Below are 57,671 nucleotides of genomic sequence, written 5' to 3' on the forward strand. Positions count from 1 at the left end.
TTGTGTTTTACATAGATCATTTAAATAACCATGTATCAAATCCATATATTCAAACTTATGTTCTAAACGAGCTGTATTAGTTCCAGAGGGTAAATACATGCTCATGACAGAAATACCGTCAAAATCTACTCTAATATTACGACCTTCAAAATCCATAGACTGTATTCCTGTTCCAAATGCGACATGCTTAGGTTCTATTTTACTCAAAATGGCGACACCGCTGTAGCCCTTTTTTTGCGCGCTAAACCAATAATTGTACTTGTAACCAGCGTTTTCAATGGCTTCAATATCAACTTGCTCTTTCATAGCTTTGATTTCTTGAAGACAAATCACATCTGGATTTGCACTTATAAGCCAATCAATAAAGCCTTTTTTCATTGCAGCTCGAATACCGTTGACATTGTAGGAGATAATTTTCATAGTAAGATTTTAAATATTGCTACAAAAATAAAAAAGTCCTGCTTTAAAAACAGGACTTTAAGATTATTCTACAACATCTCCTTTAATATAAAACACATTAAATGGTGGGTCAGTATTGCCTTCTACAACAATTGATTTTTCAATATGACCAATTTGATTGGGCTTAAAAAGTAATTTTACAGTTGCAACTTCATTTAAATTAATGCTGTCTTTGGTGTATTCTGTAGTTGTACAACCGCAACTTGTTCCAACTTTTGAGATTTTAAATGGAATTTTCGAGATGTTTTTTATAGAAAAAGTAAAAGAAGCACTATCCTCCATACTTACTTGACCAAAATCAAATTCTTTTTCTAAAATTTCTATAGTAGCAATTTTAGGGTTCTCTAATGACTCAGATGCGTTTTTACAAGATTGAACTATTAAAATAGTTAGAAGAAAAAGAGTTTTATAGTAGTTATTCATTAATTATTTTTTTAATTATTTTAAGCATATCATTTTTCCCTTTAGATTCATAAATAAGCCTGCCATTGTATTTAATATTTTTTCTATCTATTATTAGTGCTGTAGGGAAATACATAACCTCTAATTTTTTAGCTTCTTCATACTCCATTGATAAAACAGGAAAATCAAAGTTTAGACTGTCTATAAATTTTTTTGCATTAAAGTTATTTTCTTTGTCTCTTTTCCAGGGTATATTTACTGAATAGATTTCATACTTGTTTTTATTTTCATTATAAAATTTTTGAAATTTAGGAAAGTCTTTAATACATTGTGCACAAGCTGAATTCCAGAACTCTAAAATTACTAACTTACTATTACTTGTTTCTAGTAGATTTAGGTTGTCTTCATGAAACTTTAAGTTTTGGTTTAAAGTAACATTTATAAAATTTTGTCGATATGATATTTCAGATGAATATTTCGGAAAGTAATGATATCCTAAGGCAACTAAAATTACTGAAATTAATAATTTTAATAAAACATTTTTATTTGGCAGAAAATATCCGAAAATTCCCGCCAATAATACCGATATTCCGAGAGGAAACAATTTAGGACTCCAATTAAAGATAGGAAAGATTAAATAAATTATTATTCCAGGAATTGTTATTATCAAAATTTTAAAAAGCCTGACTTTTTTAGTGTCAGACTTTTTAAAAGATAATATTGGAATTAAAAAATATATACAAAATAAAACTCCAATAAATATTTTATGCGATACCTTACTTATAAACGCTGGTAATAAAGCTAAACATATAAATATAATAATAGATAAAACAATTGTTAAAAAATATTTTTTTCTTAAAATTTTCATCCATTTAAATTACTAGCAAGTTCCATTGCAACTTTCCATCCAAAACCAACCACAACCGCTCTCGTCTTCTTCCCAATAGCCATCGCTATTAATACTTCCAGGTGTTTGACATTGTGAGCTATCACAATCAACGAGCTCTACATCAACATCTACAAGTTCGGGAATACCAGAACCAACTGTTACTTTTTTTGTACATTTAAAAGTACCACCTTCATGACATTTACATCCGCTTGCTCTTTGTTGGGCAGAATTACTAAAATCTCTTTTATTACCTGAATTAGCTAAATAACGTATTTCTTTCATCGAAAAATGGACCAATGCTCTGTTAGACCAATCTGTTATAAATATTGTTTTAAAATATTCAGAATAATCATTTTTAAGGTAAACAGTACTGTTGAAATTTGATTTCAATTCTTCTATTAGACTTATTTGTTCTTTGTTTAAGTCACTATTTGCTATGAAGTCATTAATAAAGAACATTCTAAATGTGTATTTTTCTTTATGGTTTAGTAATCTAAATGCAATACGTTGAGAATTTTCGTCTAGATTTTTTAAATTTTCAATTTTTGCCAGATCAATTCTCAATGACTCTTCTTGAGACTCAATCTCATTAACTTCACAAGATTGAAAAATAAGTGCAAATACTCCAAATAATAATAGTAGTTTTTTCATAAAATTTAAGTTTAATTGGTTATGTAAACATGAAAAAAAAAAAATGAATTGTCGAAATTAATAAGCTGTTTTTTCGTTTTTAAAGGAAATTTACGGTTTTTCCGTAATTAAGTTTAAGTATTTTCTTACTTATGAGCTTAGAATATTTTCAGTGAAATATTTTCTTATAATAAGAGTTATTTTTACACGATGAAATTTACAATCTCTTTAATTTGTTTTATGCTGTCCTTTTGTGCTTTTGCACAAGAGACAACTTCTAATTATAGGGTGAAAAAAGTAGTGGTTAGAGATTCAGTTAAAATTGATACCGTAAGTATTAACTCTAGCTGGTTTTTTCTTCGGAAAACAAACCAACAATTAATTGACACATCTTATTACAAGGTAAACTTTGCTAATTCCATATTAACCTTCAAAAAACCGGTAGAGGTAGATTCCGTCGAAATATCTTATTTACGTTATCCTGATTTTTTAACTCGAAAATATGCACAACTCGACGAAAAGATAATTGTAGAAAACACAAATAACCTTCAAAGACTCTACAAACTTAACCAATCCAATCTTCAACGAGATTACGCGCCTTTTGGCGGGTTGAGTACATCTGGAAGTATTTCAAGAGGTGTGACGCTTGGAAATAATCAAAATTCAGTTTTAAATAGTGAATTAGATTTACAGATTTCTGGAAAACTAAGTGATAAGGTGTCTCTTAGGGCCTCCATACAAGATGCTAATATACCATTGCAAGAAAGCGGCTATTCACAACGATTAGATGAGTTTGATCAGGTCTTTATAGAGCTTTTTAGTGAAGATTGGAATATAAGAGCTGGTGATATAGATTTGACCAATACCAATAGTTATTTTGCCAACTTCACCAAGCGAGTACAAGGGCTTCAGGTGAGTGCGAATTTTGGAGACGACGACTCAAAAACCAATCTTTTTGCATCTGGAGCTTTGGCGAGAGGTCAATTTACAACGAGCCAATTTACTGCGCAAGAAGGTAATCAAGGACCTTATAAATTCACAGGACCCAATAATGAGTTGTTTGTTTTAATTGTGTCTGGTAGTGAAACCGTTTATGTCAATGGTCTCCCAATTGAACGTGGTGAAAATAAAGATTATATCATAGATTATAATGCCGGAGAGATTATATTCAATTCTACTTTCTCTATGACTTCGGAAATGAGAATCACTGTAGATTATCAGTTTAGCGAACGTAATTTCTCGCGATTTACCATTTTTGGAGGAGGTGCTTATGAATCTGAAAAATTAAAACTAGGCGTTTCGGTATATTCTGAAGCAGATGCTAAAAACCAACCTTTGCAGCAAAATCTTTCTGCAGAACAAGTTGAGATACTAGCGAACGCAGGAGATGATCAATCGCTAATGATGGCACCTTCCGATGTTTCCGAAGCATTTGATGATAATCGTATTTTATATAGAAAAGAGGTCATTAATGGGATTGAACGTTTTGTATTTTCAAATAATGAAGATGACAATTTATTTAGTGTGCGTTTTACCTTAGTTGATGCTAATCTTGGAAATTATGTATTAATAAATAGTAATGCAGTTGAAAATATTTATGAATATGTTGACCCTATAAATGGTGTTTTACAGGGAAGTTATGAACCGATTGTGCGCTTAATCGCTCCAGAAAAACTACAAGTCGCAGTTGTTAACGGCAGTTATAAACCAACAGAACAGACAGACGTGTTTTTTGAACTTGCGGGTAGTAAAAATGATGTAAATCTGTTTTCTAATATCGATGATGGCAATAATAATGGTTTTGCAGCAAAGCTTCGTGTCAACCAAAATATTATTAAAACAGATAGCCTCTGGAATCTTAATGCAAATATTGATGCAGATCTTATTAACAAAGATTTTACGACTATTCAGCGTTTATATAGAGCAGAGTTTAATCGCGATTGGAATTTAGAAGATCCACTTGGTAATCAGTCTTTATTGTCTTCTGGGTTAGAACTTATACATCCAAAAAAAGGTGTAGCGTCTTATCAATTTGAACACCTTAATTATTCTGAGAATTTTAATGGGAATAGACATAACGTATTTGCTAATCTTCAACTTAATCAGTTTCATATATTTTCTAATTCTAGTTTTTTAAGTAATAAAAGCAGTGTGTCAACTTCAACGTTTGTCCGCTCATTTAATAGAGTAACTTATAATTTTAAAACCCAATGGGTTGGAACTAGAATTGCTTTAGAAGACAATGAACAACGTGATAGAGAAAGTGATATATTGACAAATTTAAGCCAGCGTTTTAACTCTTATGAAGTATTTACAGGAATTGGAGATAGCACAGGCGTCTTTGTTGAGATTGGTTATAAACATCGCGTTAATGACAGTTTACGGGGTAATGAAGTAAAACGAGTCAATACCTCTAATACGTATTATTTGAAGTCGAAAATCATCCAGAATAAGAATACCAGTTTGGGTGTTTATACCAATTTCCGAAAACTAAAAAGTGAAGATGATACCGTCGAGGATGAAAATTCGTTGAATTCTAGATTGAATTTTAATCAGAAATTATGGAATAATCTTGTGCTTTTAAATACTGTTTTTGAAACTAATTCTGGAACCTTACCACAGCAAGATTTTACCTATGTAGGTGTGGAGCCTGGTCAAGGTGCCTATACTTGGATTGATTATAATGAAAATGGAATCCAAGAACTCAATGAGTTTGAACTTGCTCAATTCGCAGATCAAGGTGCGTTTATTAGAGTGTTATTGCCTAATCAGGTTTTTGTAAGAACACATCAAAATAGATTTAGTCAAACATTGACTATTAATCCACAACAGTGGTCTGTTTCCGAAGAAAAAGGAAAGAGATTTTGGTCTCATTTTTATAATCAAACGTCTTATTTGGTAGATAGAAAAAATAGGAGAGAAGGTGAGGAGTTTGACTTAAATCCTTTCTCTACCGATGACCTAAATCAACTGGCATTAAACAATAGTATTCGTAATGTACTGTTTTTTAACAGAGGGAAACAAAAGTATACCACATCTTATACCTATTTAGCAAATACCAATAGAACGACACTCTCTATCGGGTTTCAAGAAAATAAAATAGAAAGCCATCAATTGCAGTTTAATCATAAATTTTGGTCCAACTGGCTCATTAATTTGCAATCTAGTTTTGAGAATAATGAAAGTTTGAGTGAAAACTTTGTAACTCGAAATTTTAATCTCGATGAAGTAAGGTTTCAGCCTAAACTATCTTATATATTTAATGAGAATGCACGTTTTGATGTGTTTTATCAATATACTTCAAAGGACAATACGATTGGGAGTATGGAACAATTACTTCAGAATAATTATGGGTTGTCGTTCACTTATAATAATGCGAATAAGATTGCATTGACGGGAGAGGTGAATTTCTTTAAAAACGAATTTATAGGTAATGCCAATACACCTGTTGCCTATCAAATTTTAGAAGGCTTGCAGCCAGGAAATAATTTTACATGGAGTTTATTGGCTCAGAAGAAACTAACTAAGTTTTTAGATCTGAATTTAAATTATTTTGGAAGAAAAACCGAAACCAGTAAAACCATCCACACAGGAACAGTTCAGTTAAAGGCTTATTTTTAGTCTTTAATTACTTTTTTGGTGATTTTAGTGTTGTCTTGAAAAGTGATATTTACAAAATAAACTCCAGATTCATAACTTGAAAAATCTATTGATTCATTAGTGTCTTGGGCTTTAGAACTATAGATTTCTTGAGATAGTATATTTGAAATATTGTACATCAATATATCTTTCTTACAGGTAATAAATAAAGTATTAGTGACAGGGTTAGGATACATGTTTAATTTTGAGGTGTCTAACTCACTTATAGACAATGTGCTTGAGCCTTCAACAATATTTAATGTTTGGTTAATATCAATGTTATAAAATATATCTTCAATACCACTGGGCCAATTTATTTTAAGATAATCCACAAGATTTGAAGTGTGCAGGCCAAAAATCATTGTTTGAGAGTTTTGTGACATGTAACCTTCTCCATTATGACTTTGACGATATTGAAGGATATTATTGGCAGATAACTCGATTCTTGCACCAATACCGTCTTTATTACTTTGGGTGCCTTCAAGCTTAATTTTTAACCAGCTATTGTTTTCATCATTTAAATTTTCCCATAAATCAACAGTTTGATTATTACTGTTGGTAACTATGACATCACTAAGGCCATCATTGTTAAAATCACCAATAGCATTGCAATAACTTTGATTTTCATCATTTGCAAAACCAGCATTATTTGGTATTTGAAAAGAACCATCACTTAGTCTTTCGTACATAACAGATGTATTAATGGATGGTATGTTGTAGAGTGAACTACTAGCATATAAATCTAGATCTGAGTCATTATCGGCATCAAGAAAAACCGCTCCCCAAGTAAAGCCACCATGTTCACAACCGGTGTTTACAGCTTGATCAGTGAACGTTTCATCTCCATTGTTTACTAGTAAAACAGCATTTCCTCCATTGGTTACATAGATGTCAATCCATCCATCATTATTGTAATCACCTACTGTTGTTGACATTGCATTAATGCCTAAATTTGTTCCAGAAGAAAACCCAATTTCTGTAAATGTCCCATCTCCATTATTCTTATATAACTGATTTAGATTATTACCTTTATCATTTGATGTGTAGATATCTTGCCAGCCATCATTATTAATGTCTAGAAAGACAGAGCAAAATGTTAGATGTTTATCTGAATCTATACCAGCACTATTTGAAACGTCTACAAATGTACCATCGCCATTATTTTTATAGAGAAAATTAGGAGTACTGGTTTCTGTCGTAGCGTCTTTGCTACAAAGAAACACATCCAGAAAGCCATCATTATTGTAGTCTGCCCAGGATGCACCATTAGTAAAAATATTACCTAACGGAAACCCTGTTGTCGCGGTAATATCTTGTAAATTCAAACTACCAGTATTCTCAAAAAGTCTATTTCCATTGGTGTTACTTGTAACGAATAGATCTTTGTCACCATCATTATCAAAATCCACCCAGTTTATTTGTTTGGTTTGATAATTTATACTGGTAAGATTAAGGTCAATTTCTGTAAAATCACCATTATTGTTTTTAAAAAACTTAACTGATTGTCCATCGCCTGAGGCAAAAGTTAAATCGTCCCATCCGTCATTATCAAAGTCCACAAAAGACGGTCCGCTTCCCAAATAAGGTGTTCCTACAGAGTAATTTAGGCCAGTTGTAGTGGCCGTATTTTGATACATGATTTGGCTAAATGCAAAACAATTTAGAGTACAGATTAGAAGTGCCACCATATAATGCTTGCTCATGATTTTATATTTATCCACATATTATTTAAATGAGCAAAATACTAAAATTATGTTAAATGTATAAGTAATAATTTACGAATTAACAGTACAATGAGTTTTAAATCTTTGCAGATAAATAATTGTTGCCTATTAAACAAACTTATATTAAAATGAACGCAACCTTTTTTACTATAATTGTATCTTAAAACAGGAATAGTTCTTAGTGAAACTCTGCCACTAACTTTTCATCAATTTATTTATAAATAAAATTCTTTTATTGACCGATTCCATGTTTATTTTATGTTTGGAATTTGCTCACAAAAGCACTCTATAGTTCCTCATTAGGGGATAGTGAAATTAACGTAATTATAGTTTTACTTCTAATAGATTCTATATAAATTATTGAAACCATACACATAGGAACAGTAAACCATACCCACAGGAACAGTGCTGTTAAAGGCTTAATTCTAGTAATTTAAAGTTTAAATAACACGTAAAACGTTTTTTTTTATAACTTTACCAAATGCAAAAACTGTTTGCCATAGTATTTTCTTTCTTAGTGCTTTTTCAGAGTCTCAATATGAGCTTAGAAGATGTATCTAAGATGAGCGTCTTGCTAGAGCACGCAGAATATCACCAAGACACTTATGGTGATTCGTTTTTTGAGTTTCTTGTAGAGCACTATAGTACTGTTGGAGATAATAATAATAATCATAGAGAACATGAGAATTTACCTTTTAAACATCAAACTTGTGGTCATACTAGTGTCGCATTTACTTTTGAGACGATAACATTCGACTTTACATATGATGCATTTATAGAAATTCCTTTCAATTTTTTCTATAAGGAGTCTGTCTCTTTATTTGAAAAATCTAGCGTTTTTCAACCTCCAAGAGTCGCATAATTCTTTTTTCAAGCGTTTTTTAAAATCTGCAAGGCACCTTGTCTTTTGTGGGATTATTAATTCTTATTACATCGAATTATGTTAGAATCAATTATTAAATTTAGCTTAAATAATAAGCTGATTGTTTTCGTTTTTACATCCTTTATTGTTGGCTTTGGAATTTTTTCTTTAAGTCAAATTCCAATTGGTGCAGTTCCTGATATTACCAACAATCAAGTACAAGTCATTACTACATCTCGAAATTTATCAACTCAAGATGTGGAGCAATTTATTACTTATCCTGTCGAGCTAGAAATGGCTAATTTACCAGGAGTTGAAGAAATACGATCAGTTTCAAAATTTGGTTTATCAGTAGTGACCATCGTTTTTGATGACGATTTGGGTACTTATTTACCGAGACAGCTCATTGCCGAAAAAATAAAATCAGCTTCAGAACAAATTCCAAAAGGATTTGGAATTCCAGAAATGGGACCAATCACTACTGGTTTAGGTGAAATCTATCAGTATATTCTAGATGTGAAGCCTGGTTATGAAGATGTATATACTACTACAGATTTGCGTACTATCCAAGATTGGATTGTAAAACGTCAATTGTCAGGAATTCCAGGTGTCGTTGAAGTCAATACTTGGGGGGGATTTTTAAAGCAGTATGAAGTTGCTATTGATCCATCTAAATTAGTTTCAATGAACATTTCAATATCAGAAATATATGAAGCATTAGAAAAGAATAATAGTGTTGCAGGTGGTGGCTATATAGAAAAAAATGGCAAAGCTTTTTTTATTCGTGGAGAAGGTTTGGTAAACTCTTTAGAAGATATTGAGAATATTGTTGTAAGAAATGACGGTACACCAATTTTCATTAAAGATGTGGCAATTGTTGGCTTTGGTAGTGCAACTCGTTTTGGAGCAATCACAGGAAATGGCGAAGGCGAAAAAGTCTTAGGCCAAATTATGATGCTCAAAGACGGTAATTCTAAAGAAGTAATTGGTACTGTAAAAGAGCGCGTTGCCTCCATACAAAGCACATTGCCAGAAGGTGTTTATATTAATGGGTTTTTAGAACGCAGCGAGCTTATTGGTAAAACCACATTTACCGTTGCAGAAAATTTAATTTTAGGGTCTCTCATTGTCATTTTTGTGGTTGTACTTTTACTTGGGAATTGGCGCTCTGGGTTAATCGTTGCATCTGTTATTCCGTTAAGCTTATTATTTGCTATTATTCTAATGAATATTTTTGACGTAGATGCCAATTTGATGAGTTTAGGTGCCATTGACTTTGGAATCATTATCGATGGAGCAGTTATTATTGTGGAGTTTATTGCATTTCAAATCATGTCCAAATCTTCTCAAATAGCCAAAATTAATAAACATGAAAAACAATCAGAAATTGATCAAATCACACTAAAAAGTGCTTCAAAAATGATGAATTCCGCCATTTTTGGTCAATTAATCATCTTAATAGTATTTATTCCTATTCTTTCTTTGAGCGGTATTGAAGGTAAAATGTTTAGACCTATGGCGATGACATTTAGTTTTGCGTTGATTGGAGCAATGATACTTTGTTTAACTTATGTTCCTGTAGTTTCATCTTTGTTTTTAAAACCTAGTAAAGTATCGAGTAAAAATATTTCTTTAAGATTGATGAATTTTTTAAATAAGCATTATCAACCAATTATCCATTGGTCATTAAATCATAAAAAAACGGTTGTTTTGTTTTCTGTATTATTATTAGCAATGAGTGTTGGAGTTTTTACACGAATGGGTGGTGAATTTGTTCCTACACTTGATGAAGGTGATTTCGTAATACAGCCAATTTTGAAAACGGGAACCTCTCTAGCAAAAACGGTTGATATCACAACTCATATAGAGCAAATTTTATTGGATAATTTCCCTGAAGTGGATCAGGTTGTTTCTCGAATTGGAGCAGCAGAAGTGCCTACAGATCCAATGTCTATGGAAGAAAGTGATGTTATTATTAAGCTTAAACCTAAGAAGGAATGGACCTCTGCTCACAGTAAAGACGAGTTAGCAGATAAATTTAAAGAAGCGCTGGCTGTAATTCCAGAAATGGAAGTAGAATTTACGCAACCTATAGAAATGCGTTTTAATGAATTGATTACAGGTGTTAGGGCAGATGTAGCGATTAAGATTTTTGGTGAAGATTTAACTATTTTAGCTAATAAAGCTGATGAGATCAGGGATTTGATTCAGGGAGTAGAGGGTGCCGCAGATATTTCTGTAGAAAAAGTAGAAGGCTTACCACAAATGAGTATTACATATAATCGTAGTAAAATTGCACGATATGGGATGAATATTTCTGATTTAAACCGAATAATTTCTATGGGTTTTGCAGGAGAATCTGTTGGAAGTGTTTTTGAAGGTGAAAAACGTTTTGATTTGGTAATTCGTTTACAGGAGAAAAATCGAAAAAATTTAGAAAGTCTTCAAAATTTATATGTAGATACTCCATATGGAGATAAAATACCTCTAAATGAATTGGCAGAAATTAAATACACTACGGGTCCTGCTCAAATTTCTAGAGATGATACTAAACGACGAATTGTTGTTGGAATTAATGTAAGAAATCGAGATTTGCAGTCGGTAGTTAATGATGTACAACAAATTATAGCGGATCAGCTTGAGTTGCCTGTTGGGTATTCTATTACTTACGGTGGACAATTTGAGAATTTGCAAAGTGCTAAAGACCGGTTAATGGTGGCAGTTCCTGTGGCGTTAGTTCTCATATTTATATTACTCTATTTCGCATTTGGCTCAGTAAAAGAGGCTGTGATTGTTTATACAGCTATCCCTTTTGCAGCGGTTGGAGGCGTTCTATTATTATGGATTAGGGACTTGCCCTTTAGTATATCTGCTGGAGTTGGATTTATCGCACTTTTTGGAATTGCCGTTTTAAACGGAATCGTTCTCATCGAACATTTTAAAGAGCTTAAAGCACAGGGTTTCTCAAATATTGAGGAGCGAATTAAAAAGGGAACAAGCGAACGTTTGAGGCCTGTTTTGTTAACAGCATCTGCAGCAGCTTTAGGGTTTTTGCCTATGGCGATTTCGACAAATGCAGGTGCTGAAGTACAACGGCCATTGGCAACAGTGGTTATTGGTGGTTTGATTACTGCGACACTTTTAACTTTAATTGTTTTACCCGTATTATATGCTTGGTTGGAAAAGAAAAGCACTGTGAAAATCAATAAAACAGCAATAGTGACTATCGTTTTTTTAGTAATGACCTTTGGAGCAAATGCTCAAAATAATGCGTTGACAGTTGAAGAAACCTTATCATTAGCGATTGAAAACAATGGACAACTAAAAGCAGATATATTAAAAATAGAGGAGTCAAATGCATTAATTGGAAGTGCTTTTAGTTTTGATAAAACGAGTATTTATTATCAGTATGATGAAAACAATTTGGCCATAAATAATGCACCTCTCAATGTTTTTGGAGTGTCACAGGATTTTAAATTCCCGACTGTTTATTTTGCTGAAAAGAAACGTAATCAATCAAAAGTAGATTTGCAAGAAACGAAGTATCGCTTACAATTATTGACAGTTAAAAGGGATGTCTATTCAAATTACTATCAATTGAGTTACGCAAAAAATAAAGCTTTGGCTTATCACTACTTGGATAGCTTGTATAAGGATTTTGCTAAAAAAGCAGAAAGACGTTTTAAATTAGGAGAGACCAATTATTTGGAAATGATTACTGCGCGTTCTAAACAAAAACAATTAGAATCTTTATATAAACAATCGTTACAAAATGTGAATCAATCTATAGCGCGACTTAAAAAAGTGGTTCAGGTAAACTCTATAGAAATTAAAGACGTTGAACTTCAAAAATTAGAGCTTCAAAATTTGTCATTAGAAGAACATGAAGGCTTGACCTTTTTTGATGCGTCTCTAAATTACCAGCAAGCGCAAACTAAATTGGAGAAACAGAGTTTGCTTCCAGATTTAAGTGCGGCGTATTTTCAAGGGACAAACAATAATTTAAACCAAACCGTTATTGGATATCAGTTTGGATTAAAAATTCCTTTTTTGTTTGGTGGTCAACGCTCTAAAATCAAAGCATCAAAAATCACTGAAGATATTGTCTCAGAGCAGAAAATTGACTACGAGAAACAATTAAATGCTGAATATGAATTGCTAACAGCAAAACTTAGGCAACATGAAGAAAGTATTGACTATTATGAAACACAAGGCAAAATACTTTCTGAAGAAATAATAAAAACAGCAAATCGCACATTTAAGGAAGGTGAAATTGACTTTTTCCAATACATCCAGAGTTTAGAGACTGCTAAGGAAATTCAATTAAGTTACCTAGAGCAACTCAATCAATATAATCAAACAGTAATTACTATCAACTATTTAATTTTATAATGATGAAACATACATATATCTTATTATTTACAATGGTTTTATTCGCCTGCGGAAATTTTGAAAACAAAGAAGAAGTTAGTTTAGAAACTGAAGAGCATTCAGATAAAATCACTATTACTAAAGCTCAATTTGAAGGAGAAAAAATGGCTTTTGGTAGCCTTGAAGAAGTCAATTTTTACGATATAGTAAAAGTTAATGGTGTGATTGATGTACCACCACATAATAAATCTAGCGTGACTACATTTGTGGGTGGTTATATTACCAAAACCCCTTTATTGATTGGTGATAAAGTAAAGAAAGGACAACTTTTGGTGACACTTGAGAGCACTGAGTTTGTCGAATTACAACAGCAATATTTGGAGGTTGCAGAACAAATTAATTATTTGAAATCTGAGTTTAACCGACAAAAAACATTGTTTGATGAGCGAATTACTTCAGAAAAAAACTATTTAAAAGCCGAAAGTGCTTATAAAAGCAACTTAGCACATTATAATGGATTACGTAGAAAATTACAAATGATTAATATCGATCCAAAGCATGTAGAGCAAGGTCAAATCTCTTCTACTATTAATCTTTACGCCTCAATCGAGGGTTCTGTCGCTAAGGTAAATGTGAGTAATGGTACTTTTGTGTCGTCTAGCGATGTGATTTTGGAAATTGTAGATACAGACCACATACATTTAGAATTGTCGGTGTTTGAAAAGGATATCATGAAAATTAAAAAAGATCAGGAAATTTTATTTAAAATACCTGAAGCTTCCGAAGCTATTTATGAAGCTGAAGTACATTTAGTTGGCACTACTATTGACGAGCAAACAAGGCGTGTAAAAGTACATGGGCATCTGGATAATGATGAAGAGAATTTTATTGTTGGTATGTTCGTAGAAGCCGATATTATTATTGCTAATACAAAAGGAATGAGTTTACCAATCGATGCTATTATAGAGTTTGAAGGTAATGCCTACGCTTTGGTAATGGAAGAAAATCATGGTGATGAATTTTATTTAGAAAAAATAAAATTGGATGTTGGTAAACGAACAGAAACAACTATTGAAATTTTAAATTATGACGTCTTAAAAGGTAAGCAAATCATAATTAAAGGAACAGGTATGCTGCTTAACGGCGCAAAAGCAGGGCATAGCCATTAAGCTGTGGTATGATCACAAAATAAAGAAACCCCAAATTTTAATAATTTGGAGTTTCTTTATTTTACAAAAGGTTTAATTACTTTTTATTTCATTTTCTGTAACCAATGCTTAGCATCAACCTCTTTGTGGATGACCTCTTTTAAGTCTTCAATTTTAATACGTTGTTGTTCCATGGTGTCACGATGACGAATTGTAACCATATTATCTTCTAAAGTGTCATGATCTACCGTAATACAAAATGGTGTACCGTTAGCATCTTGGCGCCTATAACGTCTTCCAACGGCATCTTTTTCGTCATAATCTACATTAAAGTCCCATTTAAGATCCTCCATTATTTGTTTAGCAATTTCTGGAAGTCCGTCTTTTTTAACCAATGGCAAAATTGCAGCTTTAATAGGTGCTAATACAGCTGGTAATTTTAAAACAGTTCTAACGCTACCGTCTTCTAAAGTTTCATCCTCAAGAGCATTTGAGAATACGGCTAAGAACATACGATCTAAACCAATAGAGGTTTCTAGAACGTAAGGAGTATAGCTTGCATTATCTTCATGATCAAAATACTGTAATTTCTTGCCTGAGAATTCTTCATGCTGTTTTAAATCGAAATCTGTACGTGAGTGAATCCCTTCTAATTCTTTAAATCCGAACGGGAATTTAAATTCTATATCTGTTGCAGCATCTGCATAATGCGCTAATTTTTCATGATCGTGAAAACGGTAATTGTCTTGATCCATTCCTAAAGATAAGTGCCATTTCATTCTGTTTTCTTTCCAGTATTTAAACCATTCTTTTTGAGTACCTGGTTTGATGAAAAATTGCATCTCCATTTGTTCAAACTCACGCATTCTAAAGATAAATTGTCTTGCAACAATTTCATTCCTAAATGCTTTACCTGTTTGAGCGATTCCGAAGGGAATCTTCATACGTCCACTTTTTTGAACATTCAAGAAGTTAACAAAAATGCCTTGGGCTGTTTCAGGACGCAAGTATAAGTCCATTGCACTTTCTGCACTAGCACCTAATTTTGTCCCAAACATTAAGTTGAATTGCTTAACATCTGTCCAATTTCTAGAACCAGTCATTGGATCTGCAATTTCTAATTCTTCAATCAATGCTTTTACATCTGCCAAATCTTCCCTCTCTAAAGATTGACCTAAGCGTTTTAATATGGCATTGATTTTTTCTTGGTAACCAACAACTCTTCCGTTAGTACTAACAAATTCTTCTTTATTGAAAGTGTCTCCAAAGCGTTTTTCTGCTTTTTTAACTTCTTTATCTATTTTGCTTTCAATCTTAGCGCAGTAATCTTCAACTAAAACATCTGCACGATATCTTTTTTTAGAATCCTTATTGTCAATTAAAGGGTCACTAAAGGCATCAACGTGCCCAGAAGCCTTCCATGTCGTGGGATGCATAAAAATCGCAGTATCAACACCTACAATATTTTCATTCATTTGTACCATGGCTTTCCACCAATAGTCACGAATGTTTTTCTTGAGTTCTACGCCATTTTGTGCATAATCATATACTGCACTTAATCCGTCGTAGATTTCACTACTTTGAAATACGTAACCATACTCCTTTGCGTGAGAGATTACCTTTTTAAATTGATCTTCGTTTGCCATATTGCAAAAATAAAAAACCGCTCCAATTAATGGTGCGGTTTTTAAGAAATTATATAAGATTATTATAAACTAATACTTAATTTAAATTTACTTGTGTACTTCCTAGTTTTCTGTCCTTGTGAAAAATAGAGATATAATAATTTCCTTTTTCTAAAGGCTTTTCATTTATATCTGCATCTACATCGATACAAACTTCAACAACATTATTATTATAATTCACAATTTCTTTGGCGCTATAGATTAATGTGGACTCACCAAAACTAATAGAACCTTTGTCTGCAACTACGTTATTTTTAGGATTTACTATCTGTATATAAAAATCTTTCGCTCCTGCTTCCGTCAATGAGTTTTCAGCAAGAATAAAACAGACTTCTATCGTTTCTACTCGTTTTGCTTTAGAACTAAATCTTTTGTTACCAAAGAATGTTTCAAACCCTTTTGCTTTGAAAGAATTAGCAGTTAATAAAGCGCCTTTCTCTAACGTTTTGTTTAAGTTTTTGTTTTCTTGAACTAGGGTTGAATTTTCAAGTTGCTGCTTTATTAACTCGCTGTTTGCGAGTAGTTTCTCTCTTTCTAAATCTTTATTTACTTCGTTTAAAGAGTCTGCAGTCTTAAATAAAGTCTTATTTTTAAGTTTGAAGTTAAATAGTTGTTGTTTAAATTTTGAAAGTATAGAGAGGTCACTACGTAATATTCTAAGAGAGTCTAACGTTAATTTAGTTGCTCGTTTAGCGTCTTCCAGTTGGGTAGATATCAAATTATTGGAAATTGAAACGTCATCATAGCTAGCTATCATTTGAGATAATTCACTTTCAACAAGTTTCTTTTCTTGTTCTAAAAATTGCTGGTGCCTTGCAATGGATTTATAACTTGTAAAACTGTAAACAGTTAAAACTGCGACCGCAATAATTAAAGAACCAATAATTAATCTGTAGTTAAGTAATTGAGGGTTAACTATCATTATTAATTTTGTTATTTAATCATGCGAAACTAAAGAATATGTTATCAAAAATTAATTTTAATCGTTGAAATGATAAAAAACTTGTTAAACTTGTTCTTTCCTGAAGTTTGTAGAGCTTGTAGCAATCATTTGTCTGATAATGAACTACAAATTTGTACGAATTGCCGACATGATTTACCATTAACAAATTTTCATAGCGATCCTGAAAATGCTGTTCATAAGATGCTCTACGGAAGAGTGAAATTAGAACAAGCCACTGCTTTACTTCATTTTTCAAAAAAAGGAATTGTACAGCAACTCATGCATAATCTGAAATATAAAGGTCACGAAGAAGTTGGACAGCTTTTAGGTGAATGGTTAGGCGATGAATTAAAGTTGCTGGATGCTTATTCTAATATTGACGTAGTTATTCCGGTCCCTTTACATAAGCATAAACTTAGGTCTAGAGGCTTTAATCAAGTTGATAAATTTGGTATTGCGATTGCTGCAGCTTTAAATGCAGATTTTAATGATTCGGTATTAATAAAAACGACTAATACTAAAACACAAGTATTCAAAGATAGGCTGAAACGAAATTCTAGTGATCACAGCAATTTCAAAATTATAAACGGAACCACTTTAGAAAATAAACATATTCTCATTGTAGACGATATTATTACAACTGGTGCTACCATAGAAGATTGTGCCAATATCTTATTAGAAATCAATGATATTAGGCTAAGTTTGGCGACCATGTCAATCACAGATTAAAATCAATTTAATTTTGTAATAGGGCATTAAAAATTTGATTAATTTTTAGCTTAGATGAAATAAAAAGTCAAGGCATAGTTTTGTGTTTTACTGAAATGCGAGAGAAAAAGAAACAAATTATATGTGATATTACATATCTAAATAGGCGTAATACACTATAAAACGACGTTAATTGTTTTGATGATAAATAGGTTTATTGTTAATTTGTTGAAATTTGAAGCACGAATGCGCAAAAACGTTTTACAAAGTGTAGTCATACTTATAATCATTTCATTAGTGATAAGTTGTGCTAATAGAGGAACACCTTCTGGAGGTCCTAAAGATGAGGAAGCGCCATTAATAATCAAATCTTCTCCAGAGAATTTGACGACTAACTTTAAAGGCAAGGAGATAAAAATTTATTTTGATGAGTACGTTAAAATCAAAGACTTACAAAAGCAGCTCATTATTTCTCCACCTATGGATCCAGGGCCAACAGTTACACCTATGGGGACTGCGAGTAAATACATTACCATAACTATTAATGATACTTTAGATGATCATACAACGTACGCGTTTAATTTTGGGCGAAGTATTGTAGATAATAATGAAGAAAACCCTTATGATTATTTCAGGTATGTATTTTCTACAGGAGATTACATCGATTCTTTATCCGTAAAAGGTCGAATTTTAGATGCAGAAAACAGATCACCAGAAACATTTGTTTCTGTGATGTTATATGAAAAAGACTCTACCTTCACAGACTCTGTTGTATATAAGAAAAAGCCAAAATACATCACCAATACACTAGATAGTCTCACAACATTTAGTATTGACAATATTAAACCAGGAACCTATAAATTAGTGGCTTTAAAAGACGATAATGGGAACTTCACATTTCAGCAAGGCAAAGATAAAATAGGATTTTATGAAGGTTTCGTTACTGTACCAACCGATGAAAATTATACCATAAAGTTATTTAAAGAAGCGGTCAATTTTGATGTTAAAAGAGCACGTCAAGTTGCTGGTCAAAAAATAGCCTTTGGGTTTGAAGGGGATTATAAAACTATGGAAATTGAGTTGCTAGGGGACAAGCCAGAAGGATTTGTCACGAGAGTGACTAAAGATCCAAGCGCAGATACTTTGTACTACTGGTATAGACCAAAACTTGAATTGGATTCCACTCAATTTATTATAAGAAATAAGACCTTTATAGATACGCTTAAACATCGATTTAGAACTATTGATAAAGACACCTTGACCATAAAAATGTTGTCTTCTGGAACATTGGGTTTTAGTGATGACCTAAAAATATCTGGTACAATTCCTTTTGTGAAATTGAATGAGAAACAGATTAAAATTTTAGATAAAGATTCTCTAGATGTGCCTTTTGAGACCACTTATGATTCCTTAGACAATGTCTATAGTTTGCAATTTGAAAAGCAAGAATCGCAAAAGTATGCGATACAAGTATTGCCAGGAGCTTTGGAGGATTTCTTCGGAAATGTGAATGATACACTTAATTATAGCGCTAGAACAAAACTCTATTCTGATTACTCTAATATAAGAGTAACATTGAGAAATACGACCTATCCAGCGATTGTTCAGTTGATGACTGAAAAAGGAGAGGTCAAGTATGAGCAGTTTGCGAAAGTGGAGCGCTTATTTGATTTTAGAAACCTATCGCCAGGAAATTATTATTTACGGGTTATTTTTGATGTTAACGGAAATCAAAAATGGGATTCAGGAAATTACCTTGAGCAATTTCAAGCCGAGCGTATTAGTTACTATCCAGAACTTATTGATGCCAGAGCAAATTGGGATCCAGTTATTGAATTTATTTTAGAGTAAATAAATCCCTATCCTTCAAAAAGCCTAACTTCTCTCTGTACTTAGAGATATGCTTTTTTTTTAGCGTTATAATTTCAGTGGCTTCTTGTTCTGTAGGAATTGTATCCATACGTTTACCCAGGACATCATAAGCTCCAGAATTCCCAGAATACTCGTGCTTATTGCCATCTAGTCCAACTCGGTTAACACCTATGCAATACGTCATATTCTCAATAGCACGCGCTTTTAGTAAGGTGTCCCAAGCTGCAATTCTAATTTTGGGCCAATTAGCAACATAAAGCAACACGTCATAATCGTTTGTATTTCTAGACCAAACAGGGAAACGTAAATCATAGCAAACCAAAGGGCAAATTTTCCAGCCTAAATAACTAACTGTTATTAGGTTGGACCCAGCTTGGTAAGCCTTATGCTCACCTGCTAAAGTAAAGGTGTGTTTCTTATCGTAATAGTCGATTTTACCACTAGGAAAAATAAATAGTAGTCTGTTATAATAATGATCATTCTCTTCAATAACGATACTTCCCGTAATTGCAGATTTTTTAAGATTCGCTAATTTTTGCATCCATGATATGGTATCTCCAGTCATGGTTTCGGCAACTGTAGTTGGATTCATTGTAAAACCGGAAGTAAACATTTCTGGCAGCACAATTAAATCAATAGATTCTAGTATCGCGCTTATCTTGTTAGTGAAGTTGATTCTATTTTGCTCTGGATTTTCCCAGACGAGATTAGATTGTATTAAGGCAACTTTTAGTTCGCTTTTCATGAATAGTTCATTTACTCAATGAAATTACAAATTTCAGGATAACTAAGCCTTGTATTATTGTAAAAAGTCTATTTCAGTTTTAGTTCTTTAAATTGAAGTAGAGTTCTATTGATGATTAAACAGTATTCTATAATTGATGCTTAGTTTTTTTTGACTTTCTGAGCGTCTTTGTGCACTTATTTTTCTGCACTATTTTTTATTAATTAAAAGATCAGATTCTTATATAGAGTTAGTTTCTTCAATGCTTAAAGCTTAGAAAAAGAGTTAAATTTTATTCAAGATTTCTGCTGCAGCTTTTAATGTGTCGTCAGTTTTTGCAAAACAAAATCGCAAGACATTATCATCGCGTTGATGATCATTAAAAACAGATAAAGGGATAGAGGCAATTCCTTCTTCAATCGTAAGACGTTTTGCGAAATCCGTATCTTTTTCCGAAGTGATTTCAGAAAAATCTAACACCTGAAAATACGTTCCTTTTGATGGTGTGAATTTAAATCTTGAATTTTTAATAAGCTTTAAAAAGGTATCTCGCTTCTTTTGATAAAATTCAGATAAATCTAGATAATGATTGGGTTGAGTTAAATAATCTGTCAATCCTTTTTGAGTGGGATGATGCACAGAAAACACATTAAATTGATGTACGTTTCTAAACGCTTCCATAAGTGCTTTTGGTGCGCAACAATACCCTACTTTCCAGCCTGTATTATGAAATGTTTTCCCAAAGGAGGCTGTGATAAAACTGCGTTCTTTTAACTGCGGAAAAAGGCAAACACTTTGATGTTGCTCGCCGTCAAATATGATATGCTCATAAACTTCATCGCTTAGTACGATGATATCGGTATGGTTTGTTAACTCTTGGAGTTTTACTAGATCTGCTTTACTCATCACAGTTCCGCTAGGATTGTGAGGTGTATTAATAATAATCATTTTGGTATTATGATGAATAGATTGCTCAACAAGTTTCCAATCAATTTTATAGTATGGGGCTTCAAGTCCTATTGCAATTGGTTTTCCTCCATTTAATTCTATAGCTGGTTGATAACAATCATAAGCAGGTTTAAAAATGATGACTTCATCACCCAACTTTATAAAAGTTGAAATGATTGTGAAAATGGCCTGCGTTGCGCCCGCTGTGACTGTTATTTCAGTTTCAGGATTGTAAGAGGTGTCGTATAGCAACTCAAATTTTTTGGCAATAGCTTGGCGCAATTCTAAATTTCCTGCCATAGGAGCATATTGATTATACCCAGAATTCATGGCTTTAGAAACCGCATCAATGAGTTTTTGATCACTTTTAAAATTTGGGAACCCTTGTGATAAGTTGAGTGCATTGTGCTTGTTGGCCAATGCGCTCATGACTGAGAAAATCGATATTTCTACGTTAGTTAGTTTTGGTTTGAAATTCATGATTGAATATACTACAACTCATTTGAAATCATTCTGAAAATCATCTAAATGTTAATTTAAAATTAAATACTACTAATGAAAGGTTATTTCGTAAAGATATCTTAAACATAAGGTAAAATGATTTGCTTTTCCAAGCATTTATTTTACAATTAAATAATTAATCAAAATTTAGTACTATGAATAAACTTTATGTTTTAGTCTTATTTGCGTTTTTATCAACTCTTTTTATGTTTTCTCAAGAAGGCAATGTGAAAGGTACTGTAATAGACAAAGATGGTCTTTATGTTCCTTATGCTGTGGTTTCAATTCCAATTTTGAAAAAAGGGACAGTATCAGATGCAGATGGAAAATTTCTATTATTAAATATTCCTATTGGCAACCAAACTTTTAAAGTAGAGTACTTAGGTTACGCAGACAAGGATTTAGAAGTAGACGTGAAGGAGAACGAAACTTTAGAAATCAAAATTATGTTGGCATCACAATCTGAGCAATTAGATGGTGTAGTTATAACAGGTTTCAATGGTGGTCAATCAAAAGCGTTAAACACTCAAAAGAACAAACAAAATATTACCAATATCGTATCTACAGATCAGATAGGTAAATTTCCTGATGCTAATATTGGGGATGCTATGAAGCGTATTCCTGGAATTACAATGCAAGTAGATCAGGGTGAGGCCCGTAATATCATTGTGAGAGGCCTTTCTCCTCAATTAAATTCGGTAACTCTAAATGGTTCTAGAATTCCTTCTGCTGAAGGTGACAACAGGAATATTCAAATGGATTTAATTCCTGCCGATATGATTCAGTCTATAGAAGTGAATAAAGCGGTAACTCCTGACATGGATGGAGATGCACTTGGAGGTTCTATAAACTTAGTAACTCGAACTGCTCCAGAGGGATTTAGGTTATCAGCAACTGTGGGTTCAGGAGTAAGTTTTATAACTGATAAGAGAATATTAAATGGTTCATTTTTACTCGGTAATAGAAGTGAAAACGGAAAGTTTGGTTGGATGGTTTCAGCATCTGTATTAGATAATGATTTTGGTTCTGACAATATTGAAGCCGAATGGTCAGACGAATTTGAATATAATACTGGAGCAGTAGACGCAGAGGGAGATGCAATTTTAGAAGACGTTGATGTTAAGGCGTTCACCAATGTCTTTGAACAACGCAGTTATATTGTGCAGCGGATAAGACGCAGTTTTTCTGCAAATTTTGATTATAATTTTAATACTAATAATTCTGTCTTTTTAAAAACGATGTATAATTGGAGAGATGACCGCGAAAATCGTTATCGATTAGAGCAAGAAATTTTAGATGGTGAGGACATTGAAATTGGAGATTTTGATATCAATAGTAATGGTATACCTATACGTTTTCCTGTTGAAATAAAAAGACAGACTAAAGGTGGTATTAATAGCGATAGGAATAAAAATACAAGATTAGAAGACCAGCGCATGCAAAATTACAGTCTTGGCGGTAACCACCTAATTAGTAATCTGAAATTGGATTGGATGGTATCTTATGCAAAAGCCTCAGAAGAACGATTGAATGAAAGATATGCTGAGTTTGAATCAGAATACATTATTAATAATCGAATTACAGATTCTGAATTTCCACTTTTTACTCCAGTTGATAATAATGAAGCTAACGAATTATCTAATTTTGAATATGGAGAAATTACAGAAGAAAATCAATATACAAAAGAAGAAGATCTTAATATGTTTTTGAACTTTCAATTACCAGCAGATTTCTTTGACAAGGGAGATGGGTTTGTGAAATTTGGTTTAAGAGGTCGCTTTAAAAATAAAGTAAGAGATAATGATTTTTTTGAATTTGATTTAGAAGATACTTTTCCAACTATGTCAGACATAACAACAAGGGATTATTCAGATACTGATTATTTAGCAGGAAGTGAGTATCAAATTGGTTCTTTTGCCAGTGAGACTTGGCTTGGTGATTTAAACCTTGTTGATGGCGAATTAGTTTTTGATGAATTTCTAAGAGCTAATTTTGATGTTGAAGAAAATGTTTTCGCAGGTTATGCGATGGCAAATCAAAAAGTATCAGATAAATTAACTGTCTTAGCAGGTTTAAGAATTGAAAACACAAATATTACAGCAAAAGGGAATCAGATTGAAGACGAAGAAGACTTAGTTGGTTCAGTAACCGAGGAAAGCTCATACACTAATCTATTACCAAGTGTACATTTAAAGTATGATTTAAACCCAAAAACAGTATTACGTTTTGCTTGGACGAATACATTAGCTCGACCAAATTATGCAGATTTAATACCATCTGTAGATGTCGTTGGAAGTGATGAAGAAATATTTTTAGGTAATCCAGAATTAGACCCCACAACTTCAATGGCATTTGATCTTATGGGTGAATATTATTTTAATAGTGTTGGTATTTTATCTGGTGGTTTATTTTATAAAGATTTAGAAGACTTTATTTATACATCTCAATTTGAGGATGACGTTACAGGATTTGATATTTTTCAACCTCAAAACGGAGATGGAGCAACTATCTTTGGTGCAGAATTTGCATTTCAGAGACGGTTAGATTTTTTGTCTGGTTTTGGCAAAAATTTAAGTATTTATTTAAATTATACTTATTTAACTTCTAATGCAGATGGTGTAGCAAATGAGGATGGTGACGAGAGAACTGATTTAGACTTGCCAGGGACATCACCAAATATGTTTAATGCGTCTTTAGCTTATAATGATAAGAAATTTAATATTCGTTTATCTGCAAACTATTCTGACGCTTATATAGATGAAATTGGTGGAAGTGCATTTGAAGACCGTTATTACGATGAGCAGTTTTTAGTAGATTTTAATGTGAGTTTTGCTGTGAGCGTTAATCTAACTGTCTATGCAGATTTGAATAATGTTACAAATCAACCATTACGCTATTATCAAGGCGTAAGAAGCAGAACAATGCAGGCAGAATATTATGGAAGACGTTTAACCTTTGGATTAAAATATGATGTATTTAAAAGAAAGTAATTTAAGTTTTTTAGGTCTATTAATAGTTGTTTGTTTTAGCTCTTGTGTAAATAATCTCCCAGAAATAAGTGCTACACTAATCTCGGAACAAACACCAAACGATACCGACGATCCTGCAATTTGGATAAATAAATCTAATAGTGAAGAAAGTCTTGTTTTTGGTACAGACAAAGACGAAATAAACGGGGGTATATATGCTTTTAATTTAGATGGTGAAATTGTAAAATCTAAATCAATAACAGGTTTAAGCTATCCGAATAATGTAGATATTGCTTACGATTTTAGACTAAATGATTCTACAAAAACAGATATTTTAATATTTACTGAGCGCGAAAAAAACCAAATACGTTTATTTTCAATCCCAGATATGAAACCTTTAGATAATGGTGGGTTTTCTGTTTTTGAAGACGAAACAGATTTTCAAAATAGAAGACCAATGGGGATTGCGCTATATTCTCAACCGATTTCTAATGAGATTTTCGCAATAGTAAGTAGGAAAATTGGACCACTCAAAAACTATTTATATCAATATCAATTGGTTTCAGATAGTTTGGGTGTAAGAACTAAGCTTGTAAGAACGTTTGGTGATTTTAGTGGTAAAAAAGAGATTGAAGCTATTGCTGTAGATAATGAATTAGGGTTTGTATATTATTCTGATGAGATGCATTGCATACGAAAATACTATGCAGATCCAAGACAAGGAGATGAAGAATTGGGTTGTTTTGGATCTGAAAACTTCAAAAGAGATATTGAAGGGATTTCCATTGCGAAATACGAAAACGATACTGGGTTTTTAATTGTTTCAGATCAGCAAGCACATAGTTTTTCCATTTTTGATCGTAAAACAAATACATTTATAAAACAAATTAATTTAGGAACTACAGAAACTGATGGATGTGAAGTGACAACCGTCCCGCTTGGAAATATATTTTCAACTGGTTTGTTTGTTTCTATGAATGATGATAAAACATTTTATTTTCATGATTTGAATTTGTTAAACCTTAAGTCAGAATAATTATTTTAAGTCGTAATCGATCGAACCCTTTCTGTTAAAGAAAGGGTTTTTTGATACTATTTGATCATATAAAAAGTTGTATAAACATGGCCAATTCAACAAACTACAAAGGCACTTCTCAATATTTACTATTTAAAATTACTTAATGATATAGTACCGCGTTGTTATGGAGCCAAATTAGGTTTTAACGGTCATGTCAATACTCCAAATGAAGGTAAAATTACTTGTGGTTATTTTGTATCCACCACCTTGACGTTGTTTGGATTTAATCTCAATCGTTATAAAATGGTGCAACAAGCAGGGCTTATTGATGCCCAATGATGACAATCTAAATGTGAACTCAAAACCTTTAGAAACTTGTCTTTTTAAGCTTTAAAACCAAAAGAGACTGGTGGTTATAGTGATGACAAGGTTATTATTGAATTGACTGAAAGGATTGCATGCTTGTTTTCTAATATTTATGTTTTTACTGAAATACAAACTGATAAGAATCTAGATAAAAATCGGATATTCAATACGTGTTTGAGTGTAACTCAAAATTAAAATGTTAGTAAGTATTTTTTTATCTTTACATCTATAGTGTCTAGTCGTAAACATAGCAATATTAAATTTGTTTGTTTTCGTGCCCTTTTCATTTATTTTTAATCGCTTGATACTAATGCATCAACTCATAAAAAGTAAATGAAAATGACATCAAAAACAATTCAAATTATAAAAATAGTCTGTTTAGAACTAGACACTAAACTCAAAAAAACATCATATGCGCTTCTTAAAAATTATTTTCTTTTTTATTGCTTTTCAATTATATGCACAACAAGGCGGTATGTGGATTCCTTCGCTTTTAGAAGGCATGAATGAAACCGAAATGCAAAGCCTTGGTAGTAAATTAACTGCTCAAGATATTTATGATGTCAATAATTCGAGTCTTAAGGATGCTATCGGACATTTTAATGGTGGTTGTACAACAGAAATTATTTCTCCAAAAGGATTAATATTAACCAATCATCATTGTGGTTTTGGTCAAATTCAGTCGCACTCCTCTTTGGAAAATGATTATCTAAAAGATGGATTTTGGGCCATGTCCTTAGAAGAAGAATTACCAAACGAAGGGTTGTATGTTGAATTTATAGTGAGTATTCACGATGTTTCAGACCAAGTTTTAGCAGGTTTAGATGATTCAATGACCGAAACCGATAAGCAATCTCAAATTTCTAAAAATGGTAACGGCGTTTTAAAGGATTGGTCAAAAGAAGCCTGGCAAGATGTGAAGTTGAAATCTTTTTATAAAGGCAATCAATATTTTCTTTTTGTGACTGAGCGTTTTGAAGATATTCGTTTAGTGGGTGCGCCTCCAACAAGTATTGGGAAGTTTGGTAGTGATACAGATAACTGGGTGTTTCCTAGACATACAGGTGATTTTTCTTTATTCAGGATTTATGCAGATGCCAATAATCGTCCAGCGAAATACAGTGAAGACAATACACCATACAAGCCAAAACACTTTCTGCCTATTTCATTAGACGGTATCGAAGAAGGTGATTTTACCCTAGTTTTTGGTTTTCCAGGCACTACAGACGAATATTTACCAGCAGTGGCTATTAAGCATATTACTACAGAATATAATCCAACTAATATCGCCATTCGTGAAGCTGCATTGAAAGTAATAGACGCAAAAATGAAGACCAGTGATGCTGTGCGTATTAAGTATTCGTCCAAACAAGCGAGAATTGCAAATGCTTGGAAGAAATGGATTGGTGAAAATTTAGGAATCAAAAAAAGTAATGCCTTAGAAAAACGTCGTGAGTTTGAAGCGACTTTTACAAAAGCACTTAAAGAAAAGGGTATGGAAGATACCTACGCAAATATTCTACCAGAATTTGATCGCTTATATAAAGATTTTTCGGCTATAAATATTAAGCGCAGAAACTTTATTGAGGTCTTTTTTATTACTAATGAGCTCATGAATATGACCGTACGAGCTTATCAAATGGAAGCTATGATAGCAGAAATAGTAAAAAAGGATGCTATGAGTGACGTCGAAAAAGCCAAAGCCATAGCTAAAACTATTGAAGCTATGAGAAATCGCTTAAAAGGCATTCATAAAAATTACGACGTGACTGTAGATCAGGGTGTTTTTGAGGCTGTTATGCCATTTTATAACAAAGATGTTGATGCTAGTATTTATAAAAAATCTGCTTTTACAAATTTGGATAATGCCTTAAAATTATTGGACGGAAAGCCAAAAGAGGTCATCAAAAAATTAAACAAAGATGCCGCATACAGCTATGCTAAACCTATGATTGAAGAGTTTTATAGTGAGATTAACTCAGAGTTTCAACAAAAAAATGAACCAATCACAGCGTTGCAAACCACTTACATGACAGCGTTGATGAAGGTGTTGCCGAAGGAGCGCTATTTTCCTGATGCTAACAGCACACTTCGTGTAACGTATGGTCAAGTTCGTGGATACTCACCAAGAGATGCGGTGTATTATAATCCTGTAAGTTATTTAGATGGTGTTATAGAAAAATATGTACCGGGCGATTATGAATTTGATGTGCCTCAAAAATTAATCGCTTTATATGAGGCTAAAGATTATGGTCAATATGCTGATGCCAACGGAAAAGTACCAGTGTGCTTTTTAGGAACAAATCATACTACTGGAGGAAACTCCGGAAGTCCTGCGATAGATGCTGAAGGCAATTTAACGGGTTTAAATTTTGATCGCGTTTGGGAAGGTACCATGAGCGACATGAATTATGATCCTGAAATTTGCAGAAATATAATGGTTGATGTCCGTTATGTACTCTTTATTGTTGATAAATATGCTGGAGCAAAACATTTGATTGAGGAGATGAAGTTGGTACATCCTAAAAGGTAGACTTTAAATATTACTACAAAAAAGTCGCTCTGAATTTGGAGAGGCATTTTTCGTAAACTAATTTACTTAGTCATAATATCTTTAATAATCTTCACATGATGATTTGTATGCATTGACAAAAATTTATAAATTCTTGGTGTATTCACATTTCCGAATAAAGGATGTTTGAAATACGCATTCTTTTCTAAAGTGGCTATGGTATCAATATTAGCCTTAGCTAACTCAACTTGAGATATTAGATCCTCTTTTGAAATAACTTCAGGTGGTCTTACGTGTTTTGGTGCTTTTGCTTTACCTCTAGGAAAAAAACCAAGTGTGAAAAATAACTTGCCCAAAAAACTAAAATTATTTTTATAGGTCTTAGGGTCTGATGATTGTAATGCTAAACTCACATTATTTACCACTTTAAGACTGTGGTCTATATGCCAAGCGATATCACTTTTAGATATTTTGGAGTTAGAAACACTGTTATTTTTTATATGCTCTTCTAAGCTTGTAAGTGCAAGATGTAGTTTTTCTAAACTCATAATTATTATTTGCGTGAAGTTAATAACTTTTTGTACTAAAAAAAGAAAACCCAAATTCTCAATTGAGAATTTGGGTTTTAAAATTTATTATTGAGATTCTTCGCTTATGCTCTGAATGATAATTAGTATCTGTAATGGTCAGCCTTATAGGGTCCTTCAACAGTTACACCAATATAATCTGCTTGGTAATCTTTAAGTTCTGTTAACTCTACACCAATTTTCTCTAAGTGTAATTTAGCTACTTTTTCATCTAAATACTTAGGCAACATGTATACTTCGTTTTTGTAATTGCCACTGTTTTTCCAGAGCTCAATTTGAGCTAAAGTTTGATTAGTGAATGAATTACTCATTACAAAACTAGGGTGACCAGTTGCGCAACCTAAGTTTACCAAACGACCTTCAGCTAAAAGGATAATATCTTTTCCGTCGATCGTGTACTTATCTACTTGAGGCTTAATTGTGTCTTTAGTATGACCGTGGTTTTTGTTTAACCAACCTACTTGAATTTCGTTATCAAAGTGACCAATGTTAGCCACGATAACTTTGTCTTTCATTGCTTCAAAATGCTCAGCACGAACGATGTCTTTATTTCCTGTCGTTGTGATAACGATATCAGAATTTCCTACAACTGTTTCTAATTTTTTAACTTCAAAACCATCCATTGCCGCTTGTAAAGCACAAATTGGGTCAATTTCAGTAACCGTTACAATACTACCAGCTCCTTTGAAAGAAGCAGCAGTACCTTTACCAACATCACCATAACCACAAACAGTAACACGTTTTCCTGCAAGCATAGTATCTGTTGCACGACGAATCGCATCTACAGCACTTTCTTTACAACCGTATTTGTTATCAAATTTTGATTTAGTTACAGAATCATTTACGTTGATCGCTGGCATTGTTAATGTTCCATTTTTTACACGTTCGTATAAACGGTGAACACCAGTTGTTGTTTCTTCAGAAAGTCCTTTAATTCCAGGAGCTAATTCTGGGTATCTATCTAATACCATATTCGTTAAATCACCACCATCATCTAAAATCATGTTTAGTGGTTGACGATTTTCTCCAAAGAATAAGGTTTGTTCTATACACCAATCAAATTCTTCTTCTGTCATATCTTTCCAAGCATACACAGCAGTTCCAGCTTCTGCAATTGCCGCAGCAGCTTGATCTTGTGTAGAGAAAATGTTACAAGAACTCCAAGTTACATCTGCACCTAAAGCTTGTAATGTTTCAATTAAAACAGCGGTTTGAATCGTCATGTGAAGACATCCAGCAATACGAGCCCCTTTTAATGGTTGCTCATTTTTGTACTCTTCACGAAGACTCATTAGTCCTGGCATTTCAGCTTCAGCCAATTCAATTTCTTTTCTTCCCCAAGCAGCAAGAGACATATCTTTTACTTTGTTGGGCACGTAAGTCGTTGTTTTATTCATTTGTTTATTTTTTCTTTCTTAATTTTTAAAATGGTTTGCCTTTGGATTTAGAGTTTAAAATTGGTTAAATTCGCTTGTCTAAAAAAATCAATTCCCCTTAGGCGATGCAAAGATAATCATTAAGTTTCAGATAATTAAATGCCACTTTATAAAACTATCCAACCAAACTCACAAACTACTGTTAAAATCTGGAAGATTACAGAGTCTTTTGATGATTTGATGGCGCCTTTAGATTTGAAAGAAAACAGCTTAGAACGTGTGCTAGGAATGAAAAGTGAGTTACATCAACGTGGGTTTCTTAGCGTTCGACATGTACTCAGAGATTTTGGATATACAGACCAAGATTTATATTATAATGACCGTGGCAAACCACATTTAAAAGATGGAAAGCATATTTCTATTACCCATTCTTTTACCTTTTCGGGAGTTATTATTAGTGCTTCGGAAGTTGGTATCGACATAGAAAAGCAACGTCATAAAATTGCTATTATCGCAAGAAAATTCGTTTACTATGAGTTCAATTATCTATCTGAAACTGATGTAGATTATATTAAAAAGCTAACTGTTATTTGGGGAATTAAAGAATCACTTTATAAATTGTTTGCTACTCCAGGCATGTTGTTTCGAGAGCACTTTTTAGTGATTCCGTTTATGTTAAAAGATGGTGAAACGGTTGCGTGGATAGATTATCAAGACAAAAAATATAGATATAATACGCATTTTTTAGAATTTGAAGGATTCTCTTGTGCTTTTGTAATCACTTAAATGAAAGTAATTTATAAAAACATATTACGTTTAATTTCCGAAGAAAAGAAAGCATTAGCAGTTTTAATAGATCCAGATAAAATGCCTATTGAAAAGGTTTTTGGTTTTATTGAGAAAGTGAATCAATCTATAGCGACGCATATTTTTGTTGGTGGAAGTACTGTTGCTGATACTACTACAGCCATTTTAGTCGCTACAATAAAAACACATACTAAATTACCTGTCGTTTTATTTCCTGGTGATGTTTCACAAATTACTAATTATGCAGATGCTCTATTATTTTTGTCATTGATTTCTGGTGATAACCCTGAGTATCTTATTGGGAAACATGTAAGAGCAGTTTCAAAATTAAGAGACTCTAATTTAGAAGTGATTCCAACAGGGTACTTATTGATTGAAAATGGAAAACAAACTTCCGTAGAAAAAGTGACACAAACGAAACCTTTAGCGAGAGACAATGTTCAAGAAATAGTAGATACAGCGATAGCAGGTGAACTATTAGGAATGCAACTTATTTATCTCGAAGCAGGAAGTGGCGCTTTACAACCCGTACCAACAGAAATCATTAGTTTTGTAAAGCAAGCGCTTAGTATACCTTTGATTGTTGGAGGCGGAATTAGAACGAAGCAACAATTGAAAAACGCATACGATTTTGGTGCAGACCTTGTTGTTATAGGGACAGCTTTTGAAGATGATGAAGGTTTTTTTGACGAATTAAAAAAATAATAATGAACATATCAGTAGAATTAACATTAACACCATTGCATGATAATTACGAACCTGCAATAATTCAATTTATAAAGAAATTGCGAGCGTCTCATTTAAAAGTGCTGGAAAACCCTTTAAGCACTCAGGTTTATGGAGATTACGATGAGGTGATGAAAACCTTGACCATAGAAATTAAAGAGGCTTTTGAGTTGATAGAACGCGGTTTGTTACACATGAAAATAGTTAAATCTGATCGTTACGACTATGAGCCACATTTTTGAGTTCTTTTTTGGTCAATACGACGACTATACAGCAACAGATATTGTCCTAGAAATAACAGCAGTAATTTTTGGATTCCTTTCAGTTTGGTTTTCTAAGCAAAATAAAATTTGGGTATTTCCAACAGGTATGATTAGTACAGTAATATTTGTCTATTTACTCGTGAAATGGGAATTACTTGGTGATATGATGATCAATGCGTACTACTTTATAATGAGTGTTTATGGTTGGTACATTTGGACTAGAAAAGTAGACGATTCTCATGTGACTCCAATTTCTAGAATGACTCTAAAAGAGAAGCAAATAAGCATATGTATTTTTATTGCAACCTTATTTTTTGTTTATGCAGTGTATCAAATATGTGACAAATGGACCAGTTGGGTGGCGTATGTAGATACGATTACGACAGCTATATTTTTTGTTGGCATGTGGTTAATGGCTCGACGAAAATTAGAAAATTGGCTTTTTTGGATTATTGGCGATATAATTTCTGTTCCATTATATTTCTATAAAGGATTTACTTTTACTAGCTTTCAATATTTAGGATTTACATTTATTGCCATTTTTGGCTATTTAGCATGGAAGAAAAACTTAAACAAATCACAGACGCTAACCCAAACTGTATAAAAGTTGTTTTATATGGCCCAGAATCTACAGGGAAGTCAACTTTATCCAAAGCATTGGCAGATTGGTATGATACTGTTTATGTGGAAGAATATTCTCGCTTTTATGCCGAAGCTAAAGCACAAAATAATCTCCAGTTATCTAAAGAAGATGTCTTACCAATAGCTATCGGGCAAATAGCGGCAGAAAATAAGCAACTCAAAAACGCTAATAAACTTCTAATTTGTGATACAGACTTACTAGAAACAAAAGTGTATTCTGAGCATTACTACGGTGGATTTTGTCCAAAACTAGTAAAAAAATATGCGCATGAAAATACTTACGATTTGTATTTTTTAACTTATATTGACACGGTTTGGGAGGCAGACGGTATTCGTGATCAACCCAATAATAGAGAACAATTATTTAATCGTTTTGAACACGCGTTGATAGATTCTAATAAGCCTTATGCTTTGGTAAAAGGAAGTTTTGAAGAACGATTAAATATTTGCAAGACCCAGATTGAAAACCTATTAAAATAATTACATTGGATTTTTCTGAAAAAGACATACAACAAATAGAAAATAAAGGATTAACTCTCAAAGAGGTTGAGCAGCAAGTTAAACTTTTTGAAAATGGTTTGCCCTTCGCTAATTTAGTCTCTGAAGCTACAATAGATAACGGAATCGTAAGATTACCAAAGAATCAACTTGATAATTACATCTCAAAATTTGATGACAGAAAGAATAAGATATCCATCTTAAAATTTGTTCCAGCATCTGGTGCCGCAACGAGAATGTTTAAATTTTTATTCACCTTTTTGGATAACTACAATATTGACAAAGGAAGTATAAATTCTTATATAAATAAGACTAATAATAAAGACTTGTCTTTGTTTTTTATTGGTTTAGAGAAGTTTCCATTTTATCACATTGTTTTGGATAGTTTAAAGAAAACTTTTACAGATTTTGATAGCATGTCTATCAATGAGCAGGAGTTAAAGTTTGTGGAAATGATGCTTGATGGCGATAAATTAGATTTCGGAAATTCACCAAAAGGATTATTGCCTTTTCATAAGTATAAAAACCAAATGGTTTCTACCGCTTTTGAAGAGCATTTGTATGAATCTGCTTTGTATTCTTCTAGTGAGGAATCGGTTAAATTGCATTTTACAATTTCACAAAAACACAACCATAAGTTTGATGAGGAGTTTCGTAGAATTGAAAAAAATGTTCAAGAAAAATCGGGTTCTACATTTGATATCTCATTCTCTTATCAAAAAGAATCTACAGATACTATTGGGGTAACGCCTAAAAACAAACCGTTTAAAGAAGATGATGGTTCTTTGCACTTTAGACCTTCTGGTCACGGTGCGTTGATAGAAAACCTTAACGACTTGGATGCGGATATTATTTTTATTAAAAATATTGATAATGTTGTTACTTATAAATACAAAGAGGAAGTCGCTAAGTACAAAAAAGTATTAGCTGGGATTTTATTAGAGGTTCAAGATCAGGCATTCAGCTATCTTCATTTGCTTGAGACAGGCAAGCCTTCCGAAGAAAAACTTATTGAGATTGGAGAATTTTTAATGAACAGGATGACCGTCAAAATAAGTTCTGAGTTTGAAAAATACTCTTTAAAATATCAAATTGAATATTTAGCTGAAAAGTTAAACCGTCCCATTCGTGTCTGTGGAATGGTAAAAAACGAGGGAGAACCTGGTGGCGGACCATTTTGGATTAAGGATGAAAGCGGAAGTATCTCTCTACAAATAGTAGAATCTGCTCAAATTAATAAAAAGAGTAGACTTCAAAAAAATATTCTTAAAGATGCGACGCATTTTAACCCTGTAGATTTAGTTTGTGGTATCAAAAATCATAAAGGAGAAAAGTATGATCTTAAAAAATTCATAGATTATAAAGCGGCCTTTATTACTATGAAAACAAAGACAGGAAAAGATCTTAAAGCATTAGAGCTTCCTGGATTATGGAATGGTAGTATGGCAAACTGGAATACGATATTTGTTGAGGTACCCTTGATTACTTTTAATCCTGTAAAAACAGTCAACGATTTATTAAAAGCACCACATCAAATTAAATAACATGCTTGATGAGAAAGCCATATTAAGAGAATTGAGCTTTAAATTTATTAGAAGTTCTGGAGCAGGCGGTCAACATGTCAATAAAACGTCATCTAAAGTAGAGTTGACTTTTGATTTAGAGAACTCACAATTTTTATCGATTGATCAAAAGCAACTCATTAAAACCAATCTTAGAACAAGGCTCACAAAAGAAGATGTCTTAATCTTACAATGTGGAGAGAGTAGGAGTCAGCATAAAAATAAAGATATAATTATTAAACGTTTTTTAGATTTGATTAGTGAGGGTTTAATTGAAGAAAAAGATCGTATTCTAACTAAAATTCCAAGGGCAGTAGTTAGAAAACGACTAACTAATAAGCGTAAAACTTCGGAAAAAAAATCAAAGCGTAAGCCTCCAGAAATAGATTGATTAAAAAAAATAGTAATTCTTGATGTTCAAATGATAAATCTGTTTTACATTTGCAGCGTTCTCATTAAAGGGGTGCCTATTATCGGCTGAGATCATACCCATTGAACCTAGAACAGGTAATGCTGTTTAGGAAGTGAACGTTAATGAAATGTCCTGAGGACATTTTTTGTGAGTGTAAGAAATGCTTATCGCATTTCTCTAATCATTCATCTATTAACGCTCAAAATTTTACTAATTATTAACCATAAAGAATAATGACCTCTTTTTATTCGATTATAATTTATAGTCGTAATGAAAAACTATTTTCTTTTTTTAGCACTTTTAGTGTTAACGTCCAGTGCTTTTGCGCAAGACAATCAAACAAAACAGGATTCTACTAAAACAGAAAAGCTTGACGAAGTCTTAGTCAAAGCCGTTAGGGTAGAAGCTACATCGCCAATCACGCACACAAACGTGACCAAAAAAGAATTGGCAAAACGGAATTTAGGACAAGATATCCCTGTCTTATTAAACTTCTTACCTTCGGTTGTGACCACCACAGATGCTGGGGCAGGAGTAGGATACACAGGGATTCGTGTCCGTGGTATTAATGCTCAATCTACAAATGTAACCATCAACGGGATTCCCTATAACGATGCTGAATCGTTAGGGACATTTTGGGTAAACTTAGGGGATTTTGCATCATCTGTTGAGAGTTTGCAATTGCAACGCGGTGTTGGGACGTCCACTAATGGTGCTGGTGCTTTTGGTGCGAGTATCAATGTATTAACAGATGCGGTCTCAAAGGAGTCTAACGGAGAAATTTCTAATTCCTTCGGAAGTTTTAATACTAGAAAGCACACCGTTAAATTTAGTACAGGATTGTTAAATGATCATATTGAGATTGCTGGTCGTTTATCAAATATTTCCTCAGATGGTTATATTGATCGTGCAAGAACCGATTTAAAATCTTACTTCTTACAAGGGTCTTATATTGATGATAATACATTAATAAAAGCGATAACTTTTGGCGGGCAAGAAGTTACGTACCAAGCTTGGAACGGAATCGATGCAGATCAATTAGCTGAAGATAGAACTTTTAATCCTTCAGGTCAGTATACAGACGCAGATGGGAACACCCGTTTTTACGATAATGAGGTTGATAATTACAATCAAGATCATTACCAATTACACTGGAATCAACGTTATAATAACAGATGGTCTACCAATATTGGATTAAATTATACTTACGGAAGAGGATATTTTGAGCAATATAAAGAAGATGAAGATTTTGAAGATTATGATTTAGCACCAATCACTATTGGAGGAGAAACGGTTAATACTACCGATTTAATTAGACGTCGTTGGTTAGATAATGATTTCTATGTGCTTAATGCTAGTGCAAATTACAAAAATAGTGAGATTGATATGATCTTTGGTGGCTCGTATAGTTTCTATGATGGTGATCACTTTGGTGAAATAATCTGGTCTGAGTTTGCTAGCGCTAGCGAGATTAGAGATCGTTATTATGAAGGTAATGGTAAAAAGACGGACTTGAGTTTCTTTACAAAAGCGACGTATCGACTTAATGATAAAGTGAGTTTATATGGGGATTTACAATTTAGGGCAGTAGACTATAAAACGTCTGGGTTGACTTCAGATAGAGTGCCTTTTAATGTAGATGAAACTTTTAATTTCTTTAATCCAAAGGCAGGTATCACCTATACCGTAAACACAGATAATAACTTGTATTTCTCGTACGCAAGAGCCAATAGAGAACCAAACAGAAGCGATTTTGAAAATAATGCAACTGTAAAACCAGAGCAGCTTAATGACTTTGAATTGGGTTGGAGACATAACACTCAAAAATTCAGGCTGAATGTTAATGGCTATTACATGTTATATAATGAGCAATTAGTATTGACAGGTCAAATAGACAACACTGGAGATCCTATTAGATCAAATAATGGCGATAGTTACCGTTTAGGTCTAGAAGTAGATGCAGCTATTGCACTAACCGATAAATTTTCTCTACAGCCTAACTTCACGATTAGTTCTAATAAAAATATAGAGACATTTGAATCTGTAAACGGAGAACTTTTGAATTTGGGTCAAACAGATATTTCGTTTTCTCCAGAATTAGTAGCAGCCAATGCTTTCGTGTTTCAACCAAAAGCGGGATTTCAAATCTCGTTATTGAGCAAATTCGTGGGTGAGCAATTTATGGGAAATACTGAAAACTCAGATTCTAAATTAGCAAGTTATTTTATTAATGATATCAGTATTACGTATGAATGGAAACCAAAATCTGTTTTTGAAACAGTTGTATTTTCTGGATTATTTAATAATATCTTAAATGAAGAATTTGTATCTAATGGTTATTTTGGATCATTTGATTTTGAGGATAGTTCTAGTCTAACCGGAACAACGACAGGTTATTTTGCAGGCTTTTATCCGCAAGCGACGTCTAACTTTTTGTTGGGTGTGACATTATTATTTTAGTATTACTGGTTGGTCGTTAAGTCAGTTGCAGTAAAGATATGAATGTCTTATAAAAAATTATTGCTTGTGTAATTGAAATGAGATTAAAGTAATTAAGTACAGTGAAATAAATCAAAGATATTGTTTGCCACATGCCTCTAATATTATACTATTAATGATTTGAGTTAGAATCATTTTTAAATTAACAGCTTATTTATTTTAGTTTAATATTTCCGCAGTAAATAAAAAAACTCCCTCATCTTTCGATAGGGAGTTTTAATTTTGACTAAATCTGTTTTATGATATTTATTTCTAATTAGTTGATGATTACTTTCTTCGCGGCAACCTGATTTCCATTTTGACGAATTTCAATAAAATAAACACCTGCTTCAAATTTTGAGACATCCAGGTCAACACTTACTGAATCGGTAAGCAGATTTAATACCTTTTGTCCTATAATATTATAAAGTGAGACCTGTTCAATCTTGTTAGTCGATTTTAAATGTAATATAGATGTTGAGGGATTGGGATACATCTCGAAAGTATCTTTCTTAATAGTTTCTAGGGATAAAGTGTTGAGCTCGTATTCAATGACCAATTGAGCTGCAGCACTGCCATCAAACGATTCTGCCTCGCGTTCTCCTGTTCCAGTAAAGATAAAACTCATGGCGTTAAATGCATTCCAATCAGTTTGCGTGAGAACATCAGTAATTAATACCGAAATATTTGGTGTCTGTTGGTTTACATCTGCTTCTCCAACAGTTGTCCATTCTGGTATGTTCGACCATACTACTGAATTTGCTGCAGTAATTCGATTGGATAAATTGAAATCTGTATCGAGAAATTCGGTTGAGTTTCCAGATGCTTCCACAGCAATATTTAAATTGGTATCGTCTGTATTATCGTCATCCACTGTAAATTGAATATAAGCATTTATTATCAAGGCATCGCTTGGTAATTGAATACCTGTGAAACGTAGTCCTACTATTTGATTAGTTGTGCCAGACTCAAAAGTCAGTTCTAAATCACTACTACCTAAATCCATTTCACCAGTATTTATCGCTTCTTCGGCGTCATTATTACTGGCGTTAATACTGTAAGTAAGTGTGCCACTTTCTGGGACACCAGCGCAATTACAGTTCCCATCTTCAACATCCAGGTAGGTGTTTTCATTATTATCATCACATGCTGTTCCAAAATCTGGACATGGCGTAGCGTATTGATAGAACAATTTTAGAATTGGAGCTGCGCTACCATCTTTAGCTTCGGCAACACGTTTCCCGTTACCAGAAATAATAAATGTAATTGGGTTGCCAGATACCCAACCGTCCTGAGTAGTTACTTCGTTAATAATAGAAGTTACATAAGGTGTTCTTTGGTTTAATCCCGTTTCTCCAACAGTATCCCAAAGGGCGATTTCATCCCAAGCAGTGTTACTGGTCGTTAATATTCTTGAGGAAATATTTCCTGTTGCTTCGGAAAACGTCTCACTAGAAACTGCGAGCTCACCATTAATAATAAGATTTGTAGGATCTTCTTCGAAATCATCTTCATCAGTTTGAAACTGGATATAAGCGCGATATAAAATGGCTTCTTCGGGTAACTGAACGTTATCAAAACGAATCCCGACCAGTTGATCGACACCATCATAAATAAGCTCTAAGTCACTACTATTAATATCAATTTGACCGCTAGCAATAGACTCTTCGGCATCATCGCTATTGTTGGCTACAGGTATATCATCTTCTACTAAATCTAAAGTTGAAAGACCTATACAACCGCAAAATCCGTTTTGCTCATCATTCACGGTCATATCATCACCGTCATCGCAAGGTGTGCCAGCGATGGTGCAGTTATCATTTAAAGTGTAACTAATGATTAATTGGGGAGAAGCACTCGCATCTCCATTATAGGATTCAGCAGTTCTTTTGCCTTCACCATTAAAGAAAAATGTCATTGAGTTAAGGATTGACCAACTGTCTTGTTCAACAATTTCCTGAACAATCGTTTGTACGTTTGGTGTTTTTTGTGCTTCAGAATTGCTGCCAACTACACTCCACTCTGGGATGTTTGGCCAATTGACTACTGCGTTAGTGCGCGTTCGGTTTTCAATATCAAAGTTTGTTTCTGTAAACGTGATGCTATTGGCAGAAAGCTCTCCAGAAATTGAAATGTTTGTGGGTGTATCATTAGATTCATCTGTAGTAAATTGAATATAAGCTTCTGAAATAATGGCACCACTTGGGACTAAGATATTATTAAATCGAACACCTACGGTTTGATTATTTTGACCTGCGAAAGAATCAAAAACTAACTCTAGGTCAGAGCTATCAATGTACATTATGCCTCCAATTTCAGATTGTTCTGCATCGTCAGGACCTGAGTCTACTTCTGTTATTACCGTATCTGTTTCGAGAATACCAATACAATTACAATTACCGTCTTCTACATCTATTATTGTATTTGCGTCGCCATCATCACAAGCTGTCCCTGCATCATTACAAGGAAGTTGATAAAATAATCTAAGAATGGGTGCGTTGCCAGAATCTTGTGATTTCGCCATGCGTTGACCTTCACCAGAAATAATAAAACTTAATGCATTACCAGATATCCAATCGTCTTGCATAATAATTTCACTAATTACAGTATTGAGGTAAGGTGTGCGCTGAATTAGATCAGTTTCACCAGCACTTTCCCAAGAATCAACTTCACTCCAATTTACTGAATTCATTGTCAATATTCGTGATGAAATGTCATTAGTTGCTGATGAAAAAGTAGCACTACTTATTGCTAATTCTCCATGAATATTAAGATTTGTTTCTTGGTTATCATCGGGTGATGCACTTTCAAATTGTATATAAGCTCTATACAGCGTTGCGCCGCTTGGTATTTGGACATTATCAAAACGAATACCTACCAATTGTTCAGTATCATTTTGGATAAGATCTAAATTACTGCCGGTTACGTCAACATTTCCAGTAGAAACAGATTCTTCAGCATCATCGGAAGATATTGCTACAAGGAGTGTTTCTTCAATCAACTCGTTTTCAGGTAAACCTTCACAACTACAAAATCCATTTTCTTCGTCAATAAGAGTAGCTGCATTTGTATCATCGCAAGGGGTCCCAACGATTGGACAGTCATTATCAATTTCATTTGAAATGGTCACCACTGCTCCAGTTTCTGGAGAAAATACATCTAGATTTTCTGGTAATGTAAATGGATCGTCATTGTCAACTTCAGCGACGTCATCAGCATTATTGACTAAAATGGTTCTTAATTTAATAGTTTGAGCATCCACAAATATCAATTTAAACTGGTTGAAAGTCCCTGAGTTTCTAGTCCAACTTTTGTCATCATTATTAGATCTCAAAGGTGCTCCCCAACAACCTTCTCCAGTATAAACAGTTCCGTTCTGCTGGTCAATTTCAAATCCTTCATCATTACCAACTCCTGAAGATGGTCTTACAGGCCAAGTGGTTTTTGACATGTGAGAATCGCAGTCTACTACTAATTTCACCTGTTCATCATAAAATAATTGAGCCCAAGCGCCATATTGTGCATTGCCTTCAGATTTTGAAGCGGTATGTGGACGCATTGGTTTGTGATATTGTGCCATTTTCCAAGTCATGTTTGAAGAGGCAGTAAGGTCATCTTGTAGCCAAGTTAACTGATCACCTAATACTGAAATTTCAGAATTGAGTGTATAAGTTCTTATGAGATTATCTCCAAAAGTAACAGCGTAGTATGAGTTTTCATCTGGGGTGTCAAACAAGTTATAAACAACTACATTATTTTCATGGTTACCACGAGTGGGAACAATTGGAATCATTCTACCATCGCTAGAAGTAGTCAACTGCCAGTCATCGAACCAATCTCTCCATTCTGTATTGGTATCATCATCAGTCATGTCACCACCAAAAAATACAGCATGTGGTTTAAGTTTACTCACTAATTTGTTGGCATTTTGTCTCGGAGAGCGATTGTTTCTAGAGTCTCCACCTGCCACAAACGACAATCTACTAGTATCGTCTGGTGTCGTCTTGAACCAGAACCGTTGGCTTATACCTTCGTCATCAGCAATCACAAAGTAATAATTGGTATTGGGCTGTAATCCTGTTAAACGAGCAAAGCGGTTGTCCATATTTCTGTAATTGATAGAACGATCTTCAATTTTAGAAAAAGTATATAACGAGATGTCAGTACCATGGTCTACCGAATCATAATAGACAATGGGATTATTACCTGAAATTTGATTCCAACCTATCGTAATTTTAGTGGCAGGATCATCAACAATAATGAGGCGGTATTTGTCATTATTGGCAAAACTGATAAAAACACATAGCAAGGCTATAATTGTGAACTGTAATTTAGTTGTCATTGAGTACTAATTTTTTGGTTAATGTTTGAGTTTTTGGTAGGAGTAAGTAAACGATTAAAGGGATGAGACCGTGTGGCAAGCGATACACAACCAAGTAGGTATAATTGTGAATTGAGGGCCAAAAGAAATGGGCATTAAATCCAGAGGCTAATCTTGCAAAAGCGGTAAGGAAACCCCAAGTTATGGCATACCCAACTGCATATTTGGCTACTTTAGGAAAGAATATCAATACAGATATTAGGAGGTCTAAAAAACCTACTATATATAAAAATAGTATAGACTGCGTTTCTGTTAATCCTATGATTTTTATGGTCATATCTATAAAGTGGCCTGGGACGTAAATTAAACCCATGGCAAAGAGTCCATGGGGTACAAACGTTAATACAATACTTATTTTAAGCCACAACATTAATGCTCTTGAATTGACCTTACTCAAGTCTGGATTAAGGTAGAGTATTAGAGGAACGATAATTTGAATACTAAGCTCAAAAAATTGTAGAATATCGTAGTTTTTGTCCTTCACCATGCAAATACCTAGGAAGACTAAAAAGAATATACTTGTACCTAAAATAACTTTTTTGAAGCGAATCCATTTTATATTCTGCCAGAAGAGACTTAGACATCCAGAAATTAAAAATAACACACTACAGCCTTTTGTAAATTTTTCAATCCACATATTAGTAGTTTGGCTTGAGGCATAGTCATACCAGGTATAATTAAAGATACCTTCAACAATTGGTGATAATAAACTTTCATCCCAGAAAATGGCTCGAAATGGCGCTCCAAAAAAATAAAATTGGTAAGCTCTGGCTATGAATACTAAAAAAGCACACAGCATTAAAAGTTTTGAAGGAAATTGTTTTAACATTTTGACATTTATCTGTCACAAATATCATTTTTAAAAATAGAGAATGTGTTAACTGAAGTTTACGAGTTTATTAACTTTAAAGGGCTAGAATATTTATTAAAATTTACATTATATGTTTGAAAAACAATAGGAATCTATCTAATTGTAGCCTGCTATAAATTGACTAAAACCGTTCTAAAACTTTTAAATAATTAAATTTAAATTGCAAATTTTACAGGATATTTTTAGTCCTTAATTAATACGTTATCGGTTGTTAGCCAATTGAAGGTGTTTTGCATGTTTTCATTAGTAAATTGTTAATTTAATAATTAATATTTTTGAATAAAATAAAAAAACGCCCAAATCGCAAGATTTCGCCGTCTCTTATAGGTTACATTTCTGAAGAAACTCTAATTGTTTACTATAATATTTGAACCCGAAACGGTGACGCGGTATTCTTTAAGTCCGCATGGTAATTGTACTCCAAGCGCTTGACCAGTAAATAAATTGTATTTATTTTCATCTGCGCAACTACACGTCACTTCTACACCATCACGTTGTAAAAATGAGCATTCATTCTGCACATGATTAGGGTCTGCAGCATCCCAAGCTCTGTAAGTGTCATTTCCAACATTAGTCACATAAATACCTGCATTACCTTGATTGGCAATATAAACGGTATTACTCGTGAACATTAGTTGACTGTATTCTGGTAAGTTTAAATTGAGACTAGCATTTACCCCAAGGTTAATTAAAAAATTACAGTTATTAATTCTATCGTCGTCTCCGCAGTTTATTAGGAGAAAAAACGAAAAAATGAATGCTATTTTTTTCATAAATATAAGTTTTAGGTGGTCAATGACAAATGGAATAATCTAATTCCCCATTATCGGCTGCAATTTACAATATTTTAAATCCAAATTGTATACTAAAACGTCGTTATGAAATTGAAATTTGTAATTAAAGATGAGTTTTTAGAACTCTAAGCACGACCCAGTCATGGTTAAATTTTAACTAGTAATAAAATGATGTATTTTGAAATACAGTTTTTAACTGTGATAGACTTTCTTACACATAATTTGGCCTAGAGTTGAATTAAATATTTTGTATATTTGTATTGAATCTCGTGACAGCGGGATTTTTTCATTAGTCCCGAACTCGTTTCAGGATATTTTGGGTGCAGCTGTCACTGATGTTGTTTAACATTAAACGAATGAATTATGAGTAAAGCATCTTATTATACTCCAGAAGGATTAAAAAAATTAAGAGACGAACTTAAAAGATTAAAAGATATAGAGCGTCCAAGTGCTTCTCAAGCTATTGCTGAGGCTAGAGATAAAGGTGATTTAAGTGAAAACGCAGAATACGATGCAGCTAAGGAAGCTCAAGGTATGCTAGAAATGAAAATAGCTAAGCTAGAAGATACTTTGGCAGGTGCGCGTGTGATTGATGAGTCTCAAATGGACACATCAAAAGCTTTAGTATTGTCTACAGTGAAAATCAAAAATCAAACCAATGGTATGGAAATGATATATACTTTGGTTGCAGATGGTGAAGCCGATTTAGCATCTAATAAATTATCTGTTAATTCTCCTATCGGAAAAGGGCTTTTAGGAAAGTCTGTTGGTGAAGTTGCAGAAGTTCAAGTGCCAAATGGTATTATGAAATTTGATATTTTAGAGATTTCAAGATAAAGTTTCTTGCTTTCTGAAATGAGCTGTTCTAAGACCATCGAATCTTCTAAAAGATAGTTGTCAAACTAAAAATTATAAACAAAAGATTCCTCAGAAAAAAGGAATCTTTTTATATTTAGGGCAACTTGACAGGTTGAGCGCGATCAAAATACTTAGAGTCTTGAACTAGAGGTCCTTTTAACGGTATTCAGGTTAACATAAATCAATAAAACCATGGCATCATCTATTTTTACTAAAATTATTTCAGGCGAAATTCCTTGCTATAGAGTAGCAGAAACCGAAGATTATTTAGCTTTTTTGGATATTAATCCCAATGCTAAAGGTCATACGCTATGTATTCCTAAGAAAGAAGTTGATAAGCTTTTTGAATTAGAGGGAACGTCATATCATGGCTTAATGGAATTTTCAAGGCAAGTGGCTCTGGCCATTGAGAAAGCGGTGTCTTGTAAACGTGTTGGGATGACTGTTATTGGTTTAGAGGTGCCACATGCTCACGTGCATTTAATCCCGTTGAATTCTATGGAAGACGCTCGTTTTATCAATAAAATACAATTAGAGAAAGCCGAGTTTGAAGCTATTGCTGATAGGATTACTTCGTTTTTGTGATTAGAGTTTTAAAACTCCAATCACAAATAACAGCATGATAATGAGGATAACCGCATTGACAACTATTAATATCCAAGACAATTTTTTTAGTTTTAGAGATTTTAGTCTTGGTTGTATGGCGCGTCTTTGATAAGCAACTACTCGCTCAATTTCATTAGTCCATCTGGCTGGGTAAATATCGGTATTACAAGTGTTACAGTGCATTTCATTTATCCGCTCTTCTGTTATGGCTTTATAAAAGTCGTTTTCTACAAGGCGCTGTTTAAAGGTGAGTTCTAAACCTTTGTTAGAATAACATTCTGGACAGTTATTGTTGAGCTGTACTTCTTTTAATGTGAAATAGTTTTGCTTTTTCATGACTTGTAACTACGGTATTAATTTCAATGAAATTTGCATGGTTGTTCCTTTTCCAATTTCAGAATTAAGTACTTTTATTTTTCCGTTATGATAGTCTTCTATAATTCGTTTTGCCAAAGATAACCCTAATCCCCAACCTCTTTTCTTTGTTGTGTAACCTGGCTGAAATACCGAATTATAACTTTGTTTAGAAATCCCTTTTCCGGTATCTTCAACAGTGATTTTTACGTACTTGTCGTCATTGGTGATTACTAATTTTAAAGCGCCTCTTCCTTTCATGGCATCAATGGCATTTTTTACTAAATTTTCAATGGTCCAACTAAATAATTGATCATTGAGGTTGACGTATAATTTTTCTTGAGGAGCACTGATTTCAAAATCAATTAATTTTGAAGATCTTGATTTTAAATAGTCGTAAGATTCAATGGTTTCTTTTACAATATCACAACGTTTTAAGGTTGGCAATGAACCAATTTTGCTAAAACGATCTGTAATGATTTGTAGTCTTGTGATGTCTTTTTCTATTTCAACCAGATAGTCTGGGTTGACGTTTTCGCCTCTCAATATCTCTGTCCAACCCACTAATGAAGATAAAGGTGTTCCAATTTGATGGGCTGTTTCTTTAGCCATACCTGTCCAGAGTTTATTTTGGTCTGCAGTTTTGGTGCTTTTATAAAAGAAATAGGCTACTGCTGCAAACAGTAATATAATTAGAAGTAAGGCTAAAGGATAGTATTTAAGTTTGTTGAGAAGAGATGAATTCCCATAGTAGATTGTCTGATTCGTGTTTTCTATTTTAATTGGTTTGTTTTCTTTACCATATTGGGATATCAGTAACTTGATATTTTCATCTACGTACTTAGATTCTTTAATAGCATGTATAGAATCCACTTCAGTTTTAGTTATAATATTCCTAAAAGTACTAGCTGTTGAGTCGCCATTCATAAGAATCATTGGCGTTGTATTGTTGTTGTCAAGTATTTTCCAAGCCAAGTCCAAATCAGCTAAGATATCATCACTATTATTAATTTCAGATTCTTCAATAGCCTTAAAAATATCTCTTTGAGCAAAAGATGTGATTTCCATTTTACTGCGTTCTTCTGCTTTAAAATTTTGAAAAAATACATATGTATTCCAAAGAATAAGAGATATAATTATAAAAGAAGCCACGATAATAATCCATCGTGTCATATTGCGATTTATGGTAAATGCCATTAACTTATAATTTGATTTTAAATATAAACGTTTTATGTTAATAATATTGTCTTGATAGAGGGTGAATTCATTTTTATAGCGTAAACAATATGGTTACATTTGCATTTCAATATCTTGAAACGCTACTATTTAACTATAAATTAAACAAATGGCATCATTTAATCCAAAAGACATCTCTACAGGCAAATTGCATAGTTACTTATTAAGTGCTGTGGCTCCGAGACCTATTGCTTTTGCGAGTACTATGGATGCTGAGGGGAATCCTAACTTATCGCCTTATAGCTTTTTTAATGTATTTAGTGCGAATCCGCCAATACTCATTTTTTCACCGGCAAGACGTGTTAGGGATAATACCATAAAACATACTTTAGAGAATGTTATGGTAACTAAAGAAGTTGTTATAAATGTTGTAAATTACGATATTGTACAGCAAATGTCATTAAGTAGCACAGATTATGCTAAAGGGGTTAATGAATTTGATAAATCAGGGTTAACCATGTTAGAGTCTGATTTGGTAAAACCTTTTAGGGTTGCAGAATCTCCAGTACAGTTTGAATGTAAGGTCAATGACATTATCCATTTAGGAACCGAAGGAGGTGCAGGAAATTTAATAATTTGTGAAGTAGTCAAGCTTCATATCGCTGATGATGTTTTAGATGACGAAGAAGTCATTGTGCAAGAGAAATTAGATCTTGTAGCAAGAGCAGGTGGTAGTTATTATAGCAGAGCTAAAAATAGCTTTTTTGAAATACCAAAGCCATTGTCTACATTAGGTATTGGTGTTGACGCGATGCCTGATCTAGTTAAGAATAGTATGGTTTTAACAGGTAATGATTTAGGACTATTAGGTAACGTAGAGGCTTTGCCAAATCAAGGTGAAATAGAAGAATTTATAAATACTGTGAGTGAGCGTTATCCTAATATCAAGAACAAGTCTCATCATGAAAAACATAAAATTGCCAGAAACTATTTGAGTTATGGTGATGTCGATAGTGCATGGAAATTGCTACTATCATAAATAATAATAGTCAAAAATTAAATTTAAGGAATACAACAATGGAAGTACAAGGAAAAGTCAAAATGATCGGAGAAACTCAAACGTTTGGAAGTAATGGGTTTAGAAAGAGAGAACTGGTAGTAACCACAGAGGAACAGTATCCACAACATATCTTAGTTGAATTTGTTCAAGACAAAACAGATTTATTGAACAGCTACAAAGTTGGTCAACCAGTGAAAGTAAATATCAATTTAAGAGGTAGAGAATGGGTCAATCCACAAGGAGAGACTAAATATTTTAATTCTGTACAAGGATGGAGAATCGAAGCTGCACAGCCAGAAGGGGATAATGCACCTCCTGTTGCACCGACAGAAGCTTTTGAACCAGCAACAAATTTAAACGAAGAAGATCACGACGATTTACCGTTTTAATCTTCGCTAAGTAAGTTAGCGCTTAATTTAACGTTTACATTAGTATTGGAAGCCTCGTTGAAATCAATGAGGTTTTTTTTATGCAATAATGCTATTAAAATAGATGTTTACTTAGTAGAGGTTATAATCAATTTTGTTAATTCTGGGTAAGTAAACCGTTTTGGGTGGGGAATTAAAAAAGCCCCAAATTTCTTCGGGACTTAGTACTGTGGTTTTAGGTTTGATCTTTATAAACAAACTCAAAAAAAAGCAATGTTGAACTAAATTTAATCCACAAAGATCATATCAAATATGGCAAAAAAAGAAAACTTCTCAAAGGATATCCATAAATTTAACATAAGAACTAAATTAGGCGACTTTTGTCAAGCATGCATCTTCTAAATCATACTATAGAATTTCCACCAATTTCCCAAGCGTCTAAAGAGGGTATATTGGCTATTGGAGGTGACCTGTGCCCTGAGCGTTTGATGCTCGCATACAAAAGTGGAATCTTCCCATGGTTTGACAAGGAAGAGCCTCTAATCTGGTGGTCTCCAGATCCTCGATTTGTTCTGTTTCCGGAGCAATTAAAAGTGTCTAAAAGTATGAAGCAAGTACTTAGAAATAGTGATTTTGAAATTACAATAAATAAAGATTTTGAGTCTGTCATTAATGAGTGTTCAAGAATAAAACGAGATGGTCAAGCGGGTACTTGGATTACTAAAAGTATGACAGAAGCTTACATTAAGTTACATGAATTAGGCTATGCAAAATCTGTTGAGGTTTGGTTAGATCACCAACTTGTTGGAGGTTTGTATGGTATTGATGTTAACAACGGTGTGTTTTGTGGTGAAAGCATGTTTAGCCTTGTAAGTAATGCTAGTAAAGTAGGTTTTATCACGTTTATTCAAAATTCAAATTACAAGCTTATTGATTGTCAGGTATATACCAGTCATCTCGAGAGCCTAGGCGCGCAAGATATATCTAGAGAAGAGTTCTTGGAATATTTGATTTAAATTCTTAATTCTACAGAGGTATTAAAAAATAAGCTCTCACTCGTTTCAATATTCAATGCTTCAAGGCGAAGTTCTAAACCAAATTCTAATCTTAATTTTTCTGATAATTGAATACCAATTGAAGGTGATAAACGATAGCCGATTTCTGGTTTTCTTGAAGAGGAACTCGTTAGTAAAGCTTCATTATAAATCACAAAATACATTTCATCTACGTCTAGTTTTAAACCCTGTAAAGGAATATCTAGAGCTAACCTGTATCTAAATCTAAACGCAGTAAAATCATCATAAAAGCGTTGTTCGCTTCTAAAGCGATGACCAAAGCGTAACGTCTTCAATATAGATCTTCTATTAAACTGTTGTGTGAGTCTAATTTCATTACTAGAGTGTTCAAAAAGATTACGGTTTCTATACATTAAACCCAGTGCTATACTCTGTTTTAAATCTAATTTTAAGGTAGAAAAATGACTCAATTGAACTTGTCGCATCCGGTATATTATTTCGTCATTATTATAAGTGAATGCACGAGAACTTACAGCAAAATTAGTACTGTAATTTTTGGTAAATTCATGGCTTAAAGCGAATTCATGCTCGTGAAGAATTGTGGTCTTATCTTGGGCTTGGCTCCCAAAAGTTGTAAACAACAAGAGTACAACCAGTAGTCTAGTACATGATATATTCATAGCTGTCTGGCTGAAGGTGTCGAGCGTTTAAAAAACGCCCATTTGAATCAAAAGTCATTTCTTTTAGTTGCCATTCTTTATCTGATTTTATGGCAATAATTATTTCGTAATTTGAGTTTATAGAGCAGCTGCTTCTTAGTATAGCGTTTAAAAAATCTACTTCTAAAATTTTACTACTATAGAGGTATTGCTCTTGTATTTTTATAATACTATACTTAGATGCTTGTGTTTCTAAAAATAAATATAAAGCCTCTTTTACTGTTTTTTCTAGCTCTTTTTCTTTGATTGTTTTCTCAATATCCTCTAAAACACCATCACTATTGAACTCAACACTAAACCAATATTTTTTAAATTTAAATTTACTTTCATAGCTTAATTTTTTTTCATCAGTTTCTTGATAGTGACGAATACGTTTTGCGTTTTTGGGTATATTTAGTAAGACGATTTGGGTGTTCTTAGGATATTGATCCATGGAGATTCTAAACTCTTTTTCGTTTTTGTTTTGTGCTATAACACCTGAAAAAGAAAGCAGAGCAATTAAGACGATTAGAACATTAAACTTCATCATATCTAAAACAATTAACGTCATGATCATTCACCATTCCTGTAGCCTGCATGTACGCGTAAATTACAGTAGAACCTACAAATTTAAACCCTCGTTTTTTTAAATCCTTACTTAACATATCACTCAAAGGGGTGTTGGCAGGAGCATCTTTGTGATTTTTAAATTCATTTTTAATTGGCGTTCCGTCAACAAAACTCCAAACGTATTTTGAAAACGAATCAAACTCGTTTTGAATTTTTATAAAAGCTTGCGCATTTGTGGTGGTGGCATTGACTTTTAGCTTATTTCTTATAATGCCTACGTTTAGGAGTAGGCTGTCTATTTTTTTCTGATTGTAAGTTGCTATTTTTTTATAGTTAAAATTATCAAATGCTTCTCTAAAGTTGTCACGCTTTTTTAAAACTGTAATCCAGCTTAGACCTGCTTGAAAGGTTTCTAAAATAAGATATTCAAATAGTGTATCATCATCTTTAACTGGAACACCCCATTCTTCATCGTGATAGGCTTCATAAAGTGGATTGCCTTTACACCAACCACATCTGTGTTTTTCCATATGAATACAAGCTTAGATAAACTGATTTTTAAAAATAGTAAGTTTTTAGTTAATATCTCGTCTTAGTTATAACAAATCAATTTGGGTAATGAGATTATGATTGAAATTATTTATCACTATCGCAGTTTAGCTTAAATTGTAAATCTAAATAAGATGAATACATTGGAGAACAGATCAATTAAAGACATAATTACAGAAAGTTTAAAGCACGCAATTTCATATCAAGATTATCGCAATTTGGTAAAACAGTTAGTGGTGGAAGAATCAACTACTGGAGACGAAAAAACCGAAGCTCTAGCAAATTATACCATGCTTAACGACAGGAGAATGAAGCGTTGGGATAAGACGCTTAAAATTTCCGAAGGCATAAAAGAAAGGGTTGCTGATTTCTCTGGAAATGTAACGTGGTTGGTCATTACAGAAAGTTGGTGTGGAGATGCTGCTCACGTGATTCCAGTACTAAATAAAATAGCAGAGCTATCTCAAAATATTGACTTAAAATTGGTGATTAGAGACGAAAATGAAGACTTGATGGACCAGTTTTTAACTAATGGTGGGCGAGCGATTGCAAAGGTAATAATGATTGACAATGCAACAGGAAACGTGCTTAATACCTATGGGCCAAGGCCAACTTTAGCTACAAAACTAGTTAATGACTATAAAGAGGAACATGGTGTATTAACACCAGAATTTAAAGAAGATTTACAAGTTTGGTACAATACAAATAAAGGTCAAAACGCAATGAGTGATCTTTTAGAAATGCTGAGTGGATTGTAGTTTTTTAGCGTTAAAAACCTCTATTTACTTTTAAAATAGTAAGTAATAGAGCCTATCTGACTCTTGCGATTTGCATCAGTAAAAATAGCATTTTGAGCATATTCTAGAGCGGTATCTATTAAACATTGGTTATCGCTAGACGAGGATGAATTGATATAAGGGCCAGTAACTTGACCTTGCGCATTCACCGTAATATTAACTACAATTTTGCCGCCAGTTTCGCATAAATAAACTGGGGGAGGCAACCTTCTTTTCTCCCGGTTTTTCAAGGAAAATGATACGCTACTATTAGAGTTGCTATGTGTTTTTCTATCAGGTTCTTTGGCTGTATGCATGGCTAAGATATCGTTAGTTTTATTGAAGCGTTCTCGTTCTTTGTCATTAAGGGCATATTGTTTTGAACTTTGAGAAGATGAGGCAGAGGTCAACACGTCTTCAGGATTTTGAGAACTGTCTTCAAGGGCATCGTCTTCTTGTGTTTGCTCTTCATGAGTTGGTGCGTTACTCATGGATTTAAAATTACGCATCATTTCCTTAAACGCTTCATCTTCATTAGAGGCTTCATTAGTGTTAGCCTGTTTCATTGCTTCAAGCGCTTTAAGTTCTTCTTGTAAGACTTTTAATTCTTCTTCGGTTATTGGTTCAATTTCATAGAAGCTTTCAGTAATCAATTCTGATTTTTGCGTTAGACTGAAATTAAACATACCAAGAACTATAGTCCCTGTAATTAAGGACGTAAAGAGGAGTGCTTTATGTTTTTCAACAAAGTTCAAGTAGACTAAATTAAATTGATATTATATATACGGTTAAAATAAGAAAAAAGATTAAAACAACATAAACTCCAAGAAAACGGCGAAGCTAGACAACTTTTCTTCCTGTCTAAAACCAAAGCGTTTTCTGCTAAAGTCAAAACCTATAAGCCATGAATTTTTAAAATCATCATCATAAGCACGATAACCAATTCCTGCTTTATACATATTGCCATTTTCAAATGCTTTTCCCAAATCAATTAACTTACCATAACCCCCTCTAATAAATACTTGATCATCAAAATCAAAGATGTTATAAGTGAAATCTAAATAGACAGGTAAGAAGTTTAAGCTTTGATCGAGATAATGACCGTATTCAATGTTTAAACCAATACTTGACCTTATATCAAATTGATAGCCTAGCGTATTATTGAAGAAAATTCCGTTGAGATTAATAAACGATTCGTCATTATCATTTCCAATGGTATAGTCCTCATTGTTTGTCAATGTCGCAGATAAAGATGCTTTATAAAAAAGTCCGCTAGTTTTTTGATCGTCTTGTGCGTGTAGTATTGTAAAAAAAAATAATAGAAGAAGTGTAGAGATTTGCTTCACGATAGTATCAGTTTAGACCACAATGATTATCAATAATTATTCCGAAGAAAGAGATCCTATAAAATCTTCGGGAGAAATTGCGTTTTTAACATCATAGGCTCCAATTTTGGTGCGTCGAAGAACAGAGAGATGTGCTCCAGAGTTTAAGGCTTTTCCGAAATCATGAGCCAATGAACGTATATAAGTTCCTTTACTACAAATCACGCGAAACTCAATATATAACCCGTCTATTTTGGTGATTTCAAATGTTGATATACTTACTTTTCTAGAGGCGATTTCTACAGCCTCGCCAGCTCTTGCATACTCATATAAACGCTTTCCATCTTTTTTTAATGCCGAAAATACTGGTGGATATTGATCAATCTCTCCAGTAAATTGTTTGGTAGTATTGTGAATGAGTTCTTCAGAAATATGCTCGGTTGGAAACGTTTGGTCTATTTCAGATTCTAAATCGTAAGAAGGTGTTGTACTGCCTAAAACAAAAGTACCTATATATTCTTTATCCTGTCCTTGAAATGTATTGATTTGTTTTGTCATTTTCCCTGTACAAATAATCAATAGACCTGTCGCTAAGGGATCGAGAGTTCCTGCATGACCAACTTTAATTTTTTTAATATTGAAGGCTTGTCTAATTTCCCATCGCAGTTTATTAACGGCCTGAAAAGAGGTCCAAGTTAATGGTTTGTCAATGAGTAAAACTTGACCAGATTGGAAGTCTTCAGCAGTCATAAATTTTATTTATTTGTTAAGGTAAATATAATGGCAGTGAGACCAACAACGACACAGTAAACAGCAAAATAGGAGAGTTTACTCTTTTTTACCAAAGCAATCATCCAAGTACAAGCAAATAGTCCTGCAATAAATGCTGCAATAAAACCAGCACCTAAATTAGTAAAGTTGGAACTATCATAAGTTATGTCTCCGCTTAAAATGTCTTTGGCGATCTTTCCGAAGATAAGAGGCACCACCATTAAAAAAGAAAAACGAGCGGCTTTAGTTTTGTCATTACCCAATAAAACAGAGGTAGAAATTGTTGCTCCAGAGCGTGAAATTCCAGGAAGCAAAGCAATGGCTTGAGATATTCCAATGATTAAAGCATTTGAGAAACTTACTTTTTTCTTGGTATTTTTTGCTCTATCTGCTAAAAATAATAAAGCAGCAGTAACAATAAGCATACAGCCTACAAGTAGAATATTACCTCCAAATAATTGCTCAAGCTGTTCCTCAAAAAAGAGCCCAACAATGACAGCGGGAATCATAGATAATGCAATTTTAGAAACAAATTGTAAATCCTCGTTCCATTCAAATCTTAGAACCCCTTTTATAATATTTAAGATGTCTTTTCTAAATATAACAATAGTACTTAATGCAGTAGCAAAGTGCAAAACAACAGTGAATAATAAGCTTTCTTTTGGCAGAGATTCGTCACCTAGAATAGCTTTTCCTAATTCTAAATGACCACTAGACGATACTGGTAAAAATTCAGTTAGGCCTTGTATAATTCCTAATATTATTGAATCGATAATATCCATGAGGCAAATATCTACATACAAATATCAAATTCCAAATTAGTAATTGGAAACTGAATTATTTCTAATGTCTGGGATTTATAATTTGGATTTTTTCTCTTTATCAGGATTCAACAAAATAGCATAGACTTGGATACCAAACCCTAGTAATACAAGCGTTGGAGCTAACCTGATACGTGTCCAATGGAATATGGAAGGGTCAAAAACATTAGGGTCATCGCTTCCGCCTCCAGACATTATAATAAAACCTATTACAATAGATGCTAAACCAATGAGCATGAATTTATAGTTCTTTTTTCCAAAGATAAACTCGCCTTTAGATGTATCTTTACGTTTCTGTTCTCCCATAGTATGATATTAATCCTCTGTTGCGTCTGCATTAGAGGAAAACTCTGTAAAAATTATCTCATCGTCTATTGCCAATTGCGCAATATGCTCAGAGGTACCATAAAATAAATCTGGTAGGTGCAAAGTAACAGTTTTATTTAAAACTTTCGCGTTAAGAGAATCTAAATTTAATCTGTTTTCTAAACCACGATTGATGTAATAACGGTCTGCACTATTATCATGAAACACAATGTCAAATGATGGTCCTTTAGTTATTTCGATAATCCTAGCAGTTACGATACTGCAGTCTTCAGGTTGTGGGTTCCTAATAATACAGGAGTGAAGCGATAAAGAAACTATAAAAATAATAGTTGTCGCTAGACCAAAATAAAGATTTCGTTTATTCATTTGGTGGGTATTGGTTGATTTCAATACAACGCAATATAAATTAAAGTATTGTGTAGTTTTTCGTTTTAGACAGACCTTCTGAAAAAACAATAGTATTCAACATACTTTCTAGTTTAGCTTTTTGTGTTTCTGTAGTATAAGACAAAATTATAGAAAGGCTAAAACCTTTGCTTATTGTAGTGTAGTATTGCTGTTTAATATCTAGGCCTAAATAATCTAAGGTCACATTCATCATGTCAAAACTGTATTTTCCAATTATGAATTCTTCATCGATCATATCAAACTCATAACTTACAGTGGTTAGGCTGAGCGCTTTTTGAACTTCCTGAAGATATGTTCGACCACGTTTTACATGTGGATACATTTTTGTGTTTTCGGCAACTATAGATAAGGACGGATTGTAAGCAAACAGATCGTCAGGGCCATATTTAAAAAGGGTAAACAGATAGGCATTATTAATTTCAGAGGCTTCCAAAGCTCTTTTATAAGAGTCACTTTCAATAAGCTCTTTGCCAACTTTTGCGATCTCTTTCATCTCCTCTTGTGATTTTACATACCAAGAATCGTCAAATGGCACATGCATTTTAAAATAGTGATTAGAGTATACAGCATTCTCTGTAGACCCAAAATCAAAATTTTCTGGCATCTGCTGTTTTTTTTTACAACCAAAAAATGAAACGACAACCAGAAATAATAAGAGCTTTTTCAAAAGACAAAAGACAAAAGAATTAATAATATAATTGATCGGTTTTTAAATTTAAGAAACGTTGCGTAGCAATAAAGGTGCTAATCCATGTGATGAATATACCAAGGAAAAATATACCTACAAATAAACCGCCAATTAATAGGGGTTGCTGCAGTAATTCTAGTTCTGGAAATGTTCTGTCGAGATAATATAAAACAACGCCCATTCCTAATAAAGCTACGATAGCACCTATAACTCCCAACTGAACACTTTTTAGTACAAATGGTTTTCTAATAAAGCGTTTGGTCGCGCCAACCATTTGCATTGTTTTGATGATAAAGCGTTTAGAATACACAGCTAATCGTATTGAGCTATTGATCAATAAAACGGCAATTAACGTAAAAAGCGCACTAAGAACTAACACCCAAAATGTGATTTTTTTGACATTATTGTTCATCATTTCAACTAAGTCGTTATCGTATTTGATATCCTCAATAAATGCTTTGTTAGATAATTCGGATGTGATGTTATCTAAAGTTTCATTGGTCACATAATCTGCTTTAAGATAAATATCAATGGAGTTTTGTAATGGGTTTGTGCCCAAAAACTCCATAAAATCTTCACCAATATCAGACTTTACAATTTGAGCAGCTTCCTCCTTTGAAACGTAGGTTGCTTCTTTGGTGTAATCTGCCATGGCTAAACTTTTTTGAAGCTGATTTACTTCAACCTTCTTCGCAGTATCGTTTAAATAAATAGTGACAACGACCTGTTCTCTAAAATGGTCGGCTAGTTTTTTAGCATTCAGCACTAATAAACCTAAACAGCCCAATAAAAACAATACTAGACCAATACTGATTACCACAGAAAAGTAAGAAGAAATTAACTTTCGTTTTTGATATTGATCAAAAGATGACGCCATAAAATTTAAGATTAATGCTGTAAAAATATAAAAGAATTCGTTTGTTTAATGATAACAACGCTTAAACTTTTAATTGTGTTGTAATACCTTTAAATTTACGGTCTAAATTTGCAATCAAACCATGAACTACCATTTTAATGATATTGAAGCCAAGTGGCAAAAATATTGGGCAGAAAACCAAACATTTAAAGCTTCTAATACAAGCGATAAACCCAAATATTATGTGTTAGATATGTTTCCTTATCCTAGTGGTGCTGGATTGCACGTTGGTCATCCGTTAGGTTACATTGCAAGTGATATTTATGCGAGATATAAACGTCACAAAGGGTTTAATGTATTGCATCCTCAAGGGTATGATAGTTTTGGTTTACCTGCAGAGCAGTATGCAATTCAAACAGGTCAACACCCAGCAATTACAACAGATACCAATATAAAAACTTACCGTAGACAATTAGATCAAATCGGTTTCTCATTTGATTGGAGCAGAGAAGTACGCACGAGTAGTCCAGAGTATTATAAATGGACCCAGTGGATTTTCATTCAGCTTTTTGAATCTTGGTATAATAAAGATAACAACCAAGCAGAGTCTATCAATACATTAATTTCAGGGTTTTCTTTGGAAGGTAACGCCAACATAAATGCAGATTGTGATGATG

The 57,671-nt window shown here is 33.2% G+C and carries 51 protein-coding genes and 1 riboswitch (1 of these 52 running past the window's edge); of the genes, 24 read left to right on the top strand and 27 right to left on the bottom strand.

Going from position 1 to position 57,671, the window contains the following annotated elements; genetic code table 11:
- The 4 genes from ACJAZK_RS06885 to ACJAZK_RS06900 all read right to left on the bottom strand — a co-directional run.
- Nucleotides 1–420: exodeoxyribonuclease III (locus ACJAZK_RS06885; protein ID WP_415223259.1), on the bottom strand; the 420-nt coding region annotated here is incomplete at its 3' end.
- 63 nt (nt 421–483) lie between these two features.
- The gene (locus tag ACJAZK_RS06890; RefSeq protein ID WP_415223260.1) at nt 484–882 is read right to left on the bottom strand and encodes a DUF1573 domain-containing protein; all 399 of its coding nucleotides are present in this window, start codon (nt 880–882) and stop codon (nt 484–486) included.
- Complete coding sequence (locus ACJAZK_RS06895) at nt 875–1,729, bottom strand: TlpA family protein disulfide reductase (RefSeq protein WP_415223261.1); 855 nt, start codon at nt 1,727–1,729, stop codon at nt 875–877. Before ACJAZK_RS06895 ends, ACJAZK_RS06890 begins: the two co-directional genes overlap by 8 nt.
- Before the next feature lie 12 nt (nt 1,730–1,741).
- Nucleotides 1,742–2,401 carry a bacteriocin fulvocin C-related protein gene (locus tag ACJAZK_RS06900; protein WP_415223262.1) on the bottom strand — a complete coding sequence of 220 codons (660 nt, stop codon included), beginning with the start codon at nt 2,399–2,401 and terminating at the stop codon, nt 1,742–1,744.
- Nucleotides 2,402–2,590: 189 nt separating this feature from the next.
- On the opposite strand from ACJAZK_RS06900, the gene ACJAZK_RS06905 reads away from it, so the two are divergent.
- Nucleotides 2,591–6,001 carry a hypothetical protein gene (locus ACJAZK_RS06905; RefSeq protein WP_415223263.1) on the top strand — a complete coding sequence of 1,137 codons (3,411 nt, stop codon included), beginning with the start codon at nt 2,591–2,593 and terminating at the stop codon, nt 5,999–6,001.
- On the opposite strand, the gene ACJAZK_RS06910 is transcribed toward ACJAZK_RS06905, so the two are convergent.
- Nucleotides 5,998–7,722 (bottom strand): FG-GAP-like repeat-containing protein, encoded by a 1,725-nt coding sequence (locus ACJAZK_RS06910; protein ID WP_415223264.1) that lies wholly within the window; start codon nt 7,720–7,722, stop codon nt 5,998–6,000. The two genes, ACJAZK_RS06905 and ACJAZK_RS06910, sit on opposite strands and share 4 nt — an antisense overlap.
- 502 nt (nt 7,723–8,224) lie before the next feature.
- Between ACJAZK_RS06910 and ACJAZK_RS06915 the strand changes: the two genes are divergently transcribed.
- The 3 genes from ACJAZK_RS06915 (at nt 8,225) to ACJAZK_RS06925 (ending at nt 14,145) form a co-directional block, all read left to right on the top strand.
- Nucleotides 8,225–8,605, top strand: a complete 381-nt coding sequence (locus ACJAZK_RS06915; RefSeq protein WP_415223265.1) for a hypothetical protein — start codon at nt 8,225–8,227, stop codon at nt 8,603–8,605.
- A gap of 78 nt (nt 8,606–8,683) precedes the next feature.
- A complete protein-coding gene (locus tag ACJAZK_RS06920) occupies nt 8,684–12,997 on the top strand; it encodes a CusA/CzcA family heavy metal efflux RND transporter (RefSeq protein WP_415223266.1) in 4,314 nt (1,437 codons plus the stop codon).
- Nucleotides 12,997–14,145 (top strand): efflux RND transporter periplasmic adaptor subunit, encoded by a 1,149-nt coding sequence (locus tag ACJAZK_RS06925; RefSeq protein WP_415223267.1) that lies wholly within the window; start codon nt 12,997–12,999, stop codon nt 14,143–14,145. The genes ACJAZK_RS06920 and ACJAZK_RS06925 overlap by 1 nt, the downstream gene beginning before the upstream one ends.
- An 83-nt stretch (nt 14,146–14,228) precedes the next feature.
- Here ACJAZK_RS06925 and ACJAZK_RS06930 read toward each other — a convergent pair whose 3' ends face one another.
- Both ACJAZK_RS06930 and ACJAZK_RS06935 read right to left on the bottom strand, forming a co-directional pair.
- On the bottom strand, nt 14,229–15,770 hold the full coding sequence (locus ACJAZK_RS06930) for a glycine--tRNA ligase (RefSeq protein WP_415223268.1): 1,542 nt from the start codon (nt 15,768–15,770) through the stop codon (nt 14,229–14,231).
- Between the two features lie 76 nt (nt 15,771–15,846).
- Nucleotides 15,847–16,731: a hypothetical protein gene (locus ACJAZK_RS06935; protein ID WP_415223269.1), complete on the bottom strand. Its 885-nt coding sequence runs from the start codon at nt 16,729–16,731 to the stop codon at nt 15,847–15,849.
- A gap of 90 nt (nt 16,732–16,821) precedes the next feature.
- Between ACJAZK_RS06935 and ACJAZK_RS06940 the strand changes: the two genes are divergently transcribed.
- Together ACJAZK_RS06940 and ACJAZK_RS06945 are read left to right on the top strand one after the other, a co-directional pair.
- Nucleotides 16,822–17,481, top strand: a complete 660-nt coding sequence (locus ACJAZK_RS06940) for a ComF family protein (RefSeq protein ID WP_415223270.1) — start codon at nt 16,822–16,824, stop codon at nt 17,479–17,481.
- A gap of 225 nt (nt 17,482–17,706) precedes the next feature.
- The gene (locus tag ACJAZK_RS06945) at nt 17,707–19,311 is read left to right on the top strand and encodes an Ig-like domain-containing domain (RefSeq protein ID WP_415223271.1); all 1,605 of its coding nucleotides are present in this window, start codon (nt 17,707–17,709) and stop codon (nt 19,309–19,311) included.
- On the opposite strand, the gene ACJAZK_RS06950 is transcribed toward ACJAZK_RS06945, so the two are convergent.
- Nucleotides 19,298–20,077 carry an amidohydrolase gene (locus tag ACJAZK_RS06950; RefSeq protein ID WP_415223272.1) on the bottom strand — a complete coding sequence of 260 codons (780 nt, stop codon included), beginning with the start codon at nt 20,075–20,077 and terminating at the stop codon, nt 19,298–19,300. The genes ACJAZK_RS06945 and ACJAZK_RS06950 overlap by 14 nt on opposite strands.
- A 264-nt stretch (nt 20,078–20,341) precedes the next feature.
- Complete coding sequence (locus ACJAZK_RS06955) at nt 20,342–21,484, bottom strand: methionine aminotransferase (RefSeq protein ID WP_415223273.1); 1,143 nt, start codon at nt 21,482–21,484, stop codon at nt 20,342–20,344.
- A 176-nt stretch (nt 21,485–21,660) separates the two neighbouring features.
- Between ACJAZK_RS06955 and ACJAZK_RS06960 the strand changes: the two genes are divergently transcribed.
- From ACJAZK_RS06960 to ACJAZK_RS06970, 3 genes are all read left to right on the top strand, one after another.
- Entirely contained in the window at nt 21,661–24,495 is a 2,835-nt protein-coding gene (locus ACJAZK_RS06960) for a TonB-dependent receptor (RefSeq protein WP_415223274.1), read from the top strand.
- A complete protein-coding gene (locus ACJAZK_RS06965) occupies nt 24,473–25,510 on the top strand; it encodes a phytase (protein ID WP_415223275.1) in 1,038 nt (345 codons plus the stop codon). Before ACJAZK_RS06960 ends, ACJAZK_RS06965 begins: the two co-directional genes overlap by 23 nt.
- 760 nt (nt 25,511–26,270) lie before the next feature.
- Nucleotides 26,271–28,391 carry a S46 family peptidase gene (locus ACJAZK_RS06970; RefSeq protein WP_415223276.1) on the top strand — a complete coding sequence of 707 codons (2,121 nt, stop codon included), beginning with the start codon at nt 26,271–26,273 and terminating at the stop codon, nt 28,389–28,391.
- Between the two features lie 62 nt (nt 28,392–28,453).
- On the opposite strand, the gene ACJAZK_RS06975 is transcribed toward ACJAZK_RS06970, so the two are convergent.
- Together ACJAZK_RS06975 and ahcY are read right to left on the bottom strand one after the other, a co-directional pair.
- Nucleotides 28,454–28,918, bottom strand: a complete 465-nt coding sequence (locus ACJAZK_RS06975; protein WP_415223277.1) for a DUF1569 domain-containing protein — start codon at nt 28,916–28,918, stop codon at nt 28,454–28,456.
- Nucleotides 28,919–29,040: 122 nt separating this feature from the next.
- Nucleotides 29,041–30,354, bottom strand: a complete 1,314-nt coding sequence (gene ahcY, locus ACJAZK_RS06980; RefSeq protein WP_415223278.1) for an adenosylhomocysteinase — start codon at nt 30,352–30,354, stop codon at nt 29,041–29,043.
- A gap of 138 nt (nt 30,355–30,492) precedes the next feature.
- On the opposite strand from ahcY, the gene ACJAZK_RS06985 reads away from it, so the two are divergent.
- The 8 genes from ACJAZK_RS06985 (at nt 30,493) to ACJAZK_RS07020 (ending at nt 37,703) form a co-directional block, all read left to right on the top strand.
- Entirely contained in the window at nt 30,493–31,119 is a 627-nt protein-coding gene (locus ACJAZK_RS06985; RefSeq protein WP_415223279.1) for a 4'-phosphopantetheinyl transferase family protein, read from the top strand.
- Nucleotides 31,120–31,845, top strand: coding sequence for a geranylgeranylglyceryl/heptaprenylglyceryl phosphate synthase (locus ACJAZK_RS06990; RefSeq protein ID WP_415223280.1), 726 nt, complete (start codon nt 31,120–31,122; stop codon nt 31,843–31,845). It abuts the gene before it with no gap.
- 2 nt (nt 31,846–31,847) lie between these two features.
- Entirely contained in the window at nt 31,848–32,108 is a 261-nt protein-coding gene (locus tag ACJAZK_RS06995) for a thiamine-binding protein (protein WP_415223281.1), read from the top strand.
- Entirely contained in the window at nt 32,092–32,733 is a 642-nt protein-coding gene (gene pnuC, locus ACJAZK_RS07000; protein WP_415223282.1) for a nicotinamide riboside transporter PnuC, read from the top strand. The genes ACJAZK_RS06995 and pnuC overlap by 17 nt, the downstream gene beginning before the upstream one ends.
- Nucleotides 32,685–33,251, top strand: coding sequence for an AAA family ATPase (locus tag ACJAZK_RS07005; RefSeq protein WP_415223283.1), 567 nt, complete (start codon nt 32,685–32,687; stop codon nt 33,249–33,251). The genes pnuC and ACJAZK_RS07005 overlap by 49 nt, the downstream gene beginning before the upstream one ends.
- A gap of 5 nt (nt 33,252–33,256) precedes the next feature.
- Nucleotides 33,257–34,813 (top strand): DUF4301 family protein, encoded by a 1,557-nt coding sequence (locus ACJAZK_RS07010; RefSeq protein ID WP_415223284.1) that lies wholly within the window; start codon nt 33,257–33,259, stop codon nt 34,811–34,813.
- A gap of 1 nt (nt 34,814) precedes the next feature.
- The gene (arfB, locus tag ACJAZK_RS07015) at nt 34,815–35,222 is read left to right on the top strand and encodes an alternative ribosome rescue aminoacyl-tRNA hydrolase ArfB (RefSeq protein WP_415223285.1); all 408 of its coding nucleotides are present in this window, start codon (nt 34,815–34,817) and stop codon (nt 35,220–35,222) included.
- A gap of 58 nt (nt 35,223–35,280) precedes the next feature.
- A riboswitch (TPP riboswitch) is annotated at nt 35,281–35,372 on the top strand.
- A 141-nt stretch (nt 35,373–35,513) separates the two neighbouring features.
- The gene (locus ACJAZK_RS07020) at nt 35,514–37,703 is read left to right on the top strand and encodes a TonB-dependent receptor (protein WP_415223286.1); all 2,190 of its coding nucleotides are present in this window, start codon (nt 35,514–35,516) and stop codon (nt 37,701–37,703) included.
- Nucleotides 37,704–37,998: 295 nt separating this feature from the next.
- Here the strand turns inward: ACJAZK_RS07020 and ACJAZK_RS07025 are convergent, their stop codons facing one another.
- From ACJAZK_RS07025 to ACJAZK_RS07035, 3 genes are all read right to left on the bottom strand, one after another.
- Complete coding sequence (locus ACJAZK_RS07025) at nt 37,999–42,063, bottom strand: T9SS type A sorting domain-containing protein (protein WP_415223287.1); 4,065 nt, start codon at nt 42,061–42,063, stop codon at nt 37,999–38,001.
- Nucleotides 42,053–42,931: a hypothetical protein gene (locus tag ACJAZK_RS07030; RefSeq protein ID WP_415223288.1), complete on the bottom strand. Its 879-nt coding sequence runs from the start codon at nt 42,929–42,931 to the stop codon at nt 42,053–42,055. Before ACJAZK_RS07030 ends, ACJAZK_RS07025 begins: the two co-directional genes overlap by 11 nt.
- 389 nt (nt 42,932–43,320) lie before the next feature.
- Entirely contained in the window at nt 43,321–43,746 is a 426-nt protein-coding gene (locus tag ACJAZK_RS07035; protein WP_415223289.1) for a hypothetical protein, read from the bottom strand.
- 384 nt (nt 43,747–44,130) lie between these two features.
- Here ACJAZK_RS07035 and greA point away from each other — a divergent pair, with 384 nt between their 5' ends.
- Nucleotides 44,131–44,604, top strand: a complete 474-nt coding sequence (gene greA, locus ACJAZK_RS07040; RefSeq protein ID WP_028872846.1) for a transcription elongation factor GreA — start codon at nt 44,131–44,133, stop codon at nt 44,602–44,604.
- Between the two features lie 213 nt (nt 44,605–44,817).
- On the top strand, nt 44,818–45,210 hold the full coding sequence (locus tag ACJAZK_RS07045; RefSeq protein ID WP_415223290.1) for an HIT family protein: 393 nt from the start codon (nt 44,818–44,820) through the stop codon (nt 45,208–45,210).
- Here the strand turns inward: ACJAZK_RS07045 and ACJAZK_RS07050 are convergent, their stop codons facing one another.
- Nucleotides 45,211–45,567 (bottom strand): hypothetical protein, encoded by a 357-nt coding sequence (locus ACJAZK_RS07050; protein WP_415223291.1) that lies wholly within the window; start codon nt 45,565–45,567, stop codon nt 45,211–45,213.
- A gap of 9 nt (nt 45,568–45,576) precedes the next feature.
- The gene (locus ACJAZK_RS07055; RefSeq protein ID WP_415223292.1) at nt 45,577–46,782 is read right to left on the bottom strand and encodes a sensor histidine kinase; all 1,206 of its coding nucleotides are present in this window, start codon (nt 46,780–46,782) and stop codon (nt 45,577–45,579) included.
- 148 nt (nt 46,783–46,930) lie between these two features.
- Between ACJAZK_RS07055 and ACJAZK_RS07060 the strand changes: the two genes are divergently transcribed.
- The 3 genes from ACJAZK_RS07060 (at nt 46,931) to aat (ending at nt 49,205) form a co-directional block, all read left to right on the top strand.
- On the top strand, nt 46,931–47,800 hold the full coding sequence (locus ACJAZK_RS07060) for a flavin reductase family protein (RefSeq protein ID WP_415223293.1): 870 nt from the start codon (nt 46,931–46,933) through the stop codon (nt 47,798–47,800).
- Between the two features lie 38 nt (nt 47,801–47,838).
- Entirely contained in the window at nt 47,839–48,210 is a 372-nt protein-coding gene (locus ACJAZK_RS07065) for a DUF3127 domain-containing protein (protein ID WP_147231156.1), read from the top strand.
- 368 nt (nt 48,211–48,578) lie between these two features.
- Entirely contained in the window at nt 48,579–49,205 is a 627-nt protein-coding gene (gene aat / locus ACJAZK_RS07070; RefSeq protein WP_415223294.1) for a leucyl/phenylalanyl-tRNA--protein transferase, read from the top strand.
- Here aat and ACJAZK_RS07075 read toward each other — a convergent pair.
- The 3 genes from ACJAZK_RS07075 to ACJAZK_RS07085 are packed head-to-tail and all read right to left on the bottom strand — an operon-like array spanning nt 49,202 to nt 51,003.
- Nucleotides 49,202–49,885 (bottom strand): DUF2490 domain-containing protein, encoded by a 684-nt coding sequence (locus ACJAZK_RS07075; protein WP_415223295.1) that lies wholly within the window; start codon nt 49,883–49,885, stop codon nt 49,202–49,204. The two genes, aat and ACJAZK_RS07075, sit on opposite strands and share 4 nt — an antisense overlap.
- A complete protein-coding gene (locus ACJAZK_RS07080; protein WP_415223296.1) occupies nt 49,866–50,453 on the bottom strand; it encodes a hypothetical protein in 588 nt (195 codons plus the stop codon). The genes ACJAZK_RS07075 and ACJAZK_RS07080 overlap by 20 nt, the downstream gene beginning before the upstream one ends.
- Nucleotides 50,440–51,003 carry a DNA-3-methyladenine glycosylase I gene (locus ACJAZK_RS07085; RefSeq protein WP_415223297.1) on the bottom strand — a complete coding sequence of 188 codons (564 nt, stop codon included), beginning with the start codon at nt 51,001–51,003 and terminating at the stop codon, nt 50,440–50,442. The genes ACJAZK_RS07080 and ACJAZK_RS07085 overlap by 14 nt, the downstream gene beginning before the upstream one ends.
- Before the next feature lie 153 nt (nt 51,004–51,156).
- On the opposite strand from ACJAZK_RS07085, the gene ACJAZK_RS07090 reads away from it, so the two are divergent.
- A complete protein-coding gene (locus ACJAZK_RS07090) occupies nt 51,157–51,780 on the top strand; it encodes a thioredoxin family protein (protein ID WP_415223298.1) in 624 nt (207 codons plus the stop codon).
- Between the two features lie 20 nt (nt 51,781–51,800).
- Here ACJAZK_RS07090 and ACJAZK_RS07095 read toward each other — a convergent pair whose 3' ends face one another.
- From ACJAZK_RS07095 to ACJAZK_RS07130, 8 genes are all read right to left on the bottom strand, one after another.
- The gene (locus ACJAZK_RS07095; protein WP_415223299.1) at nt 51,801–52,553 is read right to left on the bottom strand and encodes a hypothetical protein; all 753 of its coding nucleotides are present in this window, start codon (nt 52,551–52,553) and stop codon (nt 51,801–51,803) included.
- 51 nt (nt 52,554–52,604) lie between these two features.
- Nucleotides 52,605–53,144 (bottom strand): hypothetical protein, encoded by a 540-nt coding sequence (locus ACJAZK_RS07100; RefSeq protein WP_415223300.1) that lies wholly within the window; start codon nt 53,142–53,144, stop codon nt 52,605–52,607.
- Between the two features lie 36 nt (nt 53,145–53,180).
- On the bottom strand, nt 53,181–53,873 hold the full coding sequence (truB, locus tag ACJAZK_RS07105; RefSeq protein ID WP_415223301.1) for a tRNA pseudouridine(55) synthase TruB: 693 nt from the start codon (nt 53,871–53,873) through the stop codon (nt 53,181–53,183).
- A gap of 5 nt (nt 53,874–53,878) precedes the next feature.
- Nucleotides 53,879–54,676 (bottom strand): undecaprenyl-diphosphate phosphatase, encoded by a 798-nt coding sequence (locus ACJAZK_RS07110; RefSeq protein ID WP_415223302.1) that lies wholly within the window; start codon nt 54,674–54,676, stop codon nt 53,879–53,881.
- Nucleotides 54,677–54,751: 75 nt separating this feature from the next.
- A complete protein-coding gene (locus tag ACJAZK_RS07115; protein WP_415223303.1) occupies nt 54,752–55,021 on the bottom strand; it encodes a DUF3098 domain-containing protein in 270 nt (89 codons plus the stop codon).
- A 9-nt stretch (nt 55,022–55,030) separates the two neighbouring features.
- Nucleotides 55,031–55,408, bottom strand: a complete 378-nt coding sequence (locus tag ACJAZK_RS07120; protein ID WP_415223304.1) for a hypothetical protein — start codon at nt 55,406–55,408, stop codon at nt 55,031–55,033.
- 40 nt (nt 55,409–55,448) lie between these two features.
- Nucleotides 55,449–56,054: a hypothetical protein gene (locus tag ACJAZK_RS07125; RefSeq protein WP_415223305.1), complete on the bottom strand. Its 606-nt coding sequence runs from the start codon at nt 56,052–56,054 to the stop codon at nt 55,449–55,451.
- 82 nt (nt 56,055–56,136) lie between these two features.
- Nucleotides 56,137–57,015, bottom strand: coding sequence for a cell division protein FtsX (locus ACJAZK_RS07130; protein ID WP_415223306.1), 879 nt, complete (start codon nt 57,013–57,015; stop codon nt 56,137–56,139).
- Between the two features lie 121 nt (nt 57,016–57,136).
- Between ACJAZK_RS07130 and leuS the strand changes: the two genes are divergently transcribed.
- Nucleotides 57,137–57,671: the start of a leucine--tRNA ligase gene (leuS, locus tag ACJAZK_RS07135; RefSeq protein ID WP_415223307.1), read on the top strand. It continues 2,291 nt past the right edge of the window; only the first 535 of its 2,826 coding nucleotides appear in the window; it begins with the start codon at nt 57,137–57,139; its stop codon lies beyond the right edge, outside the window.

Source organism: Psychroserpens sp., from assembly GCF_047633235.1.
Classification (GTDB): domain Bacteria; phylum Bacteroidota; class Bacteroidia; order Flavobacteriales; family Flavobacteriaceae; genus Psychroserpens.

Bases quoted from the DNA above. Each gene is read 5' to 3' on its own strand.
- ACJAZK_RS06890 (WP_415223260.1), bottom strand. From the start codon at position 882: ATGAATAACTACTATAAAACTCTTTTTCTTCTAACTATTTTAATAGTT.
- ACJAZK_RS06895 (WP_415223261.1), bottom strand. From the start codon at position 1,729: ATGAAAATTTTAAGAAAAAAATATTTTTTAACAATTGTTTTATCTATT.
- ACJAZK_RS06900 (WP_415223262.1), bottom strand. From the start codon at position 2,401: ATGAAAAAACTACTATTATTATTTGGAGTATTTGCACTTATTTTTCAA.
- ACJAZK_RS06905 (WP_415223263.1), top strand. From the start codon at position 2,591: ATGAAATTTACAATCTCTTTAATTTGTTTTATGCTGTCCTTTTGTGCT.
- ACJAZK_RS06910 (WP_415223264.1), bottom strand. From the start codon at position 7,722: ATGAGCAAGCATTATATGGTGGCACTTCTAATCTGTACTCTAAATTGT.
- ACJAZK_RS06915 (WP_415223265.1), top strand. From the start codon at position 8,225: ATGCAAAAACTGTTTGCCATAGTATTTTCTTTCTTAGTGCTTTTTCAG.
- ACJAZK_RS06920 (WP_415223266.1), top strand. From the start codon at position 8,684: ATGTTAGAATCAATTATTAAATTTAGCTTAAATAATAAGCTGATTGTT.
- ACJAZK_RS06925 (WP_415223267.1), top strand. From the start codon at position 12,997: ATGATGAAACATACATATATCTTATTATTTACAATGGTTTTATTCGCC.
- ACJAZK_RS06930 (WP_415223268.1), bottom strand. From the start codon at position 15,770: ATGGCAAACGAAGATCAATTTAAAAAGGTAATCTCTCACGCAAAGGAG.
- ACJAZK_RS06935 (WP_415223269.1), bottom strand. From the start codon at position 16,731: ATGATAGTTAACCCTCAATTACTTAACTACAGATTAATTATTGGTTCT.
- ACJAZK_RS06945 (WP_415223271.1), top strand. From the start codon at position 17,707: ATGCGCAAAAACGTTTTACAAAGTGTAGTCATACTTATAATCATTTCA.
- ACJAZK_RS06950 (WP_415223272.1), bottom strand. From the start codon at position 20,077: ATGAAAAGCGAACTAAAAGTTGCCTTAATACAATCTAATCTCGTCTGG.
- ACJAZK_RS06955 (WP_415223273.1), bottom strand. From the start codon at position 21,484: ATGAATTTCAAACCAAAACTAACTAACGTAGAAATATCGATTTTCTCA.
- ACJAZK_RS06960 (WP_415223274.1), top strand. From the start codon at position 21,661: ATGAATAAACTTTATGTTTTAGTCTTATTTGCGTTTTTATCAACTCTT.
- ACJAZK_RS06965 (WP_415223275.1), top strand. From the start codon at position 24,473: ATGATGTATTTAAAAGAAAGTAATTTAAGTTTTTTAGGTCTATTAATA.
- ACJAZK_RS06970 (WP_415223276.1), top strand. From the start codon at position 26,271: ATGCGCTTCTTAAAAATTATTTTCTTTTTTATTGCTTTTCAATTATAT.
- ACJAZK_RS06975 (WP_415223277.1), bottom strand. From the start codon at position 28,918: ATGAGTTTAGAAAAACTACATCTTGCACTTACAAGCTTAGAAGAGCAT.
- ahcY (WP_415223278.1), bottom strand. From the start codon at position 30,354: ATGAATAAAACAACGACTTACGTGCCCAACAAAGTAAAAGATATGTCT.
- ACJAZK_RS06985 (WP_415223279.1), top strand. From the start codon at position 30,493: ATGCCACTTTATAAAACTATCCAACCAAACTCACAAACTACTGTTAAA.
- ACJAZK_RS06990 (WP_415223280.1), top strand. From the start codon at position 31,120: ATGAAAGTAATTTATAAAAACATATTACGTTTAATTTCCGAAGAAAAG.
- ACJAZK_RS06995 (WP_415223281.1), top strand. From the start codon at position 31,848: ATGAACATATCAGTAGAATTAACATTAACACCATTGCATGATAATTAC.
- pnuC (WP_415223282.1), top strand. From the start codon at position 32,092: ATGAGCCACATTTTTGAGTTCTTTTTTGGTCAATACGACGACTATACA.
- ACJAZK_RS07005 (WP_415223283.1), top strand. From the start codon at position 32,685: ATGGAAGAAAAACTTAAACAAATCACAGACGCTAACCCAAACTGTATA.
- arfB (WP_415223285.1), top strand. From the start codon at position 34,815: ATGCTTGATGAGAAAGCCATATTAAGAGAATTGAGCTTTAAATTTATT.
- ACJAZK_RS07020 (WP_415223286.1), top strand. From the start codon at position 35,514: ATGAAAAACTATTTTCTTTTTTTAGCACTTTTAGTGTTAACGTCCAGT.
- ACJAZK_RS07025 (WP_415223287.1), bottom strand. From the start codon at position 42,063: ATGACAACTAAATTACAGTTCACAATTATAGCCTTGCTATGTGTTTTT.
- ACJAZK_RS07030 (WP_415223288.1), bottom strand. From the start codon at position 42,931: ATGTTAAAACAATTTCCTTCAAAACTTTTAATGCTGTGTGCTTTTTTA.
- ACJAZK_RS07035 (WP_415223289.1), bottom strand. From the start codon at position 43,746: ATGAAAAAAATAGCATTCATTTTTTCGTTTTTTCTCCTAATAAACTGC.
- greA (WP_028872846.1), top strand. From the start codon at position 44,131: ATGAGTAAAGCATCTTATTATACTCCAGAAGGATTAAAAAAATTAAGA.
- ACJAZK_RS07045 (WP_415223290.1), top strand. From the start codon at position 44,818: ATGGCATCATCTATTTTTACTAAAATTATTTCAGGCGAAATTCCTTGC.
- ACJAZK_RS07050 (WP_415223291.1), bottom strand. From the start codon at position 45,567: ATGAAAAAGCAAAACTATTTCACATTAAAAGAAGTACAGCTCAACAAT.
- ACJAZK_RS07055 (WP_415223292.1), bottom strand. From the start codon at position 46,782: ATGGCATTTACCATAAATCGCAATATGACACGATGGATTATTATCGTG.
- ACJAZK_RS07060 (WP_415223293.1), top strand. From the start codon at position 46,931: ATGGCATCATTTAATCCAAAAGACATCTCTACAGGCAAATTGCATAGT.
- ACJAZK_RS07065 (WP_147231156.1), top strand. From the start codon at position 47,839: ATGGAAGTACAAGGAAAAGTCAAAATGATCGGAGAAACTCAAACGTTT.
- aat (WP_415223294.1), top strand. From the start codon at position 48,579: ATGCATCTTCTAAATCATACTATAGAATTTCCACCAATTTCCCAAGCG.
- ACJAZK_RS07075 (WP_415223295.1), bottom strand. From the start codon at position 49,885: ATGAATATATCATGTACTAGACTACTGGTTGTACTCTTGTTGTTTACA.
- ACJAZK_RS07080 (WP_415223296.1), bottom strand. From the start codon at position 50,453: ATGATGAAGTTTAATGTTCTAATCGTCTTAATTGCTCTGCTTTCTTTT.
- ACJAZK_RS07085 (WP_415223297.1), bottom strand. From the start codon at position 51,003: ATGGAAAAACACAGATGTGGTTGGTGTAAAGGCAATCCACTTTATGAA.
- ACJAZK_RS07090 (WP_415223298.1), top strand. From the start codon at position 51,157: ATGAATACATTGGAGAACAGATCAATTAAAGACATAATTACAGAAAGT.
- truB (WP_415223301.1), bottom strand. From the start codon at position 53,873: ATGACTGCTGAAGACTTCCAATCTGGTCAAGTTTTACTCATTGACAAA.
- ACJAZK_RS07110 (WP_415223302.1), bottom strand. From the start codon at position 54,676: ATGGATATTATCGATTCAATAATATTAGGAATTATACAAGGCCTAACT.
- ACJAZK_RS07115 (WP_415223303.1), bottom strand. From the start codon at position 55,021: ATGGGAGAACAGAAACGTAAAGATACATCTAAAGGCGAGTTTATCTTT.
- ACJAZK_RS07120 (WP_415223304.1), bottom strand. From the start codon at position 55,408: ATGAATAAACGAAATCTTTATTTTGGTCTAGCGACAACTATTATTTTT.
- ACJAZK_RS07125 (WP_415223305.1), bottom strand. From the start codon at position 56,054: ATGCCAGAAAATTTTGATTTTGGGTCTACAGAGAATGCTGTATACTCT.
- ACJAZK_RS07130 (WP_415223306.1), bottom strand. From the start codon at position 57,015: ATGGCGTCATCTTTTGATCAATATCAAAAACGAAAGTTAATTTCTTCT.